The sequence below is a fragment of the Comamonas sp. UBA7528 genome (genome assembly GCF_002479375.1).
In the GTDB taxonomy this organism is placed as follows: Bacteria; Pseudomonadota; Gammaproteobacteria; order Burkholderiales; family Burkholderiaceae_C; genus Comamonas.
The window spans coordinates 1-57671 of sequence record NZ_DLMU01000003.1; the positions used below are offsets into that span (position 1 = coordinate 1).

The window sequence follows — 57671 nt, forward strand, 5'->3', positions numbered from 1 at the left end:
ACGACGTGGACACGGTGACCGTCAAGCTGGAGGCCACTACATCGACCACCGAAGACGGTGGCTCCATCACCTACACAGCCAGCCTGGTGGATGCCGCCGGCAAGCCGGTGACGGCCCACAACGACATCACCGTGACCCTGGCCAATGGCGAGGTGATCACCATTGCCGCAGGCAGCGCCTCGGCAGCCTCGGACCCGGTGGCCGTGAACCGCGATGACGTGTACGCCGAGAACGACAGCATCAGCAACCACATCGCATCGGTCAGCGAAGCCAATGCCGGCACCATCGGTGCGCTGGAGCATCTGGTGGCGGACGAGACCCCGGCGAAGACCACCATCCTGGACGACAGCGATCCCGTCTATGTCCAGATCAGCGTGGACCAATCGGCCGTGTTCGAGGGCGGCGCCCTGGTCTACACCGTGCGCCTGGTCGACGGCAACGGCGATCCGGTCAGCGTGGCGGCGGGCAAGAACGTGACGGTGACACTGGACTGGAGCGGCGCGGCCGCCAACGGCGCCGATGTCAACAACCTGCCCACCACCGTGACCATTGCCGGTGGGCAAACCGCAGCGCCGTCCTTCACGGTGACGACGCTGGTGGACACCCAGGTGGAATACCGCGAGCCGCTGACTGCGACCATCGCGGCCGTGCAAGACAATGGCGGCAGCAACAAGGGCTTCGAAGACCTGCAGATCAGCGCGACCCAGTCCAGCGTCAGCAGCACGGTGGTGGACAAGCCCACCCTCACGGTCGTGGACAGCAACGGTGCCGCCATCAAGGGCCAGGTCACGGTCAATGAAAAGGGCCTGACCAGCACCACCGACGACAGCGAAAGCGCGCACGGCACGCTCAAGGTGACGGCTGGCTCGGGACTGGATGGCATCAAGATCAACGGCACCACCATTTCGCTGGCCGATCTGCAAGACCTGGGCACGGATGGCATTGCCATCACGGTGGCCGGCCATGGCGTGCTGACGATCACCGGATTCACGCCAACGGCCACGGCCGATGGCATGGATGTGGCCTGGGATGTGCAGTACACCTATACGCTGACGCAGGCCCAGACCCATGCATCAGTTCAGGGTACCAACGATGCGCTCAAGAACATTGCGCTCGAAGTGATTGCCAAGGGCGCCGATGGCACGGGCACGGTGTCCACCGCGGGCACGCTGGGCGTGCAGGTGATTGACGATGTGCCGACCATCGTGACGGAAGTGGGCGCGGCCGAACCCACACTGACCACCGATGACGCCGATCTGCAAGCGGGTACACCGGACAAGGCCAGCATGGATTTCGCAGCGGTCTTTGTGGTCAAGAGCGCGGACTACGGCGCCGATGGCGCCAAGGGTGCGGTGGCCTGGAGCTACAAGCTCGCCGTGGACAACGGCGCGGACTCGGGCCTGAAGAGCGGCGGCCAGAGCATTCTGCTGTACCAAAAGGCCAATGGCGAGATCGTGGGCGTCACCGGCGGGAATGCAACCACCGGCAAGGTGGTGTTCAGTGTGACGGTGGATGCCACGGGCAAGGTCACCTTGGTGCAGACCGGTGCCATCGACCATGACAGCAAGGACAGCAGCGATTACAGCAGCGACACGCAAAGCCTGCTGGACGGCCTGGTGAAGCTGTCGGGCACAGCCACCATCACCGACAAGGACGGTGACAAGGCCAGCCACACCACCACCGTCAATATCGGGGCCAACCTGGTCTTCACCGATGACGGCCCCAGCATCGGCAGCCCGACCAATGCCGAAGTGGCAGAAAAGAACCTGGCCACCGGTACTGAGGCCAACAGCGCCCTGACGGTGGTCACGGGCAGCCTGGCGGTGGATTTTGGTGCCGACAACGCCAGCGGCGCCAAGGCCTACTTCACCCAGGCCACGGCCGACCAGTTGCATGCCCTGGGGCTGAGCTCCAACGGCACCGCCCTGGTCATCACCCTGGGGGTGGACGGAAAGATCATCGCCACGGCCGGTGTAGGCGGCGCGGAGGTCTTCCGTCTGGAAATCACCAACGCCAGCACCAACCAGGCCGGCTACAAGTTCACCCTGACGGGCGCGCTGGACCATGTGGATGGCAACGGCCAGCAGGTCAATGTGCTGGATCTGCCCATCAGCTTCGAGGCCCGCGACAGCGATGGCGACACCGCCAGCGGCAACTTCCAGGTCAGCGTGGCGGACGATGTGGAGCGCGCCTCCCAGCTCATCACCGTGACCGAAGACAGTGGCGCCGCTACGGCGGCCAACCAGTTCAGCCTCGGGGCTGACGTGGCGGCCAGCGAAATCCGCATTCTGGCGGCCGATGGCGTCACGGTGCTGCAGGGTACACCGGGTGCCGATGGCAGCACGGTGTACGCCACAGGCCATGGCCTGCAGGGCACGGTCACCGTCAACAAGGACGGCAGCATCACCTATGTGCCCAGCCCGAACTACAGCAACCAGCTGCAAGGCGACAAGCAGTATGCTGCCGATCAACTGAAGTACACGATCGTCAGGGACGATGGTTCGCCGGTCGCAGGGACGGTGACGGTACAGGTCAAGGCCGTGGCCGATGCGCCGGTGCTGGACAAACTGGTCGCTGCGACCACCAATGAAGACACCGCTGTGCACCTGGGCCTGAAGGCCCCGACGACCAGCGATGCGAGCGACCAGAACGGTGCCGGCGCGGGTGACAACCCCGAGCGCCTGGGTCCCATCACGCTCAGCGACTTCCCGGTTGGGGCGCAACTGCTGGATGCCAACGGCAACGTGGTCTATACCTTCACCAGCAGTTCGGTCACTGTTCTGCTCACGGATGGCAACCACACCGCCAGCGCCAGTGGTGCCTTGCAGATGACCACCGCCGAATTCGAGGCTCTGCAGGTGCTGCCGCCGGCGGAAAATGCCGACAACTTCCAGGTCAAGGTCAGCGTGACCAGCTATGAGGTGGACGCAAGCGGCAACAAGCTCAGCAGTGTGCCGGGCAAGACGGGTTCCACCACGGTGGATGTGAAGGTGCTTGCGGTCACCGATCTGATCGAACTCAAGATCGACGGCAAGGACAGCCACGACCTGACGGTCAAGGAAGATGGCAGCGTCAACCTGACACCGCTGTTGAAGGTCAGCCTGGATACCGGCGCCGATGGCAACACCCAAGCCGACGTGGATGGCAGCGAACACCGCTGGCTGGAAGTCACGGGCCTGCCCGTGGGCAGCACGGTCAACGGCACGCTGATCACCAGCACCACCCAGGTGGTGACACTGGAGATCACCAGCAAGGATGCCAGCAGCCTGCCGGACATCATCGTCACTCCGCCCAAGGATTTCAGCGGCGATATCACCGGCATCACGGTGACGCTCAAGGCCCAGGACCTGGACCCGAATGAGGCGAAGGAAAATGGCGTGGTGCTGAGCGACTCCGTCACCCTGAATCTGCACGTCGAGCCGGTCGCCGGGGATGTGGTCGTGACTGATCCGCAAGCGATTGCCGAAGACACGGCGGTGGCCTTCCTCGCCGGCGTGCGGGTGACGGACAGCGGCACGGCCGGTGGCACCGAAGTCATCACCAAGGTGCAGTTCGAGCTGCCGCAGGACTGGACGCTCAGCGGCCAGCCGGCTGCGGGCACGGCCGGCGATGCGGTCTGGACGGTGACCGGCTCCGGTACCACTGCCGACCCCTATGTGATCGAGTTCACGGCAGGTTCCGAAGCCAACCGCGAGTTGGCGATGGGCCAGTTCACGCTCACCCCGCCGGCACACAGCAGCAAGGACGCCACGGTGCAGCTGTCCATCACCACGGTGGACAGCAATGCCGACGTCACCGGTGGCGCAGCCACCAGCAATGAAGTGACCGTGACGAAGCCGGTGGCAATCACCGTGACCCCGGTGGCCGAAAGCACCGCCGGTGGCGATACGGACCACAACGGCCAGGCCGACCTGACCGTGCCCACCACGGACCACACCTATGCGGCCCTGGGCAAGGAAGACACGGTGTTCAACCTGAACATCGAAGCCACCGACCTGCTGAACCAGGCCGGCTGGAAGAACGAGGACCAGGACGAAACCACCACCGTGCTGCTGACGCCGGTGAAGCTGTCGGAAGACGGTCTGGGCAGCAGCCCGGCCATCGGCACCGTCTTCACCTGGAATGGTGGCAGCGCTACCTACCAGGGCACCCCGATCGAGGTGCCGCTGTCGGCCTTGTCCAGCCTCACGTTCCAGGCCCCCCTGAACGATGCGGGCACCTTCCAGGTCCAGTTCCAGGCCAAGACCTACGACTACGACGACGATACCGAAACCGGTGTGGCCGATACCGCCATCTCCGATGCGGGCAGCCTGACCATCCACGTCGCGCCGGATGCCGACCTGGCCGCGCTGTCGGTGCAGCCGGCACAAGGCCTGGAAGACACGGCGATTGCGTTGACGATCCGGCCCTCCAGCACGGACGGCTCGGAAACCTTCAACGTCAGCATCGCCCAGATTCCTGCGGGCGCCAGCCTGCACTACGGCGGGCTGGAAATCACCAGCACCACCACGGGCGTGCCGGGCATCACCGTCACGTCGCAGGGTGGATCCTGGTCGGTGGTGATCACCGACTACCAGACCAGCGCCGGCCTGAGCGTGACCCCCCCGGTCAACAGCAATGCCGACTTTGCACTGGAGGTGAAGACCCAGGCGGTGGACGCCCTGCAGGGTTTCGACACCAGCACCGGTGCCTGGAGCCAGACGCAGAACCTGCCGGTCAAGGTCGTCGGTGTGGCCGATGAAGCCAGCGTGGCGGCCAAATCCCACACCTACACGGAAGCGGACCTGGACAGCGGCGTTGCCAAGATCCAGCTGGGTGATCTGATCCAGAGCGTGCAACAGGCGGACACCGATGGTTCGGAAAAGCTGAGCTTCCGCATCACCGGCCTGCCCGAAGGCTTCACCCTGGAAGGCGCGCGCTATCTGGGTGGCACGGGTGCGGACCGCGTCTGGGCGGTGGATTCCGAAGCCGCCCTCAAGGCCATCTCCATCACCGCTCCCGAGAACTTCAGCGGCACGGTGTCGGTGCAGGTGACACCGGTCACCACCGAGAACGATGGCGACTGGAAGGCCCACGCGACCGAAACGCTGGTGGCCACCATCACGCCTTCGCCCGAGTCGGTGGGCAACCAGCACGCCACCTTGTACGAGGACCGTGAATCTGCGCTCGATTTCTCGATCCAGACACCGCAAGGCGAGAACGAAAGCCTGACCCATGTGCACATCAAGGTCGAGGACTTCGAATCCCAGGGCTTCCAGCTGTTCCTGAACGGTGAGCCCATCGACAGCGCATCGGTGAAGATCGTCACCGATGCCCAGGGCAACGACTGGTACGTGCTGGATGCCACCCAGGCCGGTCAGGTGAAGGCGCTGCCGATCACCGAGAACAAGGCCGACAACCAGGCCGATGCACCTGAGCTCAAGCTCACGGTCAAGTACGAGGTGACGGATGCCTCCAGCGACGGCACGGTGGCCCCGGTCACCACGGTGGGTGAACCCCAGGACTACCACCTGCACGTGACCCCGGTCACCGACCAGGTGGGCCTGGAGCTTGGTGGCATCACCACCGGTGGCGCCGACCTGAACACCGACACCTCCGGCACTGTGCCCCTGGTGACCCTGGAGAGCACAGGCAACTTCCAGGTGGGCATTGTGCTGAGCTCGGCCGACCAGGATGGCAGCGAATCCCTGATCCAGGTGCTGGTGACCGGTGTGCCAAATGGCCTGACGGTCGACGGGCTGAGCATCGGTGGCACGCAGGTGGGTGTGGCCCACCAGCTGGACAACGGCAAGTGGGTGATTGAGGTGACGCAGTCGCAGCTGGCCCAGTTCCAGGCAAGCGTCCATGGCGGTGACGTCCAGGCGCAGCTGTCCTTCACGGCTGGCTCGGCGCTGTCCGGCCAGGCCCATGCCACGATCGGCATCGAAGTCTTCAGCCACGATGCAGGCGCCGGCAACCTCTCGAATGCTTCCGTGCAGTACGAGCTGCAGGCCGACTTCACCGGTGGCGGGCAACCAGGCCAAGCCGTGCAGCTGGACTTTGAACGCAACCCGGATTTCACCGGCCAGGAAGACACGGCCTTCACCCTGGACCAGCTGTTCCAGGCGACGATCAGCGACAACCCCAGCGGCCAGGACGTGGCGTTCACGCTCAGCCTGAAGCTGCCGGCCGGCGCGACCATCGTCCAGGACGGCCACACGCTGACCGCCACCAAGGTGGGCGGCGATGGCGCCGAGGAACTGTGGCTGATCTCCGGAACGGCCAAGACCACTGAAGCGCTGCAGGCCCTGCTGAGCGAGGTGGTGGTTACACCGCCGGCCGATCTGAACGACCACTTCGGTGGCATGCAGATCGACGCCACCATGGCCGGGCATGTGGTCTCCACCGGCGAGCAGACCGTGGTCAAGGTCCACGACACGCTGGCCCTGGCGCCCGAGACCGATGGGGTCAGCACTGCTGTGGTGCTGTCGGCGGCCGACGCCGATGGCGGCAGCCCGACCGGCGACCGCCCGAAGGAAGGCAGCGACATTGCGATCCAGATCGACATCGCGCGCGGCGTGGACGGTCCGTCCCTGCTGAACGGCTCGCTGACCATCAAGCTGGCCGAGGGCGATGGCTTCAGTGGCGGCAAGCTGTTCTATGGCACGACCGAGCTGGTCCAGCAGGCAGACGGCAGCTACCAGCTGCCGCTGGATGCGGCGACCCAGCAGGCGCTGCTGACGGGCACCAGCACCAGCATCGTGGGCCTGCACTACCAGCCCGATGCGGCGCAGAAGTACGTCAACGGCAGCCTGGAAGTGGAAGTGATCGTCCAGAGCAAGGAGCAGGATGCGCCGGACTGGACCAGCTCGCAAGGCTGGGCCGACAGCAACGGTGACAGCGGCACCGTGGTGGTGGAGCAGATCAACAACGGCTTCGAGTTCACCAACGTGGGCACCAACACCCCCTACCAGGACGGCGACATCGGCACCATCCAGGGCAGCGAAAACCAGACCGGCACCAGCCTGATCACGCTGGACATCGGTGGCAAGCTGCTGGACGCCGACGGCTCCGAGCAGATCCACACCGCCATCCTGGAAAACCTGCCCAATGGCTTCCTGGTGTACTACACCGACGCCAACGGGGCACTGGTGCAGGCCGTCAACACCGGCTCCAGCTGGAGCATTCCGGTCGACGGCGGCAAGCTGCCGGTCATCAGCATCCAGGCGCCGCAGAACTGGAGCGGTACGGTGGACAACCTGGCACTGCGTGTGCTGAGCGGCGAGAGCAGCGATTCCGGGCACCAGCAGGTCAGCACCGCGACCTTCCAGCTGGAAGTGGCTGCCCGGGCCGATGGCTTTGAGACCAGCACCCCGGTGGTGGAGCAGTCCTTCGGCCGCGAAGGCGACATCATCGCGCTGAACCTGAACCTGGCCATGAAGGACCGCCAGTCCGCCGGCACGGGTGACAGTTCGCTCGAGACCGTGACCCTGACCCTGACCGGTCTGGGCGAGCACGCCAGCTTCTATGTGGGCAGCACCCTGCACACCGCCAGCTACGACCAGGCCACCGACACCTACACGCTGACCGGTCTGTCCCAGACGGACATGGACCAGCTGGGCTTTGTCCAGGCCAAGGACGCGCTGACGGACCAGAACGCATCGGCCAACGGCCTGCAGATCGGATTCACGGCCCACACGGTGGATGGCAGCGATGTGTCGTCCAGCATCTCCGGCAGCTTTGACCTGACCCTGAGCAGCCAGAGCGGCTCGGGCGTGGTGCTGGACGGTTCGGGCAGCAGCCATGGCAACCTGATTGGTGGGGCCGGCAGCGACACCCTGCTGGGTGGTGCGGGCGACGACGTGCTGCGCGGTGGAGCTGGCAATGACAGCCTCCACGGCGGTGCGGGCAACGACCACCTGGAAGGCGGCAGCGGCAACGACGTGCTGATTGGCGGGGCCGGCAACGACACCCTGATCGGCGGCGACGGCGATGACATCTTTGTCTGGAAGCAGGGCGACGCCGGTGGTGAAGGCCTGGCACACGCGGCCAAGGACATCGTCGCCGACTTCGGCAACGGCCACGATGTGCTGGATCTGGCCGATCTGCTGCAGCAGGAGAATGCCGACAACCTGGGCAAGTACCTGAGCTTCAGCAAGGAGGGCGACGACACCGTGCTGCGCATCTCCAGCACCGGCGCCTTCAGCGACGATGCCGGTTCGCTGATCTCCAAGGTGGACCAGCAGATCACGCTGCAAGGCGTGGACCTGCTGCAGGGCAGCTCGTCCGAAGAGCTGGTCAAGCAGATGCTCAGCGATGGGCGCCTGAAGGTGGATCAGAACTGATCGGTGGAGAACCTTGCCGCCGCCGTCACTGGTGCGCGGCAAGGGGAGAGCGTTTTCCGGTGCCAGGCGGCACTGGCCGCGCTGTCCCGCTGGCGGTCATGCTTGACCACAGCGGGGCCTACCGGAGCTGGAAGCCTTTCTTGGTCTCCGATCCATTTCCATGAAAGAAAGCCCGGCACTGCCGGGCTTTCTTATGGGTGCAATCCGGCTCTGTGCGCCGGATTGCCGTGCGCCATGGCGCTTACGCGTCGATATTGCCGGCGCGCAGGGCGTTGTCTTCGATGAAGTTGCGGCGGGGTTCCACCTCGTCGCCCATCAGCATGGTGAACACGCGGTCGGCTTCGATGGCGTCGCCCACCTTGACCTGCAGCAGGCTGCGCACCGCGGGGTCCATGGTGGTCTCCCACAGCTGTTCGGGGTTCATTTCGCCCAGACCCTTGTAGCGCTGGCGGCCGGTGGTGCGTTCGGCTTCGGAAATCAACCAGCGCATGGCCTGGCGGAAGTCGCCCACCTTTTCGGTCTTGGCCTTTTCGCCTTCACCGCGGGTGACCTTGGCTCCTTCGTTCAGCAGGCCGACGAAGTTCTGCGCTTCATCGGCCAGCGCGGCGTAGTCGTGGCTGGCCACGAACTCCTGCGTCAGGATGGAGCTCTTGATGTTGCCGTGGTGGTGGCGGCTGATGCGCAGGATGGGGTTTTGCGAGTGCGGATCGATCTCGGCCGTCACCGCAGCGGGCACGCCGGTGGTGGTCAGTTCACGCAGCTTGGCTTCCAGTACCGGGGCGCAGGCCTGGGCATCGGCCAGGGTGTCGAGCTTGATCTGCACGCCATCGGCGATGGCGCGCAGGGCTTCGGCATCCATGAAGGCCGACAGGCGCTCAATCACGCTTTCGGCCGCCAGGTGCATGTGGGCCAGCTTTTCCAACTCTTCACCTTCAATGCCGCGGGCCGCAGCGCCGCCGGTGGTGACGCTGGCGTTCTGCAGGGCGATGCGCATCAGGTACTGGTCCAGGGCGGGGCCGTCCTTCAGGTACAGCTCTTCCTTGCCGTTCTTGACCTTGTACAGCGGTGGCTGGGCAATGTAGATGTGGCCGGCTTCCACCAGATCCGGCATCTGGCGGTAGAAGAAGGTCAGCAGCAGGGTGCGGATGTGGGCGCCGTCCACGTCCGCGTCGGTCATGATGATGATGCGGTGGTAGCGCAGCTTGGCCAGGTCGTAGTCGTCGGTGTTGCTCTTGCCGCTGTCTGCGCTGACCTTGCCGATACCGGTGCCCAGGGCGGTGATCAGGGTGACGATTTCCTGGCTGGACAGCAGCTTTTCGGCACGGGCCTTTTCCACGTTCAGGATCTTGCCGCGCAGCGGCAGGATGGCCTGGAACTTGCGGTCGCGACCTTGCTTGGCGGAGCCGCCGGCGGAGTCACCCTCGACGATGTAGATTTCGCACAGTGCCGGGTCTTTTTCCTGGCAGTCGGCCAGCTTGCCGGGCAGGCCCATGCCGTCGAGCACGCCCTTGCGGCGCGTCATTTCACGGGCCCGGCGCGCGGCTTCACGGGCGCGGGCGGCGTCGATGATCTTGCCGCACAGGCGCTTGGCGTCGTTGGGCTTTTCTTCCAGGAATTCGGTCAGCGTCTTGGCGACGATGTCTTCCACCGGTGCACGCACTTCGCTGGACACCAGCTTGTCCTTGGTCTGGCTGCTGAACTTGGGCTCGGGCACCTTCACGCTGAGCACCGCGCACAGGCCTTCGCGCATGTCGTCGCCCGAGATCTCGACCTTGGCCTTCTTGGCCAGGTCGTTGTCGGAGATGTACTTGCCGATCACGCGCGTCATGGCGGCGCGCAGGCCCGTCAGGTGGGTGCCGCCGTCACGCTGGGGAATGTTGTTGGTGAAGCACAGGACCTGCTCGGTGTAGCCATCGTTCCACTGCATGGCCACCTCGACACCGATTTCGGTGCCGGGGATGCCGCCATAGCTTTCGGCCGGGCGGGTGCCCGTGGCGTAGAAGGGGGTGATGTCCACGCCCTTCTTGTTGCCGTTGATGAACTTCACAAAGCCCTGCACGCCGCCGGCGCCGGAGAAGTCGTCTTCCTTGCCGTCGCGTTCGTCCTTCAGGCGGATGCGCACGCCGTTGTTCAGGAAGGACAGTTCGCGCAGGCGCTTGGCCAGGATCTCGTAGTGGAACTCGTTGTTTTCCTTGAAGATCTCGGTGTCCGGCAGAAAGTGCACCTTGGTGCCGCGCTTGTCGGTGTCGCCGATGATGCGCATGGGCGAGATTTCCACGCCATCCACCACTTCGATCAGGCGGTTTTGCACAAAGCCGCGCGAGAAGTCGATCTCATGGGTCTTGCCGTCGCGGCGCACCGTCAGCTTGAGCTTGACGGACAGCGCGTTCACGCAGGACACGCCCACGCCGTGCAGACCGCCGGAGACCTTGTAGCTGTTCTGGTTGAACTTGCCGCCGGCGTGCAGTTCGGTCAGGGCAATTTCCGCAGCCGAGCGCTTGGGCTCGTGCTTGTCGTCCATCTTCACGCCGGTGGGGATGCCGCGGCCGTTGTCGATGACGGACAGCGAGCCGTCGGCGTGGATGGTGACCAGAATGTCGTCGCAGTGGCCAGCCAGGGCTTCGTCGATGGAGTTGTCCACCACTTCAAAGACCAGATGGTGCAGACCGGTGCCGTCGGAGGTGTCGCCGATGTACATGCCGGGGCGCTTGCGCACGGCCTCCAGGCCTTCCAGGATCTGGATCGCGCCTTCCCCATAGCCGCTTGCGTCGGCCCCTGCAGGGGCTTGGTTCTGGGGATCTGGCTGGTTCTCTGCGGTCATGGATGAAATGCCTTGTGCTGCAAAAGCAGGCGCTGTCTGCACCTGCTCTGCCTTGAATTCAATGAACTAACGGTGGAAAAGAGCGCGATCCGCGCAGGATCTGCCGCTCTTTTGAGGGGGTGCCCAGCAGGGCGCCCCGGTGGCATCAAATGCGCATGGGCATCACCACGTACTTGAAGCGCTCGTTCTCGGGGATGGTGACCAGGGCGGAGCTGTTGCCGTCGGCCAGCTGGACCTGCACCATGTCCTGGCCCATATTGGCCAGCACATCGATCAGATAGGTCACGTTGAAGCCGATTTCGATGGCGTCGCCGCCATAGTCGATGTCCAGCTCGTCCACTGCCTCTTCCTGCTCGGCGTTGGTGGAGGCCACACGCAGCGTGCCCGGCTCCAGGTTCAGGCGCACGCCCTTGAACTTGTCGCTGGTCATGATGGCGGTGCGCTGCAGCGATGCCAGCAGCGGGGCGCGGCCCAGGGTGATGCTGTTGCTGTGGTTGCGCGGGATGACGCGGTTGTAGTCGGGGAACTTGCCTTCCACCAGCTTGGTGACGAACTCCATGCCGCCAAAGGTGAACTTGGCCTGGTTGTTGGCGAACTGCATCTCGATGCGGGGCTGGTTTTCGCCACCCACGTCGCTCAGCAGGCGTTGCAGTTCCAGCACGGTCTTGCGCGGCAGGATGACTTCCTGCTTGATGCCCACGTCCACATCCAGCTCGGCGCTGGCAAAAGCCAAGCGGTGACCGTCGGTGGCGACCAAGCTCAGCGTGTTGCCTTCGGCCACGAACAGGATGCCGTTCAGGTAGTAGCGGATGTCCTGCACGGCCATGGCGAACGAGACCTGGCCCAGCAGCTCTTTCAAAACTTTCTGCGGCACGCTGAAGGCCGGGCCGAAGGCGGCGGCTTCCTGCACCAGCGGGAAGTCCTCGGCCGGCAGGGTCTGCAGCGTGAAGCGGCTCTTGCCGCCCTTGAGGATCATCTTGGACTGCTGTGTCTCCAGGCTCACGGTCTGGTCGCCAGGCATGGTCTTCAGAATGTCGATCAGCTTGCGGGCGCCCACCGTGGTGGTGAAGTCGCCGGTATCACCGCCGAGCTCGGCCGTGGTGCGGATCTGGATTTCCAGGTCGCTGGTGGTCAGCTGCAAGGCGTTGCCCGTCTTGCGAATCAGCACATTGGCCAGGATGGGCAGGGTGTGACGGCGTTCAACAATGCCGGACACCGATTGCAGGACCGCGAGAACTTTGTCTTGTGTGGCTTTCAGGACGATCATGTCAACCTCTGATGGTGATGCGGGGACTGCGTTTGGGCCAGCGGCACATGGTGGCGTACCCCCTCTTGCTGCCCAAACCCCCATTGTGCCCCTGCCGGCCCGGACACAGGTCCGCAGTCCGGCCCGCAGGCGGGAAATTAGCCTTTGAGTGTCTGTTCCAGCACATGGAGCTGCTGGTTCAGTTCGGTCAGTTGCTGGCGTTCACCCGCAATCTTGCGGACGGCGTGCAACACGGTGGTGTGGTCGCGGCCGCCAAACAGCTCGCCGATTTCTGGCAGGCTCTTTTGCGTCAGCTCCTTGGCCAGGTACATGGCAATCTGGCGCGGCCGTGCAATGCTGGCTGGGCGCTTCTTGCTGTACATGTCCGCCACCTTGATCTTGTAGTAGTCGGCCACCGTCTTCTGGATGTTTTCCACCGAGATCTGGCGGTTCTGGATCGACAGCAGGTCGCGCAGTGCTTCGCGTGCCAGCTGGATCGACACTTCCTTCTGGTTGAAGCGCGAGTAAGCCAGTATCTTGCGCAGCGCACCTTCCAGTTCACGCACGTTGGAGCGCACGTTCTTGGCCACGAAGAAGGCGACTTCCTCGGGCATCTCTGCGTTCTCGGCGCGGGCCTTGTTGATCAGGATCGCGACACGCATTTCCAGTTCGGGCGGCTCGATGGCCACGGTCAGGCCGGAGTCGAAACGCGAGACCAGCCGCTCGTGGATGTTCGCCAGCCCCTTGGGGTAGGTGTCCGACGTCATCACGATATGGCTCTTCTTGGCCAGCAGCGCTTCGAAGGCGTTGAAGAACTCCTCCTGCGTGCGGTCCTTGTTGGCGAAGAACTGCACATCATCGATCAGCAGCAGATCGAGCGAGTGGTAGCGCTCCTTGAATTCGTCGAAGGTGCGGCGCTGGTAGGCCTTGACCACGTCGGACACAAACTGTTCGGCGTGGATGTAGAGCACCTTGGCGTCCGGCTTGTCCTTGAGCAGCTGGTTGCCCACGGCATGCACCAGGTGGGTCTTACCCAGGCCGACACCGCCGTAGATGAACAAGGGGTTGTACAGGTGGCCGGGCGAGCCCGCCACGTGCATGGCGGCCGAGCGGGCCATGCGGTTGGCCGTACCTTCGACCAGGGTGTCGAAGGTCAGGGCCGGGTTCAGACGGGTGCGGAACACCGGGGCGGCCGCTTCTTCACCGGCCGACAGGGTGGTGGCCGGTGCGCCGGCTTCCGGGGCGGCGCTGGCCGCCTGCACCGGGCGCACATAGGTTCTGATCACGCTCTCGCGGTGAGCAAGCGCCAACTCCAGGGTGACGGCCTGGCCGTACAGGGCTTCCAGCAGCGCGGCAATGCGGCCCGCGTACTGGGCACGGATCCAGTCGAGCTTGAAACGGTTGGCCACGTAGACCGTGACCTTGGAGAAGTCTTCCGCCACCGAGGCGGTCAGAGGCTTGATCCAGGTGTTGAACTGCTGCTCCGGCAGGTCTTGGCTGAGCTGCTCGACGCAGGCCTGCCATAGGCCCTGGCCTGCGTCGTTGGTGGGTTCCTCGGTCATTTCTTGCTGGTTTTCTTGTGGATAGGAGGAACGGTTACGGGGGAGTGATTGTAGCTTTTCAAATGGTTATCCACAACGAAAGGCCCGCCCGACCCTCTCTTCCTATAGGCGAGGTATTTTGACGGAAGTTTTGCAGGGGCATTGCAACAAGGGGACAACGCTGAGATAATTTCGGGTTTCCCTGAATGTGTTCAGGGTGATATGTCCCGCGCGGCGCACAATACTGGAAATTTTTCGGTACTGGTGCATGCCTGTTTCCGGGGTGCGGCAGTGATTGCCGCGCAATGGAAGAGGGTGTGCGACAGCCGGGCGGTGCAGGCGGGCGCGGCTTATTCGAAGCAGCGCAGCCACTGCAAAACTGAACCTTCCAAGGAATCAACATGAAACGTACTTACCAACCTTCCAAGACCCGCCGCGCCCGTACCCATGGTTTCCTGGTGCGCATGAAGACCAAGGGTGGCCGTGCCGTGATCAACGCACGCCGCGCCAAGGGTCGCAAGCGCCTGGCCGTCTAAGGCCAGTCCGTTTGGCAGCCTGTCCCATCTCACGCCCTGCAGGTCGGGGCTGATGGATATGCAGCGGCTGAAGACGCGCGCGCAGTTCCAGGCGGCAATGTCCGGGGGCGTCATCGCCCGGTCGGCGCATTTCGCCTTGCACCGCCTGGTGCTCGAATCCGCCCAGGTTGCCGCCGACACCATTCCTTCGGGGCCCGGCTCCTTGCCTCCAGTGCAAGGGCCGCAGGCCCTGTTTGCCGTTCCCGGACAGGCTTATCCACAGGTGTGGATGGGTCCGCTGGTGCCCAAGCGTTGGGCCAAGCGTTCCGTGACCCGCCATGCCATCAAGCGCCAGGTCTATGCCGTGGCCGAGGCCTGCGCCCCGCAGCTGCAGGCCCTGCCTGCCCAGGCGGCGTATGTGGTGCGCCTGCGGGCGGGCTTTGATCGCAAGCACTTCATCAGTGCCTGCTCCGATACACTCAAGGCGGCCGTGCGGGCCGAGCTGCAGCAGCTGTTCACCTCGGCCATACGCCGGGCCCAACAGCCCGCCAAGGCGCAACCCGCGTCTGCGCCGCCGGTTTCCGAAGGGGTGGTCTGACATGGTGCGGGCCTTGCTCATGGCATTGGTGCGGGGCTATCGCCTCACGCTCAGTCCATGGCTGGGCTCGGCCTGCCGGTTCGAGCCCACCTGCTCGGCCTATTCCCTGCAAGCGCTGGAGCGGCATGGTGCCGCCGCCGGGTCCTACCTGACCCTGCGCCGTCTGGCTCGCTGCCACCCCTGGTGTGCCGGCGGCCATGATCCCGTGCCCGAGCGCGCGCCAGGGCTGTTTTCCGGTTTGACCTCCTCTTCCTCTGCAAAGAAGTCTTCATGAACGACATTCGCCGCACCATCCTGTGGGTGATATTTGCCTTTTCCCTGGTTCTTCTGTGGGACAAGTGGCAAATCCACAACGGCAAGCAAGCCACGTTCTTCCCCTCGGCTGCCACCGCGCCTGCCCCGGCAGCGGCCAAGCCTTCGGACGTGCCTGCGGTTGCCGCACCGACCGCCACCGCCAGCGATGTGCCCGGTGGCGCCGCTGCACCGGCAGCCGACGCCATTGCCCGCGAAAAGATCACCGTCAGCACCGATGTGCTGCGTCTGACGTTTGACGGCCAGGGCGGCGGCATCGAGCACGCCGAACTGCTCAAGTACATGGACTCCGTGGACAAGAGCAAGCCCTTTGTGCTGTTTGACGACAGCGCCAGCCGCGTCTACCTGGCCCAGACGGGCCTGATCGGCGGCAACTTCCCCACGCACAAGACCACCATGCAGCTGATGCCCGGTGCGCGCGAGCTGGCCGATGGCGCCAACGAGCTGCAAGTGCGTTTCGAGTCGCCCGCCATGGACGGCGTGAAGCTGGTCAAGACCTACACACTGAAGCGCGGCGCCTACGACATCGCCGTCAAGCACGAGGTGGTCAACACCGGTACGGCAGCCGTGAGCCCCCAGCTGTACCTGCAGCTGCTGCGTGACGGCAATGCGCCCGAAGGCGAAAAGTCGGCCATGTACTCGACCTTCACCGGTCCGGCCGTGTACTCGCACGAGAAGAAGTTCCAGAAGGTCGAGTTCAAGGACATCGAAAAGGGCAAGACCGAATTCGTGAAGTCCACGCCCGATGGCTATGTAGCCATGGTGCAGCATTACTTCGCCAGCGCCTGGCTGCTGGGTGATGGCGTGCAGCGCGACAACTTCGCACGCAAGGTGGGCGACAACCTGTATGCCGCCGGCACCATCACCACCCTGGGTACGCTGCAACCCGGCGAAACCAAGGCCGTCGACGCGCGCCTGTTCGCCGGCCCGCAGCTGGAAAAGATGCTGGAATCCATCTACCCCGGCCTGGAGCTGGTCAAGGATTACGGCATGTTCACCATCCTGGCCAAGCCCATGTACTGGCTGCTGGACCAGATCCACAGCGTGCTGGGCAACTGGGGCTGGGCCATCATCGGTCTGGTGCTGATCCTGAAGATCATCTTCTACTGGTTCAACGCCAAGGCCTACTCCAGCATGGCCAAGATGAAGGCCATCAACCCCAAGATTCAGGAAATGCGCGAGCGCCTGAAGGACAAGCCCCAGCAGATGCAGCAAGAGATGATGCGCATCTACCGCGAGGAAAAGGTCAATCCCATGGGCGGCTGCCTGCCCATCATGATCCAGATCCCCGTGTTCATGACCTTGTACTGGGTGCTGCTGTCGTCGGTGGAAATGCGCCAGGCGCCCTGGATCGGCTGGATCACCGACCTGTCGGCCAAGGACCCCTGGTTCATCCTGCCGCTGCTGATGATGCTGTCGTCGCTGCTGCAGACCGCACTGAACCCCGTGCCACCCGATCCGATGCAGGCCAAGATGATGTGGTTCATGCCGCTGATCTTCAGCGTGATGTTCTTCATGTTCCCCGCCGGCCTGGTGCTGTACTGGCTGACCAACAACATCCTGTCCATCGCACAGCAGTGGGTCATCAACACCCGCATGGGCGTGCCGCCCCAGTTCAATCTGCCCAACTTCAAGTCGGCCCCTGTGGCTGATGCGGGCAAGAAGAAGTAAGCAGCGCCTGCGCTGACCCCCCAACGGCCGCTGCAAGCGGCCGTTGTCTTTGGTGCCGGGATTTTCGGCACGGCACAGACGGCGGCCCTGGCTATGATCGGCCGCTGACCCGGTACCCCACCGATTTCCTCCTCGAAAGCCTTGCCCATGCTTGCCCGCCATACCGATCCCATTGCCGCCATCGCCACCGCACCCGGTCGGGGGGCGGTGGGCATCGTGCGCGTCTCGGGCAAGCAGATCGCGCCCCTGGTACGTGTGCTGTGCGGCAAAAATCTCAAGCCCCGCGAGGCCAGCTACCTGCCGTTCAAGGATGCCAAGGGGGCCCCGATAGACCACGGTCTGGCGCTGTACTTCCCCGGCCCGCACAGCTACACAGGGGAAGACGTGCTGGAGCTGCAGGCCCACGGCGGGCCGGTGGTGCTGCAGCTGCTGCTGGCGCGCTGCCTGGAGGCGGCGGCCAGCCTGGGCGAAGAAGGGGTGCCGGTGCTGCCCGGCCTGCGCCTGGCCCAGCCCGGCGAGTTCACCGAACGTGCGTTCCTGAACGACAAGATCGACCTGGCCCAGGCCGAGGCGATTGCCGACCTGATCGACGCCAGCACCGAAGCGGCGGCCCGCAGCGCCAGCCGGTCGCTGTCGGGTGACTTCTCGCGCGAAATCCGCGAGCTGCGCGATGCGCTGGTGCATCTGCGCATGCTGGTGGAAGCCACGCTGGACTTCCCTGAGGAAGAAATCGATTTCCTGCAGAAAGCCGACGCCTACGGCCAGCTCGACCGCCTGCAGGCGCAGCTGGGCCTGGTGCTGGCCCGCACCCAGCAGGGGGCGCTGCTGCGCGAAGGCATCAAGGTGGTGATTGCCGGCCAGCCCAATGCGGGCAAGAGCTCGCTGCTCAATGCGCTGGCGGGGGCCGAGCTGGCCATCGTCACGCCGATTGCCGGCACCACGCGCGACAAGGTGCAGCAGACCATCCAGATCGATGGCGTGCCGCTGCATGTGATCGACACCGCCGGCCTGCGCGACAGCGACGACGAGGTGGAGCGCATCGGCATTGCCCGCGCCTGGGACGAGATCGCCGCCGCCGATGCCGTGCTGTTCCTGCACGACCTCTCGCGCACCACGGAGGCAGACTACGCCGCCGCCGACCTGGAGATCGCCCAGACGCTGGCGGAACGCATCCTGCCCAGCGTGCCGGTGATCGATCTGTGGAACAAGACCGACCTGGCCGCCCCCGGCGCGCAGATGGAGCCGCTGGCGCCCCTGGCCGGCCGCGCGGGCGGCGACCAGCGCCTGAGCCTGTCCGCCCGCACCGGCGCGGGGCTGGATGCCGTGCGCCAGCGCCTGCTGCAGGTGGCCGGCTGGCAGTCCGCTGCCGAAGGCCTGTACATCGCCCGTGCGCGGCATGTGGAGGCGCTGCAGGCCGTGGGAGCCCACCTGCAGGAAGCCCATGACCAGCTGAATGTGCCCGGACCGGCGCTGGACATCCTGGCCGAGGAACTGCGCCTGGCGCAGCAGGCACTGAACAGCATCACCGGGGAATTCACCTCGGACGATTTGCTGGGGGTGATCTTCTCCAGCTTCTGCATCGGCAAGTAAGCCTGCCGACCCCTTGGTGCCGCCGTATGGCGGCACCCCGCCGAGCCACGCCTGCCGGGGCTTTTTGCTGTGCGCTGCCCGGTGAATTTTGCTGCCTGCTGGTGCAGCCGCCATGCACCAGTGTGGGGTGAGAGTGGCGTGGGAGTGGGGATTGCAGAGGGAATGCTGCAAGAAGCGTGGTGGATGCAGTGCGTTGGGCCCGTTGGCACTGTTCTTGCGCGGCAGCGGGGGTCTCCCTCCCTCGGATCCGCCGCCGTGTCGTGTGGCGGCCGGGTTGCCCGACCCCTGAAAGGCTCCCATGCATTCCCTCGGTTTCTTGGTTTCCCCTTCTGCGTCTGCTCCCTCCCCTGCCACCACGCGCCGCGGCGCCTTGCGCAGCCTGCTGGCCCCGGTGGCGGCCGGTGCCCTGGCGGCTGCGGGCCTGCCGGCGTGGGCCAACGCCTACCCGGCACGCCCGCTGAAGACGGTGATTTCCTTTCCGCCCGCGGGCGCCACCGACATCCTGGCGCGCCTGGTCGCGCACAAGGTGGGCGACAAGATCGGGCAGTCCATCATGGTGGAAAACCGCCCCGGTGCCGGCGGGACACTGGGACTGGATGCCGTGGCGCGGGCGCCGGCCGATGGCTACAGCCTGTACCTGGCGGCCGTCACCAACCAGATGATTGCCGGTCACCTCTATCCCACCAAGGCCGATCTGCAGCGCGACTTTGTGCCCGTGGCGCTGATCGCCAATGCGCCCCACCTGCTGATCGTCAACAACGAGGTGCCCGCCAAGACCATGGCGGAATTCGTGGCCTGGCTGCGCAGCAAGAGCGGCACGGTGAACTTTGCCTCCCAGGGCACGGGCACGCTGTCGCACCTGGAGTCCGAACTGCTGCTGCAGCGCACCGGCACCCAGGCCGTGCATGTGCCCTACAAGGGCAGCGCCATGGCGGTGACCGATATGCTGTCGGGCGCCGTGTCCTTCATGTTCGACAGCGTGGCTGCCTCGCTGCCGCTGATCCAGGCCGGCAAGGTGCGTGCGCTGGCTGTGGCATCGTCGACGGCGGTGCCTGCCGTGCCCAATCTGCCGACGGTGACGCAGGCCGGTGTGTCAGGCTATGACGTGGACAACTGGTTCGGTATCTATGCCCCCAAGGGCACGCCGCAGGCGGCGGTCGATCTGCTGGCCAAGGCCACGGCCGAGGTGCTGAAGGAGAAGTCCACCATCGACGAGCTGATTGCCAAGGGCTATGTGGTGACGCCGGGCGACGGCGCCAAGCTGGCGGCGCTGACCCTGGCCGACCACCGGCGCTGGGGTGAGGTGATCAAGACGGCCAAGGTGTCGCTGTGACGGCTGGCCTGCATGGAAAAGACGAATTGCGAGAACAAATGCGTATGAATTGGAGCCTTCCCTTTCCCTCTGGCCGCCAGCCTGTGTTGGCGCGCAATGTGGTGTCCACCAGCCAGCCGCTGGCCGCCCAGGCCGGTCTGGCTGCGATGGCGCGCGGAGGCAATGCCATCGACGCGGCGCTGGCCGCCGCCATCACCTTGACGGTGGTGGAGCCCACGATGAACGGCATTGGCGGCGATGCCTTTGCCCTGGTGTGGGACGGCAGCCAGCTGCACGGCCTGAATGCCTGTGGCCGCGCGCCCCAGGCCTGGTCGCCCGAGCGCTTTGCGGGCCTGGAGCACATGCCCAAGGTGGGCTGGGACTCCGTCACCACCCCGGGGGGTGTGGCGGCCTGGAAAGCCCTGTCCGAACGTTTTGGCGCCTTGCCGTTCGAAGACCTGTTCACCGACGCCATCCGCCATGCGCGCGATGGCTTTCCGGTCAGTCCGGTGATTGCCCGCCAGTGGGCGCAGGCCGCCATCGATCTGGGCGCACAGCCCGGCTTTACCGAGTTTCTGAAGCCCGATGGCAGCGCTCCGCAGACCGGCGAGATCTGGCGCTTCCCGGCCCAGGCCGAGACGCTGCAGGAGATTGCCCGCACCCGGACCGAATCTTTCTACCGCGGCGCGCTGGCACAGCGCATTGCCGCGTTTTCCCAGACCTGCGGTGCGGCGCTGGCGGCCGATGACCTGGCCGCCCACCAGGTGGAATGGGTGGAGCCCATTTCCACCCCGTTCGGCGACCGCACGGTGCACGAGATTCCCCCTAACGGCCAGGGCATTGCCGCGCTGATCGCGCTGGGCATCCTGGAGCAGTTGCCGTACCGGGACACGGCGCCGGGTTCGGCCGCGCGCATGCACCTGGAAATCGAGGCCATGCGCCTGGCCTTCGCCGACCTGTACGCCCACATTGCCGACCCGGCGCACATGGAGGTCACGGCCGGCCAGTTGCTGGCGCCGGCCTACCTCCAGCGCCGCGCGGCGCTGATCGACCCGCAGCGCGCCGGCAATTACCCGCCGGGCCAGCCCGGCAGCGGCGGCACGGTCTACCTGTGCGCGGCGGATGCGCAGGGGCGCATGGTCTCGTTCATCCAGTCCAACTTCAAGGGCTTCGGTTCGGGCGTGGTGGTGCCCGGCACCGGCATTGCGCTGCACAACCGCGGCATGGGCTTTGTCACCACGCCGGGCCATCCCAACCAGGTGGCGGGCGGCAAGCGGCCCATGCACAGCATCATCCCCGCCTTCATGCTGCGCAACGGCCAGCCCCATATGGCGTTTGGGGTGATGGGCGGCAATATGCAGGCCCAGGGCCATCTGCAGATGACCTTGCGCGAGGCGGTGGAGGGGCTGAACCCCCAGGCCTGCAGCGATGCGCCACGCTGGCGCATCAACGATGTGGGGGCGCTGACCCTGGAACACACCGTGCCCGCCGCCGTGGTGGAAGGGCTGCGCGCCCTGGGCCATGTGCCCGAGATCGCGCCGCCCGGCAGTCTGGACTTCGGTTCTGCCCAACTGATCCGCAAGCTGGACACGTTGCCGGGCGAGCCCTGCGCCTATGTGGCCGGTTCCGACCACCGCCGTGACGGCCTGGCGGTGGGCTTCTGAACGGTGCTGCGGTGATGGTGCTGCGCGGCATCACCGGGTAACAAGGTGACAAGGTACGAGGGAGGGCGGCGACGCCCTCTCTTTTGCATGGGCGCTCACCGGAACGCCATGGCGGGGCCGGCTCAGGGCCCCGTCAGCTGGCTGCGCAGAATGCGCCGGATTTCGACAATCGCCTGGGGTTGCTCCTGCACGCTGTGGCCCGACGGGATGACGCGCTCCGACTCCGCCCCGGCCAGGTGGGCGCTGGCATAGGGCACGATGCCGTCGCTGCTCTCTTCCAATGGTAACTTGGGCGTATCGTTGCCGATGATGGAGTGATAACGCACGAAGCTGGAAATCGGTAGGTCGGCCGTGGCACGGATGAACGGGTCCTGGTCGCTGAGGTTGTCGATGCTGTTGGGAATACGGAACAGCCCCTGCTTGCCGGTGCGCGGTGCAGCGTTGGCAATGGCCAGGGTCACATCGGCAAACTGTTCGACCATGGAGAACGGCAGCGTGATCAGGTTGGCGGCCCAGCGCGCCAGCCGGTGGTTGGCAAAGCTGGTGCCGCGGTGCGGCGCCGCCACAAAAATGGCGTTGCGCACCTGGGGCAGGGGCTCGAATTCCAGGTATTCGGCCAGCTGGCCGCGCAGCTGGCGTTGGGTGCGTGCGGGCATCTCCAGCTCCATGGTCATGGCGTCCAGGACGCGGCCCTGGGTGCTGCTGACCATCAGCCGCGACAGCACGCCCCCCATGCTGTGGCCTACCAGGGTCAGGTTCTGCGAGGCCGGTGCCTGGCCGCTGGGGTCGAAGTGCTGCAGCGTCTCCTGCAGGGCGGCGCGGATGGCGTGGTGGTTCAGCGCCAGCGGGGCATTGGTGGGGTAGTAGACCTGCCAGATCTGGTAGTTGCTGCGCAGCAGCTCGTCGCCCAGCACCTCGTTGGCCACATTGATCCAGGCCTCGGGGCTGCTGGCCAGGCCGTGCAGCATGACCACCACGCGGCGGCTGGGGTCGTAGGGCTGCATCAGGTAGATCTGTGGCCGCACGATGCCGTTGCCCACGCCCAGCAGGCTGCGCAGCGCCTGGGTGGAAAAACCCGAGCGGGCCAGCCACAGGCCATAGCCCGAGGTGAAGTTGCCCGCCAGCGGAACGCGGCTGTCAGCCAGCAGTACCTCGCGCTGGCGGTAGGGGTCCAGCAGGCGCACGGTCAGGCTCTGGGTGGACAGCACCTCGGCCAGCGTGCGGCCGTCAAACTGCAGCAAGGCGGTGATGGCGGGGAACAGCGCCTCCTGGTAGGGAGGGCCTTGCATGCTGCCCCAGCGCGGATCCGGGCCGACGGCCTCGGGCGGCGGCGGAAACACGGCCACCAGCTCGGCGCCAAAGCCGTCGCGCCGGTAGATGTTGCGCAGGCCGGAGAAGGTCAGCGAGGTGGCTGCCAGCAGTTCCTGCGGCATCACCCGGTGGGCGGGCTGGCGCAGGCCGGACAGGTCCATGGTCAGCAGCCATTGCTGCCACTGCGTGCGGTCGCCCTGCAGTGCGTCCAGGTCGGCGGGCAGGGGCTCGGACAGTGTGCTGCGGTAGCGGAACATGCCGGTGATGGCCTGTTGCACGGCGTAGTTGTAGTAGTCGCGCACCTGGGTCTGGCGGTCTTCGAAGGCCCGCGCCGTGGGGTCGCGTTCGGTGAAGAACAGGTAGGCCCAGGCGTAGCGGGCCGATTCCAGCCAGGCATCCACCGCCTGTCCGGGCTGTGTGGCCGGGGCGCGTTCCTGGTCCATGGCCTCCTTGGCCCACAGCTCGGACAGAGCGGACAGGCGCTGCTCGTCCGTCAGGCCGGCGCTGCTGCGCAGCGCGGTGCGGCAGGACGTGGCATCGGCCAGGCAGGGTTTGGCTTCGCTGCCCATGACCCGCAGCGATTCGCGCGTGGCGGGGCTGAGTTGGCCGCTGGTCAGCACGTCGGCACGGCGCTGGGCGAGGTAGTCCGAAGGCTGGATGGAGCTGACTTTGACGCCCGCACAGCCGGAGAGCAGGGCCAGGCAGGCGGGCAGCAGCCACAGCAGGGGGCGGCAGGGACGGCGGAAACGGATCACGGCAGACAGGGGTGAGCGAGAGGGTGTGCCAGTGTAGGCAGGCATGCGCCGCCCTGCATGACAGGGGGCTGAGAGCGAGTCCCGGCGCTGCCCGGCCCGGCCAGGCGAAGTCAGGGCTGCAGCGGCGGGATGCCGGCGCGGATGGCGCGGGAAAAATCGATGCTGGCCGCGCGGTCGTCGCTGCCGGCAGGGGGCTGCCACTGCTGCGCACGCTGGGTGATGTCGCCCGCGGTGCGCAGCTGTTCCAGGGGCAGGCCGGGCGTGAGGCCGCCCACCGAGGCCAGGTATTCGGGCAGATAGCCCGAGGCCAGCAGCCGCCAGTCCAGCGGCAGGCCACCGACCAGGCGCTGGGCCATGTCCCAGACGATGGTGGTGCAGTTGGCGGTTAGCGTGTGGTACCAGCGCGGCTGGTGGTGCAGTGCGGCCGCCTGTTCGGCGTAGGAGCGCAGCAGCGCGCGCATGGCCGGCTGGGGCATGTCCACACGGTACAAAAACACCTGTTCGTCGCGCACATTGGTGCGAACAGCCAGGATGTCACGCTCATCTGCCGCGATCAGTGCCAATTCATAGCGTTTGAAGAAACCCGCCATGGCGTCAAAGGCTTCGCCTTTTTCCTTGCGGATCTCGAAAGAAAACACCAGTTGCTCGCCGTTCTCGAATCCGAAGGACACCAGCGTGTGGGCGATGGCCGGGCCCATCCAGTAGGAAACGGCCATGTCCACGCTGCGCAGCTGGTTCAGGTCGTAGCGGCGGTCTTCCCAGCGGGCGCTGTAGTCGGTTTCGCTGCGCCAGGCAAAGTTGCGCACATCCTGCAGCGCGATGGTGTCGGCGTCGGCCGCTTGCATGCGGGTGATCCGCGCCACGTCGTCGGCCCAGTCCCGGTCCGCACGCGGGGTGATGGTGGCCCACCAGGCCAGCAGCAGCGCCATCAGCAGGGCGCCGCCACCCCACAGCAGTCCCAGGTGGTGGTGGCGCCAGGCCAGCAGGGCCAGCGCCAGCCAGGCCATGCCCCACAGTGCCAGCAACGGCCACAGCAGGGCGGGGCGCGCTTCCCACTGGTACCAGAGCGCCCCAGTGCCCCACAGCAGCGCCAGCAGGGCGCACAGGCCGCCGCCAGCCCAGGCCAGGGCGCGCAGTGCCTGCAGCCAGGCGGGCATGGTTGCAGCCAAGGACGAAGCGGAGTGAGAGGCCATGGTGTGCGAGGGGAGGAAAGTGCGGTAGCGGCCCTGAAGATTCCGGGTGCAGAGGGCGTTGTGCCGCTTCAGTGACCGGCGAAGTCCACCAGCGTGAACAGCGGCAACTGGCCTTCGCCACGCAGGCGGTCGGAGCCGCCCAGCTCGGGCAGGTCGACAATGGCAGCGCCTTCCACCACGGTGGCGCCCAGCTTTTCCAGCAGTTTCTTGCCGGCCATCATGGTGCCGCCGGTGGCGATCAGGTCGTCGATCAGCAGCACCCGGTCACCGGCTTTCACGGCATCGGTGTGCAGCTCCACGGTGGCGCTGCCGTATTCCAGTTCGTAGGTTTCTTCCACGGTGGTGAAGGGCAGCTTGCCCTTTTTGCGGATGGGTACAAAACCCACGCCCAGCTCGTAGGCGATCACGGCGCCCAGGATGAAACCGCGCGCGTCCAGGCCGGCCACCACGTCGGGGCGCATGTCCTTGTCCATATAACGGTGCACAAAGGCGTCGATCAGCACGCGGAATACCTTGGGGTCCTGCAGCAGCGGGGTGATGTCGCGGAACTGCACACCGGGGGCCGGCCAGTCGGGCACGGTGCGGATGTGGGCGCGAAGGTAGTCGGTGACGCTGAGGCTGGGCATGGTGTCAGGAAAAAATAGCGCGAAGGCGCTCAAGATTCGGCAGAGTGTGCCGTAGGGGTGGGAGAGGGACAAGCGGTCCGGCGCAGCGCTGCAGCGCCGGAAAACTGCAGTGCGCGAGTGTAGGCAGGTCGCTGGCGCCGCGCATAATGCCCTCGAATGTGCATACCGCGTGTCGGTATTGTGGCCTTTGATGCAGCCTGAGCCTCACAACTGTATGGAATTGACCGTTCTGCTGATCGATGGAGATGCTGCCCATGCGGACCAGGTGAGGCAGTTTTTGCAGCGCACCCGGCCCGGCTGGCAGCTGTTGCAGGCCGCCGACCTGGCCCAGGGCCAGGCCCTGCATGCCCGGCATGTTCCCAGTGTGGCCGTGGTGGCGCTGGAGCAAGCCGATGGCGATGCCCTGCAGTCCCTGCGCTGGCTGGGGCGGACCATGGCCATGGTGGTGGTCCGCCCAGGCCAGGAGTCCATGGCGGCGCTGGCCATGCGTGCCGGCTTTGCCGATTTCGTGGTGCGCTCCGAGCGGCCCGGCAACACCAGCCACCTGCACACCTTGCCGGAACAGATCGAAGGGCTGGCCCGGCAGCGGGCCACCCAGGATGCGCTGGAAGCCCAGAGCCGGGAGCTGTCGGCCACCTTGTCCAGCATCTCGCAGGGCATCATCAGTCTCGATGACCAGGGCCGCGTCCATGTCTTCAACGAGCGGGCCCAGGAGCTGGTGGGTTTGCCCCACAGCCTGATGCAGGGCGAGCCGTTCCTGAGCGACATCGTCGAGTTCCAGCGTGCGCGGGGCGAATTCGGGGAGGATGGCAGCGTGTACTGGCCGACCGGCGCCAAGCTGGGCTCCTACGGCAACGGCACCTGCCCTGCGGTCTACATCCGCCGTACCCTGGAAGGGCGCTATCTGGAAGTGCGCACGCATCCGGAGCGCAACGGACGCCGGGTGCGCACCTACACGGATGTGACGGACTATGTGCACATCCAGGAACAGCTGCGCCACAGCGAACAGCGCTGGCGCAGCATGACGGCGCTGTCGTCCGATTGGTTCTGGGAGCTGGATGCGCAACTGCGCTTTGTGCTGCTGGATGGCTGCCCCGAGGGCCTGAAGGCGGTGCTGCAAGGGCAGCCGGTGGATGCGCCGGCGCTGTGGTGCCACCAGCCGAACATGGCCGTGGCCCTGTCTGGCAGCCGCGTGGTGCTGGAGGCGCGCCAGCCTTTCCAAGACTGGGAGATGTGCCACCGTGCCGAAGACGGCAGCACCGTCTGGTTGTCCCTCAGCGGCACGCCCAGGATCGACGCCCAGGGCCAGTTCCGGGGCTATTGCGGGGTGGCGCGTGACATCACGGAACGCAAGCAGAACGAGGTCCAGATCCGCCGTCTGGCCTATACCGACGATTTGACTGAGCTGCCCAACCGGGCCGCCATGCTGCAGCAGCTCACGGCGGCGCTGCACCGCAGCCAGCACCACGGTGCAGGCGCCCTGCTGATGCTGGATGTGGACCGTTTCAAGGACATCAACGACGCCATGGGCCACAGCTGGGGCGATGTGCTGCTCAAGGAAGTGGCGCGCCGTCTGGAGCTGTGGTGCCGGCCCGGCGATGTGGTGGGGCGCGTGGGGGGCGATGAGTTCCTGATCATGATCGAAAGCCTGGCGCCGGACCTGGAACAGGCCCACGCGCGTGCTGGCGCCATGGCACTGAGCCTGATCGGTATCCTGGGGCAGGCTTTCGAGCTGCAGGGGCGGGCGGTCCAGCCCTCGTTCTGCATCGGGGTGGCGGGTTTCCAGGGGCTGGAGCGTTCGGTGGACGAAATGCGCCAGTGCGTGGAGCTGGCGCTGGGCGAAGCCAAGACCCGGGGACGCAATGCCTGGAGCGTGTTCGACCCGCAGCTGCAGCGCACCGTGCGCGAGCGTGCGGCGTTGGAGGTGGATATCCGCATGGCCCTGGAACAGGGCCATTTCTTATTGCATTACCAGCCGGTGGTGGATGCCCAGGGCCGGGTGCAGGGGGCGGAAGCTCTGGTGCGCTGGAAGCACCCGGAGCGTGGACTGATTCCGCCCGGGGCCTTTATTCCCGCCGCCGAGCAGATGGGCCTGATTTTTGCGCTGGACCGCTGGGTGCTGCGCCTGGCCTGCCAGCAGCTGGCGCTGTGGGCCCAGGATGCGGCCACGGCCGACTGGACCCTGGCGGTGAACCTGAGCGCCCAGGAGTTCCGCCATGCCGATTTTGTGCCCCGCATGCAGGACATTCTGCGCGACACCGGGGCGCGTGCCGACCGGCTGAAGCTGGAGCTGACCGAAAGCCTGATGCTGGACGAGGTGGAGGACAGCATCGCCAAGATGCAGACCTTGCGTGGCTGGGGCATCCAGTTCTCGCTGGACGACTTCGGCACCGGCTACTCCTCTCTGGGCTATCTGAAGCGCCTGCCGCTGTCGCAGCTGAAGATCGACCAGAGCTTTGTGCGCGATGTGCTGCTGGACGCCAACGATGCCGCCATCGTGCGCACCGTGATCGCACTGGGCCAGAGCCTGGGGCTGGAGGTGGTGGCCGAAGGGGTGGAGACCCGTGGTCAGCTGGATTTCCTGGTGGCCCACGGTTGCCGGCGGTTCCAGGGCTATCTGTTCGGGCGGCCGGCCGAGGCGCAGATGCTGCTGGCGCATGCCGGGCTGGTGGTGCCGGCGGGATAACCATGGGCGGTGCTCGCTGCTGCCCTGCAGGGGATGGGGCGGGCCGATAGAATTTCGCCATGAATGCTTCGCAAGTTGCTGTGCGCCCTGTTGCGCCAGAAGATCAGCGCGCCCTGGACCTGGCGCGCAGCACATTGGCCATTGAAGTGCAGGCCCTGCAGTCCATGGCGGACCGCCTGAACCAGGTGTTTGCCCAGGTGGTGCAGCAGATCCTGCGCCTGCCCGGCCGCGTGGTGGTGATGGGCATGGGCAAGAGCGGCCATGTGGGCCGCAAGCTGGCCGCCACGCTGGCGTCCACCGGCACCCCGGCGTTCTTTGTGCACCCGGCCGAGGCCAGCCACGGCGACCTGGGCATGGTCACCGACAAGGATCTGGTGCTGGCCCTGTCCAACAGCGGCGAATCCGACGAGATCACCTCGCTGCTGAGCGCCCTCAAGCGGCAGGGCGTGGGCATTGTGGCCATGACCGGCGGCCTGCAGTCCACGCTGGCGCGCCATGCCGACTGGGTGCTGGACACCAGTGTCGAGCGCGAAGCCTGTCCGCTGAACCTGGCCCCAACCGCCAGCACCACGGCCCAGCTGGCACTGGGAGATGCCCTGGCCATGGCCTTGCTGGATGCGCGCGGCTTCCGGGCCGAGGACTTTGCCCGTTCCCACCCCGGTGGGTCGCTGGGCCGCAAGCTGCTGACCCATGTGGCGGATGTGATGCGTTCCGGCAACGATGTGCCTGCGGTGCAGCCGGATGCCGACTTCAGCACGCTGATGCGCGAAATGGGTGCCAAGGGCCTGGGCTGCGCCGTGGTGGTCGATGCACAGCAGCAGGTGCAGGGCATCTTCACCGATGGGGATCTGCGCCGCTGCATCGAAGCGGGCACCGAGCTGCGCACGGCCACGGCCGGCCAGCTGATGCACGCCCGCCCCAAGACCATCAGCACGGAAGCGCTGGCGGTGGACGCCGCCCAGTTGATGGAGCAGCATGGCATCACCTCGGTGATGGCAGTGAATGCCGCAGGCCGGCTGGCAGGGATCGTGCACATCCGTGATCTGATGCGTGCCAAGGTGATCTGATGGCCCACGCTGCTTTGCAATTCCCCCCCGACCTGCTGCTGAAGGCGCAGAACGTGCGCGTGCTCTTCCTGGATGTGGACGGGGTGCTGACCGACGGCGGCCTGCTGTTTTCCGAGCAGGGTGAAACGCTCAAGCGCTTTAATACCCTGGATGGCCACGGCATCAAGCTGCTGCAAAAAGCCGGCATCACGCCGGCGGTGGTGACCGGGCGGGATTCGGCGCCGCTGCGTCTGCGCCTGCAGCAACTGGGCGTCACCCATGTGCGCTACGGCACGGAAGACAAGCTGCCCGCCGCCCAGGCCATCCTCGATGCGCTGGGGCTGGACTGGCACCAGGCCGCGGCCATGGGCGACGACTGGCCCGACCTGCCCATGCTCAGCCGCAGTGCGCTGGCCTGCGCGCCGGCCAATGCGCATGCCGAATGCCTGGCGCTTGCGGATTTTGTGACGCCTCAGGCCGGTGGACAGGGGGCGGTGCGCGCGGTCTGTGACCTGCTGTTGACCGCCACGGGGGCCTACCGCCGTTTGCTGGAAGCCTATTTGCCATGATCCATGCTGTCCGCCGCTCCTGGGAAAGCCTGTCCCTGTACCTGCCGGTGCTGCTGATGGCCTTGCTGGCGCTGGGTTCGTGGTGGCTGGTGCGCAATGCGCCGTCTGCGCCCAAAGCGGCGCAGGAGCGGACCGTGAGCCACGACCCGGACTACACCATGACCCACTTCATGGTGAAGGACTTTGATGTCCAGGGGCGCATGCAAAGCGAAATCCGGGGGGACCAGGCCGACCACTATCCCGATACCGACACCCTGGAAATTCAGAATGTGGATATGCGCGGCTATGCCCCGGACGGTGCCAAGACCACGGCCACGGCCAAGAAAGGCATCAGCAATTCGGATGCCTCGGAAGTCCAGCTGTGGGGCAATGCGGTGGTGATTCGGCAGCCTTTGCCGCCCAAGTCAGCTATGCAGTTTGAAGGCGAGTTTCTGCATGCCTGGACCCAGGAAGAACGTGTGAAATCGCATTTGCCGGTGGTACTGACCCAGGGCAAGGACCGGTTTACAGCCGACCAGCTGGATTACGACAATGTGTCGCGGGTGGTGCAAATGCAAGGGCGCGTGCGTGGGGTGCTGGAGCCCGGGCGTTAATACTGCGGATCGATATATGTCGCCGGCATGGCCGCGCGAAGATCCACGGGAAAGTTTCCATAAAAAAGGCCTCTGTCAGAGGCCTTTTTTTTGCAGCAGGGGTAATGCGGCGGGCTTATTCGCCGTTGTAGCCGCCACCACCGCCGCCGCCATAGCCGCCACGGCCACGCGGGCCCGAGCCATAGGGGCTGCGGAAGCCGCCATCCTGGCGGCCACCACCGTAGCCACCACCGCCTTCGCGATCGCGGTTGTAGCCACCACCGCCGCCACCACCACCGTAGCTGTCGCGGCGGCCACCGCCGTCGCCATAGCCGCCACCCCCACCGCCACCACCGTAGCTGCGGGGTGGACGGGGTTCCATGGGACGGGCTTCATTGACCACCAGGCTGCGTCCACCCAGCGGCTGGCCATTCATCCCCTGGACGGCGGCACTGGCTTCGGCATCGCTGCCCATTTCCACGAATCCAAAACCTTTGGAGCGACCCGTGTCACGCTCCATCATGACCTTGGCGCTTGTCACGGTGCCAAACTGGGAGAAGGCCTGTTCCAGATCATTGTCACGCACGCCGTAGGGCAGGTTACCTACGTACAACTTATTTCCCATCAATCGCTCCTCAATATCCTTCTTTGTTCGACCTATACAAGCCTGCATCGCACTGTGCGCTGGAAACCGGACCTGCAGATCACCGCGGGAGTATTCCCGTAAAACATTATTAATGGGGGCGCAAAAGAAGCATTACCGTTGGGCGGGCAAATTTGTGACATTTCTAAACAAAAAAGGAACCCGAAGGTTCCTTTTTTTTCGCTTTGACGTTGAAGCGTAAAAGCGCGGGCTATTTAGTAGCTGTTGCGACGGCCACCGCCGAAATCGCCACCACCACCGTAGTTGCCGCCGCCGAAGCCGCCGCTGCGGGGAGGGCGGGGAGCCATCGGACGGGCTTCGTTGACCACCAGGTCACGGCCGCCGTGGTTTTGACCGTGCAGGCCTTGGATGGCGGCTTGGGCTTCAGCATCGCTGCCCATTTCCACAAAGCCGAAGCCCTTGGAACGGCCGGTGTCACGCTCCATCATGACCTTGGCGCTGCTGACATTGCCAAATTCGCTGAAAGCTTGTTGCAGATCGTTGTCGCGGAAAGAGTACGGCAGGTTGCCGACGTAAAGTTTGTTACCCATGGAAGACTCCAGGAAAAAAGTGAAAACGCGATGGAGCCCTAGGTGTCCGCAAACGTGACGACGGTAGAGACGCTAACGCACTGGCCTTTGCGATAAGCACAAAAGCTCAAGGCATTATCAATCATAAGAATGCGAGTTTCACAGGGTATAGACAACTTTGTGCTGCTTACAACATGTGATCCGAGTAAACCCGGAAACCCCATTTATACGCGGCGCACCAAGGCAGGGCAGTAGAATGTCGCTTGTCTTTGGGGAGTAGCCCGTTTGGCACGCAATGTGCCAAAAGCGTGCGTCAACAGACTTGGGGCTTTGCCCTATGGCGTACGCGGTTCTCTTGTTGGAGCTGGGCGAGACCATTGACTACACACCGATCCAAGTGCCGGAGTCGGGGTGTGGTCAATGCGCGCTCGCAATCATCCGGCCGTGATTTACACAAGATAACCCCACATGGACGCTTTCCTTGTTTCTACCGCCATCGTCGCCCTGGCCGAGATGGGCGACAAAACCCAGCTGCTCTCCCTCGTACTTGCTGCGCGCTTTCGCAAGCCCTGGCCCATCGTGCTGGGCATTCTGGTGGCCACGCTGGTCAACCATGCCCTGGCCGGTGCCGTGGGCGCCTGGGTGACCCGGATGGTCGGGCCGGATGCCATGCGCTGGATTCTGGGCCTGTCCTTCATCGCCATGGCGGTGTGGATGCTGATTCCCGACAAGCTGGACGATGACGGCACCTCCCAGCATTCCCGCTGGGGCGTGTTCGGCACCACGCTGGTTGCCTTCTTCCTGGCCGAGATGGGCGACAAGACCCAGATCGCCACGGTGATGCTGGCAGCCCAGTACAGCGGTGCCTATGTCTGGGTGGTGGCGGGTACCACCCTTGGCATGATGCTGGCCAACGCACCGGTGGTGTGGCTGGGCGACAGGCTGGTCAAGAAGGTGCCCATCCGTATGGTGCACCTGGTGTCGGCGGTCATTTTCCTGGTGCTGGGCTTGCTGGCGCTGTTTGCGCCCATGCTCAAGGATTTGGCATAATTGCCGCTCACGCGCCGATTTGCTACAGCTTGCGGGCGCTTTATAAATCCTGCTAAAGACCCGTCCGACGACATCGATCGACCCGGCCTCGTTTTTAGCGATGCCGGGTTTTTTCATGTCCTTCATCGCCACACCGCAATCCATGCATTTTCCGGATGCGCTGCTGCTGCAAAGCGGCCACAGCATCCGCGACTACACCCTTGCGTTCGAAACCTACGGAACGCTGAACGCCGACAAGTCCAACGCCATCCTGGTGTGCCACGCGCTCAACGCTTCGCACCATGTGGCGGGTGTCTACGAAGGCCAGCCCAAGAGCGAAGGCTGGTGGGACAACATGATCGGCCCGGGCAAGTCGGTCGATACCGACAAGTTCTTCGTCATCGGGGTCAACAACCTGGGCTCCTGTTTTGGCTCCACCGGCCCCATGCATACCAACCCGGACACGGGTGCGGTGTACGGCTCCAGCTTTCCGGTGCTGACGGTGGAAGACTGGGTCAGCGCCCAGGCGCTGCTGCTGGACCGGCTGGGTATCCGGCAGATGGCGGCCGTGCTGGGCGGCAGCCTGGGCGGCATGCAGGCACTGAGCTGGACGCTGCAGTATCCGGAGCGCATGCGCCACGCCGTGGTGGTGGCCAGTGCGCCCAATCTGAATGCCGAGAACATTGCCTTCAACGAGGTGGCGCGCCGTGCCATCGTCACCGATCCGGATTTCCACGGTGGCGACTTCTACGCCCATGGCGTGGTGCCGCAGCGCGGCCTGCGCATCGCCCGCATGATCGGCCACATCACCTACCTGAGCGACGATGTGATGAACCAGAAGTTCGGCCGTGCACTGCGCAACGGCCCGGACATCCAGTTCACCACCCAGGACATCGAGTTCGAAATCGAGAGCTATCTGCGCTACCAGGGCGACAAGTTCAGCGGTTACTTTGACGCCAACACCTACCTGCTGATCACCCGGGCACTGGACTACTTCGACCCTGCCAAGCAGCATGGCGGCAACCTGAAGGCCGCGCTGTCCAAGACGCTGGCCAAGTTCTTCCTGGTGAGCTTCACCACCGACTGGCGCTTTGCCCCGGGGCGCAGCCGCGAGATCGTGCATGCCCTGCTGCAGAACCAGCGCGACGTGGGCTATGCCGAGATCGACGCCCCGCACGGCCATGACGCCTTTCTGCTGGACGACCCCCGCTACCTGGCCGCCATGCGCGCCTATTTCGAAGGCATTGCCAAGGAGTTCCGCGCATGACCGCCACCCCCACCATGCAAGCACTGGCCCAACTGGTGCCCCAGGGCGCCCGCGTGCTCGATCTGGGCTGCGGCGATGGCGCCTTCCTGCAGTATCTGCAGCGTGAACGCGGCTGTACCGGCTACGGCGTGGAGATCAGCGACGACAACGTGCTGGCCTGCCTGCAGCGCGGCGTCAATGTGCTGCAGCTGAACCTGGACGAAGGTCTGGCCATCTTTGACGACAACAGCTTCGACATGGTGCTGCAGATAAACACTTTGCAACACTTGCGCAATACCGAAACGATGTTGCGCGAAACCGCGCGCGTCGGCCGGATGAGCGTGGTCACCTTCCCCAATTTCGCCCACTGGCCCAACCGGTTTTCGGTGCTGCGCGGGCGCATGCCGGTCACGCGCCACCTGCCGTACCAGTGGTATGACACGCCCAATATCCGCGTGGGCACGTACAAGGACTTCGAAGTGCTGGCGCACAAGAACCGCCTGAATGTGGTGGATTCCTTCGGTTTGCGTGAAGGCCAGGTCATCCGCACCCTGCCCAATCTGCGCGCCAGCACGGCGGTGTTCTGTCTCGAAAGAGGTTGATCTGGCGCACAGCCGGCCGCAATGTCGGCGCCTGCGACAGACCGGTGACAGACAGTGGGGCCGGGTGCTTCCGATAATGGGCCCATGCCCCAGTTCGCTGCCAACCTGTCGTTGATGTACACCGAGCTGCCGTTTCTGGAACGCTTTGCCGCTGCGGCGCGCGATGGTTTCCGGGCGGTGGAATACCTGTTTCCCTATGCCTATGCGCCGGCACAGCTGGCGCAGCAGCTGCGTGCCCACGGCCTGCAGCAGGTGCTGTTCAACGCCCCACCCGGCGGCACCACGCGGGACGCCATGGCCACCGCCTGGGACAGCGGTGACCGTGGCACGCTGTGTCTGGCCGGCCAGGAGAACGCCTTCCGTGCGGGCCTGCAACAGGCGCTGGAGTACGCCAGCGTCCTGCAATGCCCACGCGTGCATGTGATGAGCGGCCTGCTGCCAGCGGGCCAAAGCCATGCCGGCGTGCAGGCCCTGGTGACGGAGCGCCTGCACTGGGCTGCCCAGCAGGCGCAGGATGCGGGTGTGACGCTGTTGATTGAGCCCATCAACGGCCGTGACATGCCCGGCTACTACCTGCAGCGGCAGGACCAGGCGCATGCGCTGGTGCAGGCCGTGGATTCGCCCCGGCTGCAGGTGCAGATGGACCTGTACCACTGCCAGGTCGTCGAAGGCGATGTGGCCATGAAGCTGCGCCACTACCTGCCCACCGGGCGTGTGGGCCATATCCAGATTGCGGGCGTGCCCGACCGGCATGAGCCGGACAGCGGAGAGCTGCACTACCCCTATCTGTTCGATCTGCTGGACCAGCTGGGCTACACCGGGTGGGTCGGCTGCGAATACCGCCCGCGCGCCGGTACCTCGCAAGGGCTGGGCTGGCTGCAGGCCTATGCCCTCACGGACGCCGCAGAGATCTGAAAAATCCCTTGCAGCCTGTGCGCGACCTGGTCAGGGCCGCCGCCTGTTTGGTGGTGAAATCAGGGGCAGAAAGCCCCGCGCCGCTGCGCGGGTGGAAAAAACCTTTGCAACCGGAGACTGCCATGCCCGCCATCACCCGCCGCCACTGCCTGACCGCCACCGCTGCTGCACTGGTGGGCCCGTGGGGGCTGACCGGCTGCAGCAGCCCGGCCCCGGCGCCTGCTGCGGCGGCAGGGGCACAGGGGGCTGCCCCCACCGTGCCGCGCCCTGGCGCCTGGCCGCCCAAACCGGCATTGATTGCCCACCGGGGGGCCTCGGCCCTGCGCCCCGAGCACACGCTGGAGGCCTACCGGGTGGCCATTGCCGCCGGTGCGGACTTCATCGAGCCCGATCTGGTCATCACCCGGGATGGCGTGCTGGTAGCGCGGCACGAAAACGCCATCGCCATGCTCAATGCCGACGGCAGTCTGAAGGAGGTGTCCACCGATGTGGCCGACCGCCGCGAATTTGCGGCGCGCAAGACCACCAAGTCCATCGACGGTGAGCGCATCACCGGCTGGTTTGTGGAGGATTTCACGCTGGCCGAGCTGAAGACGCTGCGCGCGCGCGAGCGCATTCCCGCGGTACGCCCGGCCAATGTGCGCTATGACGGCCAGTTCGAGGTGCCAACGCTGCAGGAGATCATCGACCTGGCCAAGGCGGAGACCGCGCGCACCGGCCGTACCGTGGGCATCTACCCTGAAACCAAGCACCCTAGCTATTTCCAGTCGATCGGCAAGCCGCTGGAGCCCGTGCTGCTGCAGGTGCTGGCCGCCAACGGCTGGAACGATGCCCAGGCGCCGGTGTTGGTGCAGTCGTTCGAGGTGGACAACCTGCGCTGGATCCGTGCGCGCAGCACGGTGCGCCTGGTGCAGCTGCTCAGCCCCAAGGGCCAGCCGTATGATAGCGTGGCCCGCGGGGCAGGCCCCAGTTATGCCGACCTGACCACGCCCGAAGGCCTGGCCCAGGTGGCGACCTACGCCAACGGTATCGGGCCCAGCAAATCCATGGTGGTGCCGGTCAAGGAGGGCAAGAACGCTGCGCCCACCGGCCTGGTGGGGGCGGCCCACCGCGCCGGGCTGCTGGTGCATGTCTGGACGCTGCGGCCGGAGAATGCTTTTCTGCCCGCCGCCCTGAAAGCCCACCCGGTGGAGAACGGTGCCACGCGCGGCAATGTGGCGGCGGACTTCGAAGCCTTTTTGCGTACCGGCATCGATGGCATCTTCACCGACGACCCGGCCGAGGGGCGCAAGGCCATTGCCGCCTACCACGCCCGCTGAGCGGCGCCGCACGGCAGCAGGTGCTTGCCGTGGACGGCCTGCGGTCGATGGCGGGCCAGAGCTGTCCGCCAGCGGCGATAAAGGCAGAATTCCCTGTATTGGTGCAAAAAGCCCTGTGGTTGCCGTAAAAAGCGGACGGATTGCAGGGCTTTGCCGTTCGTCAGGACTTACTCAGTAACGCAATGTGAGAATCCGCCCGTTTTGTGTCCTGGTGCGGGTATCCCATGTTGTCCTCTTCTTCTGCGGCTGCAGGCCGTCGTTCCGTGGCCCGCCGGGTCACCGCCATCGCCATCGCGATGGTGGCGCTGGTGTTGCTGGCGCTGAGCCTGGTGACCGCGTCCATCACCAACCAGGCTTCGCGCACGCAGCTGGTGGCCAGCGTGGGCCATGCCACCCAGGCGCTGGTGGCTTCGGTCGACGCGGTGGAGCATGCCAACCGCGACATGGTGGTCAAGGCGTCCCAAGGGTTTGCCCGCCACTTTGTGGGCCACGTGGCGCTGGACCCTGCCAGCGGCCAGCTGTCCGTGGACGGCGAGGTGTTGAACGGCAACTTTGCGCTGCCGGACAAGTTCAGTGCCGACACCGGCGGTGTGGCCACGGTGTTTGCCCGCCAGGGCGATGACTTTGTGCGCATCACCACCTCGCTGCGCAACCCGCAGGGCGAGCGCGTGATCGGCACCATGCTGGACCGCCAGCATGCGGCATATGCCCGGGTGCGCGATGGCCAGAGCTTCATCGGCCGCGCCACGCTGTTCGGCAAGCCGTATATGACGCACTACGCGCCGCTGCGCGATGCGCAGAACCAGGTGGTGGGGATTCTGTTTGTGGGCACCGACCTCAGCGCCTTCCAGGAAGGTCTGCTGCGCCAGGTGTCCGGGCTGCGCCTGTACGAGCATGGCGGTGCCATGGTGATCGACCCGGGCACCAGCCTGGCGCAGGCCCGGTTTGTGGCCCATCCCAGCCATGCCGGCCAGAAGGTGCTGGAGGCCCTTCCCCAGGCCCAGGCGACCTTGCAGGCGCTGGCCGACAGCCCGGACGGCTGGGTGCGCGATGCGGTCGCACTGCTGCCGGAGCAAGGCGCAGACCCCTGGGCCGTGGTGCGCAAGACCCAGTCCGGCTGGTGGGTGGTGACCGAAGTCTCGGACCGCGAAGCCATGGCCGGCCAGCGCCGCGCGCTGTTTGCCGTGTGGGGTGCCATGGCGGTGGCGCTGGCCCTGCTGGCCGCCGGCCTGTTCTGGGTGCTGCGCCGGGGCGTGAGCCAGCCGCTGCGCGGGCTGACGCAGGCGCTGACCCTGGTGGCCCAGGGCGATCTGACCCAGCCTTTCCACAGCCCGCGCCGCGATGAAATTGGCGATCTGGTGCGCGAGGTCGAAGACATGCGCCAGCGCTACGTGGCCATGCTGCAGCAGGTCAGTCTGGCGGCGCACAACATTGCCAGCGCCAGCAGCCAGATCGCCCTGGGCAATGCCGATCTGGCCGAGCGCACCGACAACACCGCCGACCGGCTGGCGCGCACGGCCCAGCGCATGGTGGACACGGCCCAGGGTGTGCACCAGGCCGCCGACGCGGCGCGGCAGGCGCACCAGCTGTCGGCCTCGGCCGTGGAAGTGGCTTCGCGCGGCGGGCAGGTGGTGGGCCAGGTGGTGCGCACCATGGGGGCAATCAACGACAGCAGCCGCCAGATTGCCGACATCATCGGCGTGATCGATGGCATCGCGTTCCAGACCAACATCCTGGCCTTGAACGCCGCCGTGGAAGCCGCGCGGGCCGGAGAGCAGGGCCGGGGCTTCGCCGTGGTGGCCAGCGAGGTGCGTTCGCTGGCCGGGCGCAGCGCCGAAGCGGCCAAGCAGATCAAGGCGCTGATCGGCAGCTCGGTCCACCAGGTGGAGTCCGGTGCCCAGCTGGTGCAGGCCGCCGGCCAGACCATGGACGAGATCGTCAGCTCCGTGCAGCGCATGGGCGACATCGTGGGCGAAATCTCGGCCAGCGCCTCCGAGCAGGCCGAGCGCATGGCCCAGGTCAACCACGATGTGGCCGAGCTGGACCAGTTGACCCAGCAGAACGCTTCGCTGGTGGAGGAGTCGGCCGCGGCTTCCTCCAGCATGCGCGACCAGGCCAGCGGCCTGGAAGCCGCGGTCAGCGTGTTCAAGCTGCAGCCCGCCGATGCACCGCCCCTGCATCTGGCGGCGCCGGCTGCCGCAGGGCCGGCACTGCCCCGCTGACATCGGCTGCGGGGCGGCCCGGCAGGGGCGGGCTGGCGCCCCCTGGGCTGTGGGGGCTCTGGCATGGCGCACAATGTTTGCTTCGCGTCCGCCCGGTGCCGGCCGCAGTGACCAGGAGCTTCGCCATGAACGCACGCATTCCGTCCACCGCGCTGGACACCACACAGGCGCTGGAGCATGTCAGCCAGCAATGGGACCGCGACATCGTGGCCCAGCTCAAGGACTACATCGCCATTCCCGCCAAATCGCCCATGTTTGCCCCCGACTGGGCGGCCCAGGGCCTGCTGGACACGGTGCTGCGCAACGCTGCCACTTGGGTGGAAGCGCAGAAAGTGCCCGGCCTGAAGCTGGAAATCGTGCGCCTGGAAGGCCGCACACCGGTGCTGTTCTTTGAGGTGGAAGGCACCCAGCCCGGGGCCAATGCCAGCGGCGCTCCCACGGTGCTGATGTACGGCCACCTGGACAAGCAACCCGAATTCGAAGGCTGGCGCAGTGACCTGGGCCCCTGGACCCCGGTCTACCAGGACGGCAAGCTCTACGGCCGCGGCGGCGCGGACGATGGCTATGCCGTCTACGCCAGCGTGGCGGCGGTGCAGGAACTCAAGCGCCAGAACGTGGCCCACCCGCGCATTGTGGGCATCATCGAGACGGCCGAAGAGAGCGGTTCGCGCGATCTGCTGCCCTATGTGGATGCCCTGCGTCCCCGCCTGGGTGCGGTGGAGCTGGTGATCTGTCTGGACAGCGGTGCCGGCAACTACGACCAGCTGTGGTTGACCACCAGCCTGCGCGGCATGGCCAGCGGTACGCTGAAGGTGGAAATCCTGACCGAGGGGGTGCACTCGGGCGATGCCTCGGGCGTGGTGCCCTCGTCGTTCCGCATCATGCGCCAGGTGCTGGACCGGCTGGAAGACAGTGCGACCGGTCGCATGCTCCCTGCCAGCTTCCACTGCCAGGTGCCGCCCGAGCGTCTGGCCCAGGCCCGGGCCACGGCGGCCATCCTGGGCGAGGAAACCTACAAGCGCTTTCCCTGGGCCCACCATGACTGCGGCGGCAGCACCCTGGTGGCCCTGCCCACCACCACCGATCCGGTGGAAGCCCTGCTCAAGCGCACCTGGGAACCCACGCTGTCCGTCACCGGTGCCGAAGGCTTCCCCACGTTGCAGAACGCGGGCAATGTGCTGCGGCCTTACACGGCCTTCAAGCTCAGCCTGCGCCTGCCGCCGCTGGTCGACGCCGCCACCTGCGTGCAGGAGATGCAGCGGCTGCTGGAAGACAATGCCCCGTACCAGGCCAAGGTGACCTGGGAAGGCCTGTCCAGCTCCAGTGGCTGGAACGCACCTGGCACAAGCCCCTGGTTCGAAACGGCCCTGAATGCGGCCAGCCAGGCCCACTTTGGCGCGGACTGCGGCTACATCGGCCAGGGTGGCACCATCCCGCTGATGAACCTGCTGAGCCAGGGCTTCCCCACCGCACAGATGATGGTCTGCGGCGTGCTGGGCCCCAAGAGCAATGCCCACGGCCCCAATGAGTTCCTGCATGTGCCCTATGCCAAGAAGCTCACCGCCGCCGTGGCCCAGGTGATTGCCGCCATGCCGGTGGCGCAATCCGAGGAAGCGACAGCTTGAGTCGCTGAGGGAATTCCCAAAAATAGCTGCCAAAGCCCACGCAAAGGGCGCAGGCAGCTATTTTTTTGATATTCCCGGCCCGCCCGCGCCGGGTACTGCAAGGAGAGCCCCGCGGTATGCATCCGACAGAGTCCACTTTCCTGCCCGCCGCTGACGGGACGCCCCTGGCGGTCTACGACTGGCCGCTGGCGCCTGCGGCGGCGGTGCGTGCCACGGTGCTGATCGTGCACGGCATGGGCGAGCACGCCGGCCGCTATGCCGCGCTGGCGCAGCGCCTGAACGGCTGGGGCCTGGCCGTGCGGGCCTATGACCAGTATGGCCATGGCCGGTCGGGCGGCCCCCGGGGCGGCCTGAGCAGCGACGGGCGGCTGCTGGACGATCTGGCGCGGATGCTGGATGCCTCCCGTGCCGGCATGCCGGCCTCCCGGCCCCTGGTGTTGCTCGGGCACAGCATGGGCGGGCTGGTGGCGGCGGATGCGGTGGCATCCGGTGCATGCCAGGTGGATGGCCTGGTGCTGTCCTCCCCCGCGCTGGCGCTGCATTTGTCAGCGGTGCAGAAAGCCTTGCTGGCCAGTCTGCCCCGGCTGCTGCCGAACCTGCGCGTCCACAATGGCGTGGATTCGCGCCATCTGTCGCACGACCCGGCGGTGGTGCAGGCCTATGACCGCGATCCCTTGCAGCACCCGCGCATCAGCGGCCGGATGGCACGTTACATGGCCGAAGGTGGTGCGCGGGTCGTGGCCCGGGCGCCGGCCTGGCGCGTTCCCACCTTGCTGCTGTGGGCCGGGCAGGACCGGGTGGTGGACCCGGCGGGCAGTGCCGCCCTGGCCCGGCAGGCACCGCAGGCGGTGCTGCAGGCCCAGTGCTTTGAGCCGGCTTTCCATGAGATCTTCAATGAAAGCGAGGCCTTGGCAGCGCCGGTGTTCGCCCGGCTGCAGCAGTGGCTGGACCAGCAGTGGCCGCAGCGTTAGGCCGTATCAGGCCGCGATCTGTGCGCCGATGACCACCACCTCGATCAGGTACTGGGGGTTGATGGCCGGGGCGATCACGGTGCAGCGGGGCGGGGTGTGGCCGGGCACGATCCAGGCATCCCAGACCTCGTTCATCACCGTGATGTCGGCCGCGTTGCGGATGAAGATGTTGCACGACAGGATGTGGGCCTTGCTGCTGCCCGCTTCTTTCAGCAGGCGTTCCACATGGCCCAGCACCTCCTGGGTCTGCACGCGCATATCGCCATCCGGGTGGTGTTCGGGGATCTGGCCGGCCAGGTAGACGGTGCCGTGGTGGACCGCGGTCTCGGACAGGCGGGCGCCCACATGGTGGCGGGTGATGGGGCCGGAGGTGGAAACAGTCATGCAGAAACTCCAAGGTGGCGGGCGGCCCGGGACACCGGGCCGTCCAAACCGCACAGCGTAGCGCAGGATGGACACCACGCGCGGGATGGACCGGCACTCCATGTCCTGGAGCCGGCCTGCGCGCTCTGCACGGGTGCAGGGCTCAGTGCAAGGAGGCCGCTGTCTGCGCTGACGCTGCGGGGCCGGCCGTCAGTCCGGCCGGGGCCAGCGGCGGTGGCGGAGGGGGCGGTGGTGGTGGCACCTGCATGTCGGCCAGCACCACGCAGTTGCGACCCTGGTGCTTGGCACGGTAGAGGGCCTGGTCGGCGCGCTCCAGCGTGGCTTCGACCGATTCGCCAGGCAGGTGCACGGTCAGGCCGGTCGAGACGGTCATGCGCAGGCCTTCGGGGGCATCGGCCACGACAGCCTGGGAGACGGCCTGGCCAATGCGCTGCAGCAGGCTGAGGGCAGCGTGGTCGTTCACATCCCCCAGCAGCAGCACGAATTCTTCGCCGCCCCAGCGGGCCAGCACATCGCCGCCGCGCACGGTGTGGCGCACGGTGTGGGCAAAAGCCTGCAGCGCACGGTCGCCGACGGCGTGGCCGTAGTTGTCATTGATGCGTTTGAAGTGGTCAATGTCCAGCACGGCCAGGGCCATGCTGCGTTGGCCCCGCACGCAGCGGCGCTGCTCCAGCTCCAGCAGTTCCAGCATGGAGCGGCGGTTGAGCAAGCCCGTCAGGGCATCGCGCGAGGCCAGGGCCCGGTGCTCCTCCAGGGCCCGCGACAAGGCCAGCCGCTGCTGCTGGAGCCGGCTGCGCAGCGAATGCAGGCGCAGGCTCACGCCCATGCAGGCCAGCAGTACCACAGCCAGCATCACGGCGTGGGCGGCGTCGGCCACCGACACCGGCTGGTTCAGCAGCCGGGGGGCCAGCACCATGGCGGCGCTGGTGGCCACACAGGCGTACAGGGTGATGCCCACGATCTGGCGCATGCGCAGGCCCAGCGAACCGAACAGCAGCACCATGGCGACCATGCAGGGCAGCATGTCGCGGGCATCGGCCACCACCAGATAGGCCACGGCAGCGCTGGTGATGGCCCAGAGCATCTGCGGCAGGGTCAGCGAGGGGTCGTTCAGGCGGCGTGTCCAGCCCAGGCGGATGGCCAGGGTGGCCGCCAGCAGGCCACCCAGCGACACCAGGCTCCAGGTGATGACCCAGGACAGGGGGGCATGGCTGTTCAGGGCCAGCCAGAGCAGCAAGCCAACGCAACACGCCATCAGCACCAGGGCCAGACCGGACATGGCGGTGTGGGTGCGGATGTGCGGATCGTCCGACAGCAGCCAGCGCCGTATGCGGGCCGTCTGCGAAGGCGGCTCGGTGGCGGATGTCACGGCAGCTTTCCTTCTGGGCTGCGCTGGTGGGTAACCTGCGCAGGGGTCCGGTTGTAAATAAATGTTTCCGGATTCTAGGGAAATGTCGTCTCTTGGACAGAGCCGCAGGCAAAAATTACCACGTTGACACGACGAACGGTCGTTTGCGGGTTCAACCCAATACCAGTGCGGACAACGCCATGATGGGTGCGGTTTCGGCGCGCAGCACACGCGGCCCCAGCGTGACCGGGGCAAAGCCCTGGGCGCGGGCCAGGGACTCTTCGGCCGGAGACAGGCCGCCTTCGGGACCGGACAGGAACAGGACCGGTGTCTGGCCGGCCGCAACGGCCTGCAGCAGCGGGCGCGTGCCGTCGGCCAGTGACAGCAGCACGCGTTGCGTGTCTGCGGAGTCTGTCAGTGGGTGGGCGGCGGTCCATTCGGCCAGGGTCATCGCAGGGTGGATGGCGGGCACGCGGTTGCCGCCGCACTGCTCGCAGGCCGCCACGGCCACGGCCTGCCAGTGGCTGCGCTTCTTGTCACCGCGCTCGCCCTTGAGCTTGAGCACGCTGCGTTCGGCCAGCAGCGGGGTGATGCTGGCCACGCCGATTTCGGTGGCTTTTTCCACCAGCCAGTCCATGCGCTCGTTGGCGGTGATGCCGGCCAGCAGGTGCACCGGGCGGGAGGCTTCGCGCGCCGTGGCGTGGAAGGCATCCACGCGCACCTGCACCGTGCTGCGGCCCATCTGCAGGATGGTGGCGCTCCATTCGCCGTCGCCGCTGCCGTCGAACAGGGTGAGGGTGTGGCCGGGCTGCATGCGCAGCACCTGCACATGGCGGGCCGCGCCGGCGGGCAGGTCCAGTTCGGCGCCGGCGGTCAGCGGCAGGGGGCAGTGAAAGCGCGGCATGCGGTGGGGGCTGGCAAGGAAGAAAAGGGTGTTGGAGCGGTGCGGCCAGTGTCAGATGCGGGGCAACGGAAACCGGCGGTACACGTGCAGAGGGGGCGGTGCAAGCCGGGGATCACATCCGGCCGTAGGCATAGCCGACCTGGGCCTGGACACCTTCGATCTGGTCGACCAGGCGCAGCAGCGGGGCCAGCTCGCGGTAGCGGCTGCAGGTGGTGCGGATGTAGTGGATGAAACGCGGCGTATCCGCCAGGTACTTGGGCTTGCCGTCGCGCAATGTCAGCCGGGCAAAGATGCCGGCCACCTTCAGGTGGCGCTGCAGGCCCATCCATTCCACGGCGCGGTAGAACTCGCCGAAGTCATCGCCCCAGCCCGAGGCGCTCTTGGCGCCGATCAATCCCGAGCGGCGCGCTTTTTCCCAGTAACGCACGGTAATGTCGATGACAAAGTCCTCTTCCCAGGTCAGGAAGGCATCGCGCAGCAGGCTGGCGATGTCGTAGGTGACGGGGCCGTAGACCGCATCCTGGAAGTCGAGCACGGCCAGCGACTGGGTGGGGTCGCTGGGCAGCATCAGGTTGCGCGGCATGAAGTCCCGGTGCACATAGACGCTGGGCGCCTGCAGGTTGTGCGCCACGATCTGGTCGAACGCCTTGGACAGCACGGCCTGCTGCTTGTCGTCCAGCGTGACCTGGCGGTGCTGGGCGATATACCAGTCGGGGAAGAGCTGCAACTCGCGGCGCAGCAGGGCCTCGTCGTACGCCGGCAGCACGTGGGGCTGGGAGGCCTGCTGCCATTGCAGCAGCAGGTCCACGGCGTGGCGGTACCAGAGTTCGGCATCCTGGGGCCGAGCGGGGTCCAGCACCTCGATCAGCGTGCGGCTGCCCATGTCGGAGAGCAGCATGAAGCCGCTGGGCTGGTTCCAGTCGAGAATGGCTGGCACGTTCAGACCGGACTGCTGCATCAGGCCCTGCACCTGGACGAAAGGGGTACAGTTCTCCTTGTCCGGCGGGGCGTCCATGACGATCAGGCTGCCGCCTGCACTGCGGTCAAGGCGCAGATAGCGGCGAAAGCTTGCATCGGCCGAAGCCGGGCGCAGGCTGGACAGATCCAGCCCATGCTGGACAGCCAACGGTGTCAGCCAGGTCTGGAAGGCGCGTTCGCGGGCCGGATCGGCCCATACCACGCTGGAAATGGGGGAGATGGAATCGCTCATGGATAATCGGATTCTACAAACCGTCCGGCACCAGCCGGGTGCCCCCGGATTTTTCTTCGCCCTCCATTGAACGTGTCTGCCCGTTTGCTGCCCCCAGCCCTCTCCGTGACATCCCGGTGCGCCCCACCGCGTGGTGCCGTTGTGCGTCCGCTGGCGGCCGCTGCCCTGCTGGCCTGTTCCGGCGCCTGGGCTCAGACCGCGCCCCAGGACAGCGGCGGCGATCTGCCGCCGCTGCAGCTCAAGCCCAGCAGCCAGCTGCTGGAAAAGCTGCCCTCGGCCGTCGAGGACCAGTTGCCCTCCTATGTGCGCGGTGACCATGTGACCGGCCAGGCCGATGTGCGGGCCCAGGTCAGTGGCAATGCCGAGCTGCGCAAGGGCGATATGGTGGTGCGCGCCGACCGCGTGGACTACTCCGTGGCCGACGATCTGGTCGACGCCGAAGGCAGCGTGCACATCAACAAGGGCGGGGATGTGTACCAGGGCACGGCGCTCAAGCTGCATGTGGACGCCTTCCAGGGCCAGTTCAACGACGCCAGCTACCAGTTTCTGCAAACCCAGGCGCATGGCGATGCCTCGCGGGTGGACTTCATCGACCGTGACCGCTCCGTGGTGCACGATGCCACCTACACCACCTGCCTGCGCGACGATTCCGCCAGCTGGGAGCCCGACTGGGTGCTGCGTGCCAAGACCATCCAGCTGGACCGCGCGGAAGAAGTGGGCTATGCCAAGAACGCCGTGCTGGAGTTCAAGGGTGTACCGGTGCTGCCGGTGCCCGCCGTGAGCTTTCCGCTGTCGGACAAGCGCAAATCCGGTCTGCTGCCTCCCAGCATCGGCATCGACAGCGTCAATGGCCTGGAATATGCCCAGCCCTATTACTGGAACCTGGCGCCCAACCGCGACGCCATCCTCACCCCCACGGTGATGAGCAAGCGTGGCCTGGGGCTGGCCGGAGAATTCCGCTATCTGGAGCCGAAGTACAGCGGCGAGCTGACGCTGGAGGCCATGCCCGAGGACAAGCTGCGCGACCGGGACCGCTGGGGCTATTCCTGGAAGCACCGCCAGTCCTTTGATTCGCCGATCGGCGGGCTGGGCTTGAGCTTTGACGTGAACCGCGTCAGCGATGGCAATTACTGGCGCGATTTCACCCGGGCCAGCAAGCTGCTGCGCGAGCGGCTGGTACCCAGCACCGGCGTCCTGAGCTGGGGGCGCAACGACCACAGCGTGACGCTGCTGATGCAGCAGTGGCAGGTGCAGCAGCAGGTGGATTCGCCCATCGTGCCGCCCTTTGACCGCATGCCGCAGCTGGTGTGGCGCTACACGCCCTACGACCTGCCCGGCGGGCTGGATTTCAGCTGGGAAGCCGACACCACGCGTTTTCGCGCCCATAACCTCGATGGCAGCAACCACATCTGGAATGGCCAGCGCAGCTATGCCCTGGCCCAGCTGAGCCGATCTTTCCTGGCGCCGGGCTGGTTCATCAAGCCCAAGGTGCAGATCCACACCACCAGCTACCAGCTGGACAACACGGTCATCAATGGCCAGACCAGCTTCCAGCGCACCCTGCCCACCTTCAGCCTGGACAGCGGGCTGGTGTTCGAGCGCGACACCACGTTCTTCGGCAAGGATTACGTGCAGACGCTGGAACCGCGGGCCTTCTACGCCTACACGCCGTACCGCGACCAGTCCATGCTGCCGGTCTATGACACGGCGCGTTCGGACTTCAACTTCGCCTCCATCTTCATGGAGAACAGCTATGTGGGTCAGGACCGCATTGCCGACAACAATGTGCTGACCATGGGCCTGACCACCCGCTGGCTGGACCGCCAGACCGGCGCGGAAGCGGTGCGCCTGGGGATTGCCCAGCGCATGCGCTTCAAGGACCAGCGCGTGACATTGCCGGGTGAGGTGCCGGGTACCGAAAGCCTGTCGGATCTGCTGCTGGGGGCCGGTTTCAACTGGAACCAGCGCTGGGCGTTCGACAGCACGGTGCAGTACAACCAGGACATCAACCGCAGCACCCGTTCCACGGTCAGCGCCCGTTACAGCCCGGGACCCTACCGGACCATCAGTATGGCGTACCGCATGCAGCGGGGCTCCAGCGAACAGGTGGATGTGGGCTGGCAGTGGCCGGTGGCCGCGCTGCTGGGGGGGGATTTCACCCCGCCCGCACGCCGCAACCTGCCGGGCGAAGGCCGCTGGTACACGGTGGGCCGGATGAACTACAGCATGCAGGACAACAAGATGATCGACACCGTGGTCGGCTTCGAGTACGACAGCTGCTGCTGGATTGGCCGTGTGCTGGTGGAGCGCCACCAGAACAGCATCCGCTCTTCGGCGACCAAGCTGATGTTCCAGGTCGAGTTCGTGGGCTTCTCGCGCCTGAGCCTGGGCAACGATCCCCTGCAAAGCCTCAAAGACCAGATTCCGCGTTACCGCGGCCTGCGTGACGGAACTGACTCTGTTGCCAGCCGCTTCAGCAATTACGATTGATTTCCATGATCCGTTCCATGCGATTTTCTGCATTGCCGCGCCATGCGGTGTCCGCCAGTGTTCTGTGTCTGTCGGCCTTGGCCGGCATGGGTGCTTCGGCCCAGGGACTGCGTGCCAGCGGTGCGCCGGGCATGTCCCGCGCGCTGGAGCAAACCCAGACGCCCGAACTGCGCCGCGAAGCGGCTGCACAAGGGCTGCGCTCGGCCGATTACATCGTGGCGGTGGTCAATTCCGAGCCGGTGACCAACAACGAGGTGCGCGCCCGCATGGCCCGGGTCGAGGACAGCCTGGCCAAGGAAGGCGGCCAGCGCCCGCCCCAGGCGCAACTGGCCCGTGAGGTGCTGGAGCGCCTGATTCTGGAAAAAGCCCAGATCCAGTACGCCAAGGAAATCGGGATCAAGGTCGATGACTACGCGGTGGACCAGGGCATGGAGGCCGTGGCCCGCAACAACAGCATCAGCAAGGCCCAGTTGCTGCGCGAGCTGAAGAAGGAAGGCATTGCCGAAGCCAAATTCCGCGACGAACTGCGCAGCCAGATGACGCTGCAGCGTCTGCGGGAACGGGAAGTGGACAACCGGGTCAAGGTCAGCGACCAGGACATCGACCGTTACCTGCGCGAGCAGCGCAGCAAGACCGGGCAGACCGATGCCGCGGTGGCGGCACTGAACCTGGGCCACATCCTGGTGGCCGTGCCCGAAGGTGCCTCCGAAGCGCAGGTGGCGCAGCTCAAGGCGCGTGCCGAAGAAGCCGCACAGGCGGCCCGCAGCGGCGATTTCGAGGCCGCCGCCCAGCGCTTCTCCGATGTCAAGACGACGCCCATCCTGGGCCTGCGCCCGGCCGACCGCTATCCCGAGCTGTTTGTGCAGTCCGTGCGCAGCGCGGCGGTGGGCAGCGTGGTGGGGCCGGTGCGCTCGCCAGCCGGTTTCCACGTGCTGAAGGTGATCGACAAGAGCTCCGATGGCGTCCCCATGGTGGTGGCGCAGAACCATGCCCGCCACATTCTGCTGCGCACCTCGGCACAGATGAACGAGCGGGAAGCGGCCGAGCGCCTGGCCGAGCTGCGCAACCGCATCCTCCAGGGCAATGCCAGTTTCGAGGCACTGGCGCGCCAGTACTCGCAGGACGGCAGCGCCGCCCAGGGCGGTGATCTGGGCTGGGCCGGTCCGGGCCGCTATGTGCCCGAGTTCGAGCAGGTGCTGGAGCGTCTGCAGCCCGGCGAAATCAGCCCCCCCGTGGTCTCGCGCTTTGGTGTGCACCTGATCCAGCTGGTGGAACGCCGCCAGGCCGCGCTGAGCCCGCGTGAGCAGCGCGAGATGCTGCGCGATGTGGTCAAGGCCCAGAAGACCGAAAAAGACTACGACACCTGGCTGCAGGAGCTGCGTGGCCGCACCTATGTGGAATACCGCGAGCCGCCGCAGTAAGCGCGGCGGACAGGGGCGCACGGGTGGCAGGATGCCCCTGTGCCCCCGTCGGCACAGCGGGAGTGCCATCATTCCGGCTGTGCCCCTTTCTTTTTCTTACCGAGCGGTGCCGAGGCACCGCTTTTGCTTGGCATGAAACATATTCCCCGCAAGCGCTTTGGCCAGAATTTTCTGACCGACCACGGCATCATCGACGCCATCGTGGATGCCATCCACCCCCAGGCTGGCGAGCCGGTGGTGGAGATCGGCCCCGGCCTGATGGCGCTGACCCAGCCCCTGGTGGAGCGACTGGGCAAGATCACCGTCATCGAACTGGACCGTGACCTGGCCGTGCGCCTGCGCCTGCGGCCCGAGCTGGATGTGGTCGAGAGCGATGTGCTGAAGGTGGATTTCCGGGCGCTGGCCCAGCGCCTGGGCGTGCCCAGGCTGCGCGTGGTGGGCAATCTGCCCTACAACATCTCGTCGCCCATCCTGTTCCACCTGATGGACTGCGTGGACGTGGTGCAGGACCAGCATTTCATGCTGCAAAAAGAGGTGATCGACCGCATGGTGGCCGATGCCGGTTCGTCCGACTACGGGCGCCTGTCCGTGATGCTGCAGTGGCGCTACGCCATGGAAAACGTGCTGTTCGTGCCGCCGGAGAGTTTTGACCCGCCGCCCAAGGTCAACAGCGCCGTGGTGCGCATGGTGCCCAAGGCCCAGCCTGCAGCGCTGAACCCGCAGCTGCTCGAGGAGCTGGTGCGTGTGGCCTTCAGCCAGCGCCGCAAGATCCTGCGCAACACCCTGGGCAAGTGGCTGGAGGAAAAAGGCTTTGCGGGCGACTTCGACCTGCAGCGCCGCGCCGAGGAAGTGCCGGTGCGGGAGTACGAAGCCCTGGCAGCCGCCCTGTCCTGACAGCACGGCTGCCCCTGTGGGCCGGCGGGATGCCGGTCGCATGGAGCCCGGCAGAGGCACTACATGAAAACGCCCGGTGTGACCGGGCGTTTCCGCATGGTGGCAGGCGCTGCGGCGCTTACAGGAAGGAGTAGAAGCAGCGGAAGGCGATCTTGCGCTCGGCCCAGTACTCGGCCGCATCGCGGAAGCAGTCCAGAAACTGTTCGCGTGCTTCCTTGTCGAACTTGGTGGTGGTGGGGATCTGGTCCAGCACCAGGATGAAGCCCGGCTGCGGCCCGGCCTTGTGGATGGGGTCGGTCAGGCAGTCGTACAGCGCATCGAAGTTCTTGCCGAAATGCGCGGGGAAGTGGAACTGGGTGGAAATCAGCTCCAGGATATCGGGCTTGTTCTGGGCGTGGGCCAGGTTGGCGTACAGGAAATGCTGACCCAGCGTGGCCGCGGCTTTCTGCAGATCGGGGATGTGGAAGGCCCGGATCGACTGCACGATGTTGCTGCGCACCCCGCGCAGCGGGGTATCGTTCTCGGGACGAAGTGGGCGCTTTTCCATCTCCGTGGTACTTTCTGTTGTTCGTGCAAACCCCAGGAAAGCGGGGTTTTGCAATGCAGGGGTGGACGGCGGGCTGGCCAGGAAGTTCCCCATGGCGTTGCTCTGGCGGTCCCAATCCAAGTCCTGGTAGCTCATGGCGTGATCTTCCGGAAGCTGCTGTAGTGGTCGCTGGTGTAGTAGCACGCATCAGGTTGCTGCGGCTGCTGGCCGCCGCAGACGATGCGGCGTGCACCTCGGTCGCGGGAACGGGGCGTTTTGACGGTGTATTCGCGGTAATAGCCGCGCCGGTTCGCAGGCAGGACGCGCTCCCGGTTGCCGAACACCGCGCCATCCTTGTCATACGGGAACGGCCCGCCTTCCAGGATCAGTGCGTAGGTGGTGCGGCCCTGCGGGGGCAATTCCTGCAGCGTGATGCCAGGCGCATCCACGGCCGCATCCCATGTGCCGCGCGCGAATGCAAACGTGCCCGGCAGGGCGCAAGCTGCACCCAGCAGCACGGCCATACCTGTGCGCAACGCGTGATTGGCAACCGCCTGGAACATCGATAAACACCTTCCAAAACCCGGGTTTGCCCGAAATTTCGACCCGTAAGTGTGACGCAGCGCCCCCCAAAAAGCAAGCGCCGGCCGGGTCGCCCCAGGCCGGCGCTTGCGCCGTATCAATGTAAAGTTTGTGTAGCACGGCCCCCAGGGGGCCGGCCGTTCAGCCGCGTGCGGCGTTGGCGTCGGCCACTGTCAGGGCGGTCATGTTGACGATGCGGCGCACCGTGGTGCTGGGGGTCAGCACATGCACCGGCTGGGCCGCGCCCAGCAGCACCGGGCCGATGGCAATGCCGCCGCCTGCCACCTGCTTGAGCAGGTTGTAGGAGATGTTGGCCGCATCGATATTCGGCAGCACCAGCAGGTTGGCATCGCCGGTCAGCGTGCTGTGGGGCATCAGCTTCTTGCGGGCTTCGCTGTCGATGGCCACGTCGCCGTGCATCTCGCCGTCCACTTCCAGCCAGGGGGCCTGGATGCGCAGCAGCTCCAGCGTCTCGCGCATCTTGAGCGCGCTGGGCTGGTTGCTGGAGCCGAAGTTGGAATGGCTCAGCAGCGCCACCTTGGGGTGGATGCCGAAGCGCTTCATTTCTTCGGCCGCCATGATGGTGATCTCGGCCAGTTGCTCGGCCGAGGGGTCGTAGTTGACGTGGGTGTCCACCAGGAACACCTGGCGGTCCGGCAGCAGCAGGCCGTTCATGCAGGCGTAGGTGGTAGCGCCTGCACGCTTGCCGATCACCTGGTCGATGTAGTGCAGGTGGATGGCGGTATTGTTCCAGGTGCCGCAGATCAGGCCGTCGACCTGGCCTTTTTCCAGCATCATCGAGCCGATCAGCGTCAGGCGGCGGCGCATCTCGATCTTGGCAATGGCTTCGGTCACGCCCTTGCGCTCGGTCATGCGGTGGTAGGTCTGCCAGAAGTCACGGTAGCGGTCGTCGTGCTCCACGTTGACCACGTCGTAGTCCACGCCTTCCTTCAGGCGCAGGCCGAACTTCTCGACGCGCTGGGCAATGATGGCCGGGCGGCCGATCAGCGTGGGGCGGGCGATGCGCTCGTCCACCACGATCTGGCAGGCGCGCAGGATGCGTTCGTCCTCACCCTCGGCGTAGGCCACGCGCTTCTTGGCGGCCTTCTTCGCGACCGTGAAGATGGGCTTCATCACCGAGCCCGAGGCGTAGACAAAGGTCTTCAGGTGCTCGCGGTAGGCATCCATGTCCTGGATGGGGCGCTGGGCCACGCCGCAGTCGGCCGCGGCCTGGGCCACGGCGGGCGCCACGATCAGCATCAGGCGCGGATCGAAAGGCTTGGGAATCAGGTATTCCGGACCAAAGGTGAGCTCCTGGCCCACATAGGCGGCGGCCACTTCTTCGGACTGTTCGGCCTCGGCCAGTGCGGCGATGGCGTGCACGGCCGCAATTTCCATCTCGGTGGTGATGGTGGTGGCGCCGCAGTCTAGTGCGCCGCGGAAGATGTACGGGAAGCACAGGACGTTGTTCACCTGGTTGGGGTAGTCCGTGCGGCCAGTGGCGATGATGGCGTCGTCGCGCACAGCCTTCACATCTTCGGGAATGATTTCGGGGTTGGGATTGGCCAGCGCGAAGATGATGGGCTTGGCCGCCATCTTCTGCACCATGTCCTGCTTGAGCACGCCGCCGGCGGACAGGCCCAGGAAGGCGTCGGCGCCTTCGATCACCTGGCCCAGGGTGCGCAGATCGGTCTTCTGGGCGAACAGGGCCTTGTCCTCGTCCATCAGCTCGGTGCGGCCTTCGTAGACCACGCCGGCGATGTCGGTGACGAACACGTTCTCGCGCTTGAGGCCCACTTCCAGCAGCAGGTTCAGGCAGGCCAGGGCGGCAGCACCGGCGCCCGATGCCACCAGCTTGATCTCTTCGATCTTCTTGCCCGCCACCTTCAGCGCATTGACCATGGCGGCGGCCACCGTGATGGCCGTGCCGTGCTGGTCATCGTGGAAGACGGGAATGTTCATGCGCTTGCGCAGCTCGCGCTCCACGTAGAAGCATTCAGGTGCCTTGATGTCTTCCAGATTCAGCGCGCCGAACGTGGGCTCCAGGGCCGCGATCACTTCGACCAGCTTTTGCGGGTCTTTTTCGTTGATTTCGATGTCGAACACATCGACGCCGGCGAACTTCTTGAACAGGACGGCCTTGCCTTCCATCACCGGCTTGGACGCCAGTGCGCCAATGTCACCCAGGCCCAGCACGGCCGTGCCGTTGGAGATCACGCCCACCAGATTGCCGCGGCCGGTGTACTTGAAGGCCGTGGAAGGGTCCTTGACGATTTCCTCGCAGGGCGCCGCCACGCCGGGCGAATAGGCCAGCGCCAGATCGCGCTGGTTGGCCATGGGCTTGGTGGCCGCAATCTGCAGCTTGCCGGGCTTGGGAAACTCGTGGTATTCGAGGGCGGCCTGGCGCAGCAGGGCGCGTTTATCGGTCAGGGTCGGGGCCTTGGCGTCAGACATCGAGCGTCTCCAAACTTCAGAAGTGTCTCTCGCCCTCAGCAGACCGCCGCCATGGCGGCACTGTGCAATCGGGGCGAATAATGGAATTGAAGGGCCATTGTAGGCTGGGCGCTATCAAAAATATCAGGGCCATCTCCCTCTGAAAAGAGAAACTACTTCACCCACCATGCAGTAAATTAATGCAAAAAACAGGTGGTTTGAATAAATAAAACGCATAACCTGGTGGTGGCTCGTCCAGACCGGCACTTTTTGCGGCTATGCTGCGCGCAATTCAATTTCACTAAACCAGCATTAGAGGTTCTGATGACGACATCGCTCTCCCGTCTTGCCGCCATTTCCCCGGTCCGCGCCCTGTGCGGGCTGGCCGCCGCTGTGGCGGCCCTGGCATCGCCTGCCGTGCACGCTGCGGACTACCCCAGCAAGCCCATCACGCTGGTGATTCCGTTCTCGGCCGGAGGCTCCACCGACATCGTTGGCCGTCTGCTGGCCCAGAAGATGAGCGAGAGCATGAACATCTCGGTGGTGGTGGAAAACAAGCCGGGTGCCAACGGCACCATCGGTGTGGACCGCGTCGCCAAGTCGCCGGCCGACGGCTACACCCTGGTGCTGGGCGATGTGGGCGGCATGTCCATGGCCCCGGGCCTGTACCCAAAGCTGCCCTACAACCCGCTGAAGGACCTGGCGCCGGTCAGCCTGGTGGGCCGCAGCCCGCTGGTGCTGACGGTGGGGGCCAACAGCCCGCTGAAATCCCTGGCCGACCTGACGGCCGCCGCCAAGGCCAACCCCGGCAAGCTGAACTACCCCTCGTCGGGCACCGGCGGCCCCAACCACATGGGCGGCGAGCTCTACGCCATCCAGTCCAAGGTCAAGGTCACGCACGTGCCGTACAAGGGCAGCGCCCCGTCCGTGGTGTCGCTGGTGGCGGGCGAGACAGACTTTGGCTTCCTGACCGCCGTCACCATCAATTCGCAGCTCAAGGCCGGCAATGTGCGCGCCCTGGCCGTGGCCCACGATACGCGCCTGCCTGCCATGCCCGACGTCCCCACCACTACCGAGGCCGGCCTGAAGGGTTTCACGGCCGACGCCTGGTTCATGGCTGCAGTGCCTGCCGGCACGCCCCAGCCCATCGTCGACCGCCTGTACAAGGAAATCGCCAAGGCCCTGAGCGATGCCGACGTGAAGGCCAAGCTGGACGCCGGTGGCGTGCTGCCCTCGGGCCTGGACCCCAAGGCCTCCACGGCTTTCCTGAACAGCGAAGTGGGCAAGTGGCGCGAAGTGATCAAGACCGCCAAGATCACGCTGGAGTAAGCCTGTCCCAGGCAGGCACCGCGTGTGTGCCTGGCCTGGTAGGCACCCTGTTTTCACTTCAGGAATGGGAGCGGCCCGCAAGGGCCGCTCCTTTTTGCATGCGCTTCCAAGTGCCGGGCTCCATTCCCGCAAGTCTGCTGCCAGGCCTGCACGCAGCAGCGCACAGTGCCGATGGCGGGTGGTCGCCGCCTGCAGCAGGGAATACCGCCCGGCAGGATGGCCGGGTGGCTGCAGCTGAGGGCCTGGACCTACAGACCGATGCGGCCCGGGTGTGCATGCTGGTCGATCAGGCTCCCGCCGGGGCCGGAAAGGAAAGCCCTCTATGCCCACCCGCTTCGTAATGACCACCGCCTGCGCCGCCGCCCTGCTGGCCGCCTGCAGCCCCCAGCCGGACGCGCATGCCGGCAACGCCTTTCCCATGGCCGCACCCACGCACTTTGACCAGCCCATCCCCAGCAAACCGCTGTTTGCCGACCCCATCGTCACTGCCCACAGCGTGTTGCCGCCCTCCAAACCCGATGCCTTGCGTGCCCCGCTGCCGCCGTTGGCAGCCTTGCCCCAGGCCACGGCCACCGAAGCGGCGCCCAAGAGCGAAGGTCCCAGGGATGAAGGGGGTGCCGTGAACCCTGCTGCGGGCCAGGCGGCTGCCATCTCGGATGGACAGGGCGAAGGCGACAAGCAGCGCCTGGGTGCGCCCAAGTAAGGCCTTGCCGCAGCAAGGCTACGCCGATGGTCGAGGTGGCCACGGCTGAAAAGCGTTTTGCAACGGCGGCGCGCTGGAACCCACCATCCCCTGAGGCGTGCCTGGGTCTTGTGGTGGCGACGGCGCAGGGTGAAAACATTTTTTCACGCGCGACCACGCGCCATGGCGCACCGCGCCTGTGGACAAGCTGTACCCGGCATTGCAATTGCTTGGGCAATGGCATGCACAGCCCTTCCTTTTCTTCCACGGCCTCTGCCGCTGTTTCCATCAACTCCGGTCTGTTGCTGGCGGTGCAGCCGCTGACCCCTGCCGCCTTTGCCCCTTTCGGCCAGGTCGTGGCGGTCGACGATCAGCCCGCAACGCTGCCGCAGCGCAGCATCAACAGCGGCAACGCCCGGCGCTATGACCTGCTGGCCGACCTGCAACTCACCGCGGATGGCGGCGTGCCCACACTGGCGCTGTTCCGCGCACAGGCACGGCGGTTTCCGCTGCAGGTGGTGGAGATGGAGCGCCACGCCCTGGGCAGCCAGACCTTTGTTCCGCTGGGCACGCAGCGCTTTGTGGTGGTCGTGGCCCGTCCGGGCCCGGCACCGCAGGCAGCCGATCTACATGCTTTCATCACCGATGGTCGCCAGGGGGTGGTGCTGGCACCGGGTACCTGGCACCACGCGCTGCTGGCCGTGGAAGGCGGGGATTTTGCGGTGGTGGAGCGGCGCGCTGCGCAGGTGGATTGCGATGTCTGCGGGGTCGACCCCGCGCTGACGGTGGCTCTGCTGCAATAAGGCCGCCGCCGGCCCGCAGCGCGCCGGGCTGGCGCGCATGCGGATGCCGCAGAGATGGGCGCCCAGCGGCCCACAACAGCGGTGAGTGAGCCCGAAAGGGCCTTGTGGGCAGGTCCCGCAGCAGACCAGCCAGAGCCGGTCTGCTTCACATCCCGCGATGGTGTCGGGAGCAGCCCCGTAGCGCCTGATTCAGGCCTGCGCCAGCTTTTCCGCCATCGCGATCAGGCTGCGGTCGCTACCCTTCGGTCCCAGCAGCGAGATGCCCAGCGGCGCCCCCTCGCGCCCGGCCAGCGGCAGCGAGATCTGGGGGAAGCCGGACAGGCCGGCAATGCACAGCATCTGCACGGCGTTGTTGCGGTAGGCCTCCAGCGATGCCTCATCGGCGGAGCGCAGGGGCGCAATGTCGGGCATGGTGGGCAGCACCAGCACCCCATCGTTGGCCAGCAGAGCGGTCAGGTGGTTGCGGAAGCGTTCGCGGAACTGGCTGGCCTGAACGAACTGGGCATCGGTCACTTCTTTGGACCATGCAAAGCGTTCCTTCACGCCGGGACCCAGCACGGGCGCGTAGCGCTCGATGAAGGCACCATCGGTCATCCAGGCCTCGCGACCCTGCACATAACGGAAGGCCCAGTACATGGCATCGAACGATTCCAGCACCACGCCGGTGTCGGTGCTGGGGCCGAAGGTGCGTGCGATCTGCTGCAGCGCGCCGTCCCAGGCCGGGCGGACGGCGGGGGCGGTCAGGCCCCAGACGTCGGTGGGCGACAGCAGGCGGGGCGCGGCCGGCAGCGGGGCGGTGTCCGCCTCCAGCAGCACATCGGCCACGCGGGCAAAAGTGTGGGCATCGCGGGCGAACCAGCCGCAGGTGTCCAGGCTGTGGCACAGGGCCAGGGCCGATGCCAGGCTGACGCGGCCGTGCGTGGGGCGGATGCCGTACAGGCCGCAGTGGCTGGCCGGTGCGCGCACGGAGCCGCCGGTGTCGGTGCCCAGCGCAAAGTCGCACAGCTGGCTGGACACGGCCGAGGCCGAACCGGACGACGAGCCGCCGGTGATGCGATCGGGTGCTGCGCCGTTCAGGGGGGCGCCAAAGTGGGCGTTGTTGCCATTCATGGAGAAGGCCAGCTCGTCCGTCACCGTCTTGCCGGCCAGTGCGGCGCCGGCATCCAGCAGCTTCTGCACCGTGGGGGCGTTGGCGGTCTTGGTGCCCGACA

General features: G+C 66.0%; 42 protein-coding genes and 1 riboswitch (1 of these 43 running past the window's edge). Of the genes, 26 read left to right on the top strand and 16 right to left on the bottom strand.

The genetic code is table 11. The annotated features are described in order from the left end of the window. Nucleotides 1–14: 14 nt before the first annotated feature. Nucleotides 15–8324 carry an immunoglobulin-like domain-containing protein gene (locus B3349_RS03090; protein ID WP_291586323.1) on the top strand — a complete coding sequence of 2770 codons (8310 nt, stop codon included), beginning with the start codon at nucleotides 15–17 and terminating at the stop codon, nucleotides 8322–8324. Between the two features lie 241 nt (nucleotides 8325–8565). Here the strand turns inward: B3349_RS03090 and gyrB are convergent, their stop codons facing one another. The 3 genes from gyrB to dnaA form a co-directional block, all read right to left on the bottom strand. Continuing rightward, the gene (gyrB, locus tag B3349_RS03095; RefSeq protein WP_291586325.1) at nucleotides 8566–11145 is read right to left on the bottom strand and encodes a DNA topoisomerase (ATP-hydrolyzing) subunit B; all 2580 of its coding nucleotides are present in this window, start codon (nucleotides 11143–11145) and stop codon (nucleotides 8566–8568) included. Between the two features lie 145 nt (nucleotides 11146–11290). Continuing rightward, the gene (dnaN, locus tag B3349_RS03100; RefSeq protein WP_291586327.1) at nucleotides 11291–12412 is read right to left on the bottom strand and encodes a DNA polymerase III subunit beta; all 1122 of its coding nucleotides are present in this window, start codon (nucleotides 12410–12412) and stop codon (nucleotides 11291–11293) included. Between the two features lie 137 nt (nucleotides 12413–12549). Beyond that, complete coding sequence (dnaA, locus tag B3349_RS03105) at nucleotides 12550–13953, bottom strand: chromosomal replication initiator protein DnaA (protein WP_291586329.1); 1404 nt, start codon at nucleotides 13951–13953, stop codon at nucleotides 12550–12552. A gap of 380 nt (nucleotides 13954–14333) precedes the next feature. Here dnaA and rpmH point away from each other — a divergent pair, with 380 nt between their 5' ends. The 7 genes from rpmH (at nucleotide 14334) to B3349_RS03140 (ending at nucleotide 21594) form a co-directional block, all read left to right on the top strand. Then, the gene (rpmH, locus tag B3349_RS03110; RefSeq protein ID WP_012207856.1) at nucleotides 14334–14468 is read left to right on the top strand and encodes a 50S ribosomal protein L34; all 135 of its coding nucleotides are present in this window, start codon (nucleotides 14334–14336) and stop codon (nucleotides 14466–14468) included. A 58-nt stretch (nucleotides 14469–14526) separates the two neighbouring features. Further along, on the top strand, nucleotides 14527–15045 hold the full coding sequence (locus tag B3349_RS03115) for a ribonuclease P protein component (RefSeq protein WP_291586620.1): 519 nt from the start codon (nucleotides 14527–14529) through the stop codon (nucleotides 15043–15045). Nucleotide 15046: 1 nt separating this feature from the next. Continuing rightward, nucleotides 15047–15319 carry a membrane protein insertion efficiency factor YidD gene (gene yidD / locus B3349_RS03120; protein ID WP_083520472.1) on the top strand — a complete coding sequence of 91 codons (273 nt, stop codon included), beginning with the start codon at nucleotides 15047–15049 and terminating at the stop codon, nucleotides 15317–15319. Beyond that, the gene (yidC, locus tag B3349_RS03125; protein WP_291586333.1) at nucleotides 15316–17028 is read left to right on the top strand and encodes a membrane protein insertase YidC; all 1713 of its coding nucleotides are present in this window, start codon (nucleotides 15316–15318) and stop codon (nucleotides 17026–17028) included. Before yidD ends, yidC begins: the two co-directional genes overlap by 4 nt. Nucleotides 17029–17175: 147 nt before the next feature. After that, nucleotides 17176–18618, top strand: coding sequence for a tRNA uridine-5-carboxymethylaminomethyl(34) synthesis GTPase MnmE (gene mnmE / locus B3349_RS03130; protein ID WP_291586334.1), 1443 nt, complete (start codon nucleotides 17176–17178; stop codon nucleotides 18616–18618). 298 nt (nucleotides 18619–18916) lie between these two features. Then, nucleotides 18917–19951 carry a Bug family tripartite tricarboxylate transporter substrate binding protein gene (locus B3349_RS03135; protein WP_291586336.1) on the top strand — a complete coding sequence of 345 codons (1035 nt, stop codon included), beginning with the start codon at nucleotides 18917–18919 and terminating at the stop codon, nucleotides 19949–19951. A 44-nt stretch (nucleotides 19952–19995) separates the two neighbouring features. Continuing rightward, nucleotides 19996–21594, top strand: coding sequence for a gamma-glutamyltransferase family protein (locus B3349_RS03140; RefSeq protein ID WP_291586337.1), 1599 nt, complete (start codon nucleotides 19996–19998; stop codon nucleotides 21592–21594). 122 nt (nucleotides 21595–21716) lie between these two features. Here the strand turns inward: B3349_RS03140 and B3349_RS03145 are convergent, their stop codons facing one another. The 3 genes from B3349_RS03145 to B3349_RS03155 form a co-directional block, all read right to left on the bottom strand. Beyond that, the gene (locus tag B3349_RS03145; protein ID WP_291586339.1) at nucleotides 21717–23705 is read right to left on the bottom strand and encodes an esterase/lipase family protein; all 1989 of its coding nucleotides are present in this window, start codon (nucleotides 23703–23705) and stop codon (nucleotides 21717–21719) included. Nucleotides 23706–23770: 65 nt separating this feature from the next. Next, on the bottom strand, nucleotides 23771–24853 hold the full coding sequence (locus B3349_RS03150; protein ID WP_291586340.1) for an Lnb N-terminal periplasmic domain-containing protein: 1083 nt from the start codon (nucleotides 24851–24853) through the stop codon (nucleotides 23771–23773). A gap of 68 nt (nucleotides 24854–24921) precedes the next feature. Next, complete coding sequence (locus tag B3349_RS03155; protein ID WP_066538348.1) at nucleotides 24922–25479, bottom strand: adenine phosphoribosyltransferase; 558 nt, start codon at nucleotides 25477–25479, stop codon at nucleotides 24922–24924. A gap of 214 nt (nucleotides 25480–25693) precedes the next feature. Here B3349_RS03155 and B3349_RS03160 point away from each other — a divergent pair, with 214 nt between their 5' ends. From B3349_RS03160 to lptC, 4 genes are read left to right on the top strand one after another with little or no spacing between them, the layout of a single operon-like run. Then, nucleotides 25694–28165 carry an EAL domain-containing protein gene (locus B3349_RS03160; protein ID WP_291586343.1) on the top strand — a complete coding sequence of 824 codons (2472 nt, stop codon included), beginning with the start codon at nucleotides 25694–25696 and terminating at the stop codon, nucleotides 28163–28165. A 59-nt stretch (nucleotides 28166–28224) separates the two neighbouring features. Then, nucleotides 28225–29232 (top strand): KpsF/GutQ family sugar-phosphate isomerase, encoded by a 1008-nt coding sequence (locus tag B3349_RS03165; protein WP_291586344.1) that lies wholly within the window; start codon nucleotides 28225–28227, stop codon nucleotides 29230–29232. Further along, the gene (locus tag B3349_RS03170; protein ID WP_291586345.1) at nucleotides 29232–29780 is read left to right on the top strand and encodes a KdsC family phosphatase; all 549 of its coding nucleotides are present in this window, start codon (nucleotides 29232–29234) and stop codon (nucleotides 29778–29780) included. The genes B3349_RS03165 and B3349_RS03170 overlap by 1 nt, the downstream gene beginning before the upstream one ends. Further along, nucleotides 29777–30373: an LPS export ABC transporter periplasmic protein LptC gene (gene lptC, locus B3349_RS03175; RefSeq protein ID WP_291586346.1), complete on the top strand. Its 597-nt coding sequence runs from the start codon at nucleotides 29777–29779 to the stop codon at nucleotides 30371–30373. The genes B3349_RS03170 and lptC overlap by 4 nt, the downstream gene beginning before the upstream one ends. Nucleotides 30374–30488: 115 nt before the next feature. Here the strand turns inward: lptC and rbp (B3349_RS03180) are convergent, their stop codons facing one another. Then, on the bottom strand, nucleotides 30489–30977 hold the full coding sequence (rbp, locus tag B3349_RS03180) for an RNA-binding regulator (protein WP_291586347.1): 489 nt from the start codon (nucleotides 30975–30977) through the stop codon (nucleotides 30489–30491). 233 nt (nucleotides 30978–31210) lie between these two features. Next, the gene (gene rbp / locus B3349_RS03185; protein ID WP_066538329.1) at nucleotides 31211–31546 is read right to left on the bottom strand and encodes an RNA-binding regulator; all 336 of its coding nucleotides are present in this window, start codon (nucleotides 31544–31546) and stop codon (nucleotides 31211–31213) included. A 238-nt stretch (nucleotides 31547–31784) separates the two neighbouring features. Beyond that, a riboswitch (yybP-ykoY riboswitch) is annotated at nucleotides 31785–31927 on the top strand. Between the two features lie 66 nt (nucleotides 31928–31993). Between rbp (B3349_RS03185) and B3349_RS03190 the strand changes: the two genes are divergently transcribed. From B3349_RS03190 to B3349_RS03225, 8 genes are all read left to right on the top strand, one after another. Next, entirely contained in the window at nucleotides 31994–32575 is a 582-nt protein-coding gene (locus B3349_RS03190) for a TMEM165/GDT1 family protein (RefSeq protein ID WP_291586351.1), read from the top strand. A gap of 115 nt (nucleotides 32576–32690) precedes the next feature. Continuing rightward, entirely contained in the window at nucleotides 32691–33821 is a 1131-nt protein-coding gene (gene metX / locus B3349_RS03195) for a homoserine O-succinyltransferase MetX (RefSeq protein WP_291586354.1), read from the top strand. After that, nucleotides 33818–34402 carry a methionine biosynthesis protein MetW gene (gene metW, locus B3349_RS03200; protein WP_066538321.1) on the top strand — a complete coding sequence of 195 codons (585 nt, stop codon included), beginning with the start codon at nucleotides 33818–33820 and terminating at the stop codon, nucleotides 34400–34402. Before metX ends, metW begins: the two co-directional genes overlap by 4 nt. Before the next feature lie 84 nt (nucleotides 34403–34486). Continuing rightward, on the top strand, nucleotides 34487–35317 hold the full coding sequence (gene otnI / locus B3349_RS03205; RefSeq protein WP_291586356.1) for a 2-oxo-tetronate isomerase: 831 nt from the start codon (nucleotides 34487–34489) through the stop codon (nucleotides 35315–35317). Between the two features lie 122 nt (nucleotides 35318–35439). After that, a complete protein-coding gene (locus B3349_RS03210) occupies nucleotides 35440–36636 on the top strand; it encodes a glycerophosphodiester phosphodiesterase (protein ID WP_291586357.1) in 1197 nt (398 codons plus the stop codon). 224 nt (nucleotides 36637–36860) lie between these two features. Continuing rightward, nucleotides 36861–38858, top strand: coding sequence for a methyl-accepting chemotaxis protein (locus B3349_RS03215; protein WP_291586359.1), 1998 nt, complete (start codon nucleotides 36861–36863; stop codon nucleotides 38856–38858). Between the two features lie 125 nt (nucleotides 38859–38983). Beyond that, nucleotides 38984–40483, top strand: a complete 1500-nt coding sequence (locus tag B3349_RS03220; RefSeq protein ID WP_291586361.1) for a M20 family metallopeptidase — start codon at nucleotides 38984–38986, stop codon at nucleotides 40481–40483. A 116-nt stretch (nucleotides 40484–40599) separates the two neighbouring features. Beyond that, nucleotides 40600–41454 (top strand): alpha/beta hydrolase, encoded by an 855-nt coding sequence (locus B3349_RS03225; RefSeq protein ID WP_291586363.1) that lies wholly within the window; start codon nucleotides 40600–40602, stop codon nucleotides 41452–41454. A 6-nt stretch (nucleotides 41455–41460) separates the two neighbouring features. On the opposite strand, the gene B3349_RS03230 is transcribed toward B3349_RS03225, so the two are convergent. The 4 genes from B3349_RS03230 to B3349_RS03245 form a co-directional block, all read right to left on the bottom strand. Next, a complete protein-coding gene (locus B3349_RS03230) occupies nucleotides 41461–41838 on the bottom strand; it encodes a RidA family protein (protein WP_291586365.1) in 378 nt (125 codons plus the stop codon). A 142-nt stretch (nucleotides 41839–41980) separates the two neighbouring features. Next, complete coding sequence (locus B3349_RS03235; RefSeq protein WP_291586367.1) at nucleotides 41981–43207, bottom strand: GGDEF domain-containing protein; 1227 nt, start codon at nucleotides 43205–43207, stop codon at nucleotides 41981–41983. Between the two features lie 151 nt (nucleotides 43208–43358). Further along, a complete protein-coding gene (locus B3349_RS03240) occupies nucleotides 43359–44090 on the bottom strand; it encodes a 16S rRNA (uracil(1498)-N(3))-methyltransferase (RefSeq protein WP_291586368.1) in 732 nt (243 codons plus the stop codon). Between the two features lie 112 nt (nucleotides 44091–44202). Next, on the bottom strand, nucleotides 44203–45300 hold the full coding sequence (locus tag B3349_RS03245; RefSeq protein WP_291586370.1) for an aminoglycoside phosphotransferase family protein: 1098 nt from the start codon (nucleotides 45298–45300) through the stop codon (nucleotides 44203–44205). Between the two features lie 72 nt (nucleotides 45301–45372). On the opposite strand from B3349_RS03245, the gene lptD reads away from it, so the two are divergent. From lptD to rsmA, 3 genes are all read left to right on the top strand, one after another. Next, complete coding sequence (lptD, locus tag B3349_RS03250; protein ID WP_291586372.1) at nucleotides 45373–47790, top strand: LPS-assembly protein LptD; 2418 nt, start codon at nucleotides 45373–45375, stop codon at nucleotides 47788–47790. Nucleotides 47791–47807: 17 nt separating this feature from the next. Next, complete coding sequence (locus tag B3349_RS03255) at nucleotides 47808–49211, top strand: peptidylprolyl isomerase (RefSeq protein WP_291586373.1); 1404 nt, start codon at nucleotides 47808–47810, stop codon at nucleotides 49209–49211. A 132-nt stretch (nucleotides 49212–49343) separates the two neighbouring features. Continuing rightward, entirely contained in the window at nucleotides 49344–50105 is a 762-nt protein-coding gene (gene rsmA / locus B3349_RS03260; RefSeq protein ID WP_291586374.1) for a 16S rRNA (adenine(1518)-N(6)/adenine(1519)-N(6))-dimethyltransferase RsmA, read from the top strand. A gap of 118 nt (nucleotides 50106–50223) precedes the next feature. On the opposite strand, the gene B3349_RS03265 is transcribed toward rsmA, so the two are convergent. The 3 genes from B3349_RS03265 to B3349_RS03275 form a co-directional block, all read right to left on the bottom strand. Further along, a complete protein-coding gene (locus B3349_RS03265) occupies nucleotides 50224–50652 on the bottom strand; it encodes a barstar family protein (protein ID WP_066538426.1) in 429 nt (142 codons plus the stop codon). Nucleotides 50653–50783: 131 nt separating this feature from the next. Beyond that, complete coding sequence (locus B3349_RS03270; protein ID WP_291586376.1) at nucleotides 50784–51194, bottom strand: guanyl-specific ribonuclease; 411 nt, start codon at nucleotides 51192–51194, stop codon at nucleotides 50784–50786. 160 nt (nucleotides 51195–51354) lie between these two features. Continuing rightward, nucleotides 51355–53667, bottom strand: coding sequence for an NADP-dependent malic enzyme (locus B3349_RS03275; protein ID WP_291586377.1), 2313 nt, complete (start codon nucleotides 53665–53667; stop codon nucleotides 51355–51357). Between the two features lie 303 nt (nucleotides 53668–53970). Here B3349_RS03275 and B3349_RS03280 point away from each other — a divergent pair, with 303 nt between their 5' ends. From B3349_RS03280 to B3349_RS03290, 3 genes are all read left to right on the top strand, one after another. Continuing rightward, nucleotides 53971–54975 (top strand): Bug family tripartite tricarboxylate transporter substrate binding protein, encoded by a 1005-nt coding sequence (locus B3349_RS03280; RefSeq protein ID WP_291586379.1) that lies wholly within the window; start codon nucleotides 53971–53973, stop codon nucleotides 54973–54975. Between the two features lie 322 nt (nucleotides 54976–55297). Continuing rightward, nucleotides 55298–55678: a hypothetical protein gene (locus B3349_RS03285; RefSeq protein WP_291586381.1), complete on the top strand. Its 381-nt coding sequence runs from the start codon at nucleotides 55298–55300 to the stop codon at nucleotides 55676–55678. Between the two features lie 221 nt (nucleotides 55679–55899). After that, the gene (locus B3349_RS03290; protein ID WP_291586382.1) at nucleotides 55900–56460 is read left to right on the top strand and encodes an ureidoglycolate lyase; all 561 of its coding nucleotides are present in this window, start codon (nucleotides 55900–55902) and stop codon (nucleotides 56458–56460) included. 189 nt (nucleotides 56461–56649) lie between these two features. Here B3349_RS03290 and B3349_RS03295 read toward each other — a convergent pair whose 3' ends face one another. Continuing rightward, nucleotides 56650–57671, bottom strand: the 3' portion of a protein-coding gene (locus B3349_RS03295) for an amidase (protein ID WP_291586384.1). 160 nt of this gene lie beyond the right edge of the window; only the last 1022 of its 1182 coding nucleotides appear in the window; the start codon falls outside the window, past its right edge — the gene reads right to left on this strand; it ends in the stop codon at nucleotides 56650–56652.

What these genes read in the sequence shown, in the direction of transcription:
- gyrB (WP_291586325.1), bottom strand. Translation starts at nt 11,145, where the DNA reads ATGACCGCAGAGAACCAGCCAGATCCCCAGAACCAAGCCCCTGCAGGG.
- dnaN (WP_291586327.1), bottom strand. Translation starts at nt 12,412, where the DNA reads ATGATCGTCCTGAAAGCCACACAAGACAAAGTTCTCGCGGTCCTGCAA.
- dnaA (WP_291586329.1), bottom strand. Translation starts at nt 13,953, where the DNA reads ATGACCGAGGAACCCACCAACGACGCAGGCCAGGGCCTATGGCAGGCC.
- rpmH (WP_012207856.1), top strand. Translation starts at nt 14,334, where the DNA reads ATGAAACGTACTTACCAACCTTCCAAGACCCGCCGCGCCCGTACCCAT.
- B3349_RS03115 (WP_291586620.1), top strand. Translation starts at nt 14,527, where the DNA reads ATGCAGCGGCTGAAGACGCGCGCGCAGTTCCAGGCGGCAATGTCCGGG.
- yidD (WP_083520472.1), top strand. Translation starts at nt 15,047, where the DNA reads ATGGTGCGGGCCTTGCTCATGGCATTGGTGCGGGGCTATCGCCTCACG.
- yidC (WP_291586333.1), top strand. Translation starts at nt 15,316, where the DNA reads ATGAACGACATTCGCCGCACCATCCTGTGGGTGATATTTGCCTTTTCC.
- mnmE (WP_291586334.1), top strand. Translation starts at nt 17,176, where the DNA reads ATGCTTGCCCGCCATACCGATCCCATTGCCGCCATCGCCACCGCACCC.
- B3349_RS03135 (WP_291586336.1), top strand. Translation starts at nt 18,917, where the DNA reads ATGCATTCCCTCGGTTTCTTGGTTTCCCCTTCTGCGTCTGCTCCCTCC.
- B3349_RS03140 (WP_291586337.1), top strand. Translation starts at nt 19,996, where the DNA reads ATGAATTGGAGCCTTCCCTTTCCCTCTGGCCGCCAGCCTGTGTTGGCG.
- B3349_RS03145 (WP_291586339.1), bottom strand. Translation starts at nt 23,705, where the DNA reads ATGCCTGCCTACACTGGCACACCCTCTCGCTCACCCCTGTCTGCCGTG.
- B3349_RS03150 (WP_291586340.1), bottom strand. Translation starts at nt 24,853, where the DNA reads ATGGCCTCTCACTCCGCTTCGTCCTTGGCTGCAACCATGCCCGCCTGG.
- B3349_RS03155 (WP_066538348.1), bottom strand. Translation starts at nt 25,479, where the DNA reads ATGCCCAGCCTCAGCGTCACCGACTACCTTCGCGCCCACATCCGCACC.
- B3349_RS03160 (WP_291586343.1), top strand. Translation starts at nt 25,694, where the DNA reads ATGGAATTGACCGTTCTGCTGATCGATGGAGATGCTGCCCATGCGGAC.
- B3349_RS03165 (WP_291586344.1), top strand. Translation starts at nt 28,225, where the DNA reads ATGAATGCTTCGCAAGTTGCTGTGCGCCCTGTTGCGCCAGAAGATCAG.
- B3349_RS03170 (WP_291586345.1), top strand. Translation starts at nt 29,232, where the DNA reads ATGGCCCACGCTGCTTTGCAATTCCCCCCCGACCTGCTGCTGAAGGCG.
- lptC (WP_291586346.1), top strand. Translation starts at nt 29,777, where the DNA reads ATGATCCATGCTGTCCGCCGCTCCTGGGAAAGCCTGTCCCTGTACCTG.
- rbp (WP_291586347.1), bottom strand. Translation starts at nt 30,977, where the DNA reads ATGGGAAATAAGTTGTACGTAGGTAACCTGCCCTACGGCGTGCGTGAC.
- rbp (WP_066538329.1), bottom strand. Translation starts at nt 31,546, where the DNA reads ATGGGTAACAAACTTTACGTCGGCAACCTGCCGTACTCTTTCCGCGAC.
- B3349_RS03190 (WP_291586351.1), top strand. Translation starts at nt 31,994, where the DNA reads ATGGACGCTTTCCTTGTTTCTACCGCCATCGTCGCCCTGGCCGAGATG.
- metX (WP_291586354.1), top strand. Translation starts at nt 32,691, where the DNA reads ATGTCCTTCATCGCCACACCGCAATCCATGCATTTTCCGGATGCGCTG.
- metW (WP_066538321.1), top strand. Translation starts at nt 33,818, where the DNA reads ATGACCGCCACCCCCACCATGCAAGCACTGGCCCAACTGGTGCCCCAG.
- otnI (WP_291586356.1), top strand. Translation starts at nt 34,487, where the DNA reads ATGCCCCAGTTCGCTGCCAACCTGTCGTTGATGTACACCGAGCTGCCG.
- B3349_RS03210 (WP_291586357.1), top strand. Translation starts at nt 35,440, where the DNA reads ATGCCCGCCATCACCCGCCGCCACTGCCTGACCGCCACCGCTGCTGCA.
- B3349_RS03215 (WP_291586359.1), top strand. Translation starts at nt 36,861, where the DNA reads ATGTTGTCCTCTTCTTCTGCGGCTGCAGGCCGTCGTTCCGTGGCCCGC.
- B3349_RS03220 (WP_291586361.1), top strand. Translation starts at nt 38,984, where the DNA reads ATGAACGCACGCATTCCGTCCACCGCGCTGGACACCACACAGGCGCTG.
- B3349_RS03225 (WP_291586363.1), top strand. Translation starts at nt 40,600, where the DNA reads ATGCATCCGACAGAGTCCACTTTCCTGCCCGCCGCTGACGGGACGCCC.
- B3349_RS03230 (WP_291586365.1), bottom strand. Translation starts at nt 41,838, where the DNA reads ATGACTGTTTCCACCTCCGGCCCCATCACCCGCCACCATGTGGGCGCC.
- B3349_RS03240 (WP_291586368.1), bottom strand. Translation starts at nt 44,090, where the DNA reads ATGCCGCGCTTTCACTGCCCCCTGCCGCTGACCGCCGGCGCCGAACTG.
- B3349_RS03245 (WP_291586370.1), bottom strand. Translation starts at nt 45,300, where the DNA reads ATGAGCGATTCCATCTCCCCCATTTCCAGCGTGGTATGGGCCGATCCG.
- B3349_RS03255 (WP_291586373.1), top strand. Translation starts at nt 47,808, where the DNA reads ATGCGATTTTCTGCATTGCCGCGCCATGCGGTGTCCGCCAGTGTTCTG.
- rsmA (WP_291586374.1), top strand. Translation starts at nt 49,344, where the DNA reads ATGAAACATATTCCCCGCAAGCGCTTTGGCCAGAATTTTCTGACCGAC.
- B3349_RS03265 (WP_066538426.1), bottom strand. Translation starts at nt 50,652, where the DNA reads ATGGAAAAGCGCCCACTTCGTCCCGAGAACGATACCCCGCTGCGCGGG.
- B3349_RS03270 (WP_291586376.1), bottom strand. Translation starts at nt 51,194, where the DNA reads ATGTTCCAGGCGGTTGCCAATCACGCGTTGCGCACAGGTATGGCCGTG.
- B3349_RS03275 (WP_291586377.1), bottom strand. Translation starts at nt 53,667, where the DNA reads ATGTCTGACGCCAAGGCCCCGACCCTGACCGATAAACGCGCCCTGCTG.
- B3349_RS03280 (WP_291586379.1), top strand. Translation starts at nt 53,971, where the DNA reads ATGACGACATCGCTCTCCCGTCTTGCCGCCATTTCCCCGGTCCGCGCC.
- B3349_RS03285 (WP_291586381.1), top strand. Translation starts at nt 55,298, where the DNA reads ATGCCCACCCGCTTCGTAATGACCACCGCCTGCGCCGCCGCCCTGCTG.
- B3349_RS03290 (WP_291586382.1), top strand. Translation starts at nt 55,900, where the DNA reads ATGCACAGCCCTTCCTTTTCTTCCACGGCCTCTGCCGCTGTTTCCATC.